Annotated in this window: 39 protein-coding genes, 2 tRNA genes and 8 pseudogenes (2 of these 49 cut by a window edge); 38 read left to right on the top strand and 11 right to left on the bottom strand. The window is 42.5% G+C overall.

What is annotated here, in order from left to right; all coding sequences use genetic code 11:
- The 10 genes and pseudogenes from rlmF to DXA05_RS13980 form a co-directional block, all read left to right on the top strand.
- A protein-coding gene (rlmF, locus tag DXA05_RS14025) for a 23S rRNA (adenine(1618)-N(6))-methyltransferase RlmF (protein ID WP_128859283.1) crosses the window boundary here: on the top strand, positions 1–783 show its 3' portion. Its footprint begins 153 nt before the window's first position; only the last 783 of its 936 coding nucleotides appear in the window; its start codon lies beyond the left edge, outside the window; the stop codon is at positions 781–783.
- Positions 784–833: 50 nt separating this feature from the next.
- Positions 834–1,601, top strand: a complete 768-nt coding sequence (locus tag DXA05_RS14020) for an N-acetyltransferase (RefSeq protein WP_008643116.1) — start codon at positions 834–836, stop codon at positions 1,599–1,601.
- Between the two features lie 154 nt (positions 1,602–1,755).
- Positions 1,756–3,507, top strand: coding sequence for a helix-turn-helix domain-containing protein (locus tag DXA05_RS14015; RefSeq protein ID WP_015532712.1), 1,752 nt, complete (start codon positions 1,756–1,758; stop codon positions 3,505–3,507).
- Positions 3,508–3,578: 71 nt separating this feature from the next.
- Entirely contained in the window at positions 3,579–3,941 is a 363-nt protein-coding gene (locus DXA05_RS14010) for a DUF488 family protein (protein WP_004315183.1), read from the top strand.
- Positions 3,942–4,025: 84 nt separating this feature from the next.
- Positions 4,026–5,258 carry a Cof-type HAD-IIB family hydrolase gene (locus DXA05_RS14005; RefSeq protein WP_004315182.1) on the top strand — a complete coding sequence of 411 codons (1,233 nt, stop codon included), beginning with the start codon at positions 4,026–4,028 and terminating at the stop codon, positions 5,256–5,258.
- On the top strand, positions 5,255–6,370 hold the full coding sequence (locus DXA05_RS14000; protein ID WP_009040767.1) for an isochorismate synthase: 1,116 nt from the start codon (positions 5,255–5,257) through the stop codon (positions 6,368–6,370). Before DXA05_RS14005 ends, DXA05_RS14000 begins: the two co-directional genes overlap by 4 nt.
- 19 nt (positions 6,371–6,389) lie before the next feature.
- Positions 6,390–8,057 carry a 2-succinyl-5-enolpyruvyl-6-hydroxy-3-cyclohexene-1-carboxylic-acid synthase gene (gene menD, locus DXA05_RS13995; protein WP_008643120.1) on the top strand — a complete coding sequence of 556 codons (1,668 nt, stop codon included), beginning with the start codon at positions 6,390–6,392 and terminating at the stop codon, positions 8,055–8,057.
- A gap of 3 nt (positions 8,058–8,060) precedes the next feature.
- On the top strand, positions 8,061–8,885 hold the full coding sequence (gene menB / locus DXA05_RS13990) for a 1,4-dihydroxy-2-naphthoyl-CoA synthase (RefSeq protein WP_004310001.1): 825 nt from the start codon (positions 8,061–8,063) through the stop codon (positions 8,883–8,885).
- Between the two features lie 172 nt (positions 8,886–9,057).
- Positions 9,058–10,082, top strand: a pseudogene (locus DXA05_RS13985) (o-succinylbenzoate synthase).
- 21 nt (positions 10,083–10,103) lie between these two features.
- The gene (locus DXA05_RS13980) at positions 10,104–11,240 is read left to right on the top strand and encodes an AMP-binding protein (RefSeq protein WP_008643122.1); all 1,137 of its coding nucleotides are present in this window, start codon (positions 10,104–10,106) and stop codon (positions 11,238–11,240) included.
- Between the two features lie 310 nt (positions 11,241–11,550).
- Here DXA05_RS13980 and DXA05_RS13975 read toward each other — a convergent pair whose 3' ends face one another.
- Positions 11,551–12,027, bottom strand: a complete 477-nt coding sequence (locus tag DXA05_RS13975) for a Dps family protein (protein ID WP_128859282.1) — start codon at positions 12,025–12,027, stop codon at positions 11,551–11,553.
- 138 nt (positions 12,028–12,165) lie between these two features.
- On the opposite strand from DXA05_RS13975, the gene DXA05_RS13970 reads away from it, so the two are divergent.
- A complete protein-coding gene (locus tag DXA05_RS13970) occupies positions 12,166–13,092 on the top strand; it encodes a hydrogen peroxide-inducible genes activator (protein ID WP_015532718.1) in 927 nt (308 codons plus the stop codon).
- 24 nt (positions 13,093–13,116) lie between these two features.
- Here DXA05_RS13970 and DXA05_RS26520 read toward each other — a convergent pair whose 3' ends face one another.
- Positions 13,117–13,287 (bottom strand): hypothetical protein, encoded by a 171-nt coding sequence (locus DXA05_RS26520; protein WP_015532719.1) that lies wholly within the window; start codon positions 13,285–13,287, stop codon positions 13,117–13,119.
- 117 nt (positions 13,288–13,404) lie between these two features.
- Between DXA05_RS26520 and DXA05_RS13965 the strand changes: the two genes are divergently transcribed.
- Complete coding sequence (locus DXA05_RS13965; protein WP_128859281.1) at positions 13,405–14,094, top strand: MIP family channel protein; 690 nt, start codon at positions 13,405–13,407, stop codon at positions 14,092–14,094.
- A 139-nt stretch (positions 14,095–14,233) separates the two neighbouring features.
- On the opposite strand, the gene DXA05_RS13960 is transcribed toward DXA05_RS13965, so the two are convergent.
- On the bottom strand, positions 14,234–14,956 hold the full coding sequence (locus DXA05_RS13960) for a NigD-like protein (protein WP_015532720.1): 723 nt from the start codon (positions 14,954–14,956) through the stop codon (positions 14,234–14,236).
- Positions 14,957–15,132: 176 nt separating this feature from the next.
- Here DXA05_RS13960 and DXA05_RS13955 point away from each other — a divergent pair, with 176 nt between their 5' ends.
- From DXA05_RS13955 to DXA05_RS13915, 9 genes and pseudogenes are all read left to right on the top strand, one after another.
- Positions 15,133–15,681: a sigma-70 family RNA polymerase sigma factor gene (locus DXA05_RS13955; protein WP_004314738.1), complete on the top strand. Its 549-nt coding sequence runs from the start codon at positions 15,133–15,135 to the stop codon at positions 15,679–15,681.
- A 6-nt stretch (positions 15,682–15,687) separates the two neighbouring features.
- The gene (locus DXA05_RS13950; RefSeq protein ID WP_128859280.1) at positions 15,688–16,986 is read left to right on the top strand and encodes an outer membrane beta-barrel protein; all 1,299 of its coding nucleotides are present in this window, start codon (positions 15,688–15,690) and stop codon (positions 16,984–16,986) included.
- A gap of 212 nt (positions 16,987–17,198) precedes the next feature.
- Positions 17,199–17,795, top strand: coding sequence for an RNA polymerase sigma-70 factor (locus DXA05_RS13945; RefSeq protein WP_004314736.1), 597 nt, complete (start codon positions 17,199–17,201; stop codon positions 17,793–17,795).
- 67 nt (positions 17,796–17,862) lie between these two features.
- A pseudogene (locus DXA05_RS13940) lies at positions 17,863–18,860 on the top strand (FecR family protein).
- A gap of 161 nt (positions 18,861–19,021) precedes the next feature.
- A complete protein-coding gene (locus DXA05_RS13935; RefSeq protein ID WP_128859279.1) occupies positions 19,022–22,441 on the top strand; it encodes a SusC/RagA family TonB-linked outer membrane protein in 3,420 nt (1,139 codons plus the stop codon).
- Between the two features lie 12 nt (positions 22,442–22,453).
- Positions 22,454–23,800 (top strand): RagB/SusD family nutrient uptake outer membrane protein, encoded by a 1,347-nt coding sequence (locus tag DXA05_RS13930; protein WP_128859278.1) that lies wholly within the window; start codon positions 22,454–22,456, stop codon positions 23,798–23,800.
- Positions 23,801–23,821: 21 nt separating this feature from the next.
- Positions 23,822–26,352 (top strand): annotated as a pseudogene (locus tag DXA05_RS28390) (glycerophosphodiester phosphodiesterase family protein).
- A 30-nt stretch (positions 26,353–26,382) separates the two neighbouring features.
- Positions 26,383–27,302 (top strand): annotated as a pseudogene (locus DXA05_RS13920) (glycerophosphodiester phosphodiesterase family protein).
- A gap of 15 nt (positions 27,303–27,317) precedes the next feature.
- Complete coding sequence (locus DXA05_RS13915) at positions 27,318–28,673, top strand: MFS transporter (protein WP_128859277.1); 1,356 nt, start codon at positions 27,318–27,320, stop codon at positions 28,671–28,673.
- A gap of 104 nt (positions 28,674–28,777) precedes the next feature.
- On the opposite strand, the gene DXA05_RS13910 is transcribed toward DXA05_RS13915, so the two are convergent.
- A complete protein-coding gene (locus DXA05_RS13910; protein ID WP_128859284.1) occupies positions 28,778–30,346 on the bottom strand; it encodes an ATP-binding protein in 1,569 nt (522 codons plus the stop codon).
- A 153-nt stretch (positions 30,347–30,499) separates the two neighbouring features.
- Here DXA05_RS13910 and DXA05_RS13905 point away from each other — a divergent pair, with 153 nt between their 5' ends.
- From DXA05_RS13905 to DXA05_RS13875, 9 genes and pseudogenes are all read left to right on the top strand, one after another.
- A complete protein-coding gene (locus tag DXA05_RS13905) occupies positions 30,500–34,492 on the top strand; it encodes an ATP-binding protein (RefSeq protein ID WP_128859276.1) in 3,993 nt (1,330 codons plus the stop codon).
- A 156-nt stretch (positions 34,493–34,648) separates the two neighbouring features.
- Positions 34,649–36,304, top strand: a complete 1,656-nt coding sequence (locus DXA05_RS27625; protein ID WP_256144916.1) for a SusC/RagA family TonB-linked outer membrane protein — start codon at positions 34,649–34,651, stop codon at positions 36,302–36,304.
- On the top strand, positions 36,301–37,731 hold the full coding sequence (locus DXA05_RS27620; protein WP_256144915.1) for a SusC/RagA family TonB-linked outer membrane protein: 1,431 nt from the start codon (positions 36,301–36,303) through the stop codon (positions 37,729–37,731). The genes DXA05_RS27625 and DXA05_RS27620 overlap by 4 nt, the downstream gene beginning before the upstream one ends.
- Before the next feature lie 12 nt (positions 37,732–37,743).
- The gene (locus tag DXA05_RS27615; RefSeq protein WP_225449726.1) at positions 37,744–38,067 is read left to right on the top strand and encodes a hypothetical protein; all 324 of its coding nucleotides are present in this window, start codon (positions 37,744–37,746) and stop codon (positions 38,065–38,067) included.
- On the top strand, positions 38,068–39,360 hold the full coding sequence (locus DXA05_RS13895) for a RagB/SusD family nutrient uptake outer membrane protein (RefSeq protein WP_225449727.1): 1,293 nt from the start codon (positions 38,068–38,070) through the stop codon (positions 39,358–39,360).
- Positions 39,361–39,388: 28 nt separating this feature from the next.
- Positions 39,389–40,648 carry a glycoside hydrolase family 16 protein gene (locus DXA05_RS13890; RefSeq protein ID WP_008643147.1) on the top strand — a complete coding sequence of 420 codons (1,260 nt, stop codon included), beginning with the start codon at positions 39,389–39,391 and terminating at the stop codon, positions 40,646–40,648.
- A gap of 126 nt (positions 40,649–40,774) precedes the next feature.
- Positions 40,775–40,909, top strand: a complete 135-nt coding sequence (locus DXA05_RS27610; protein WP_008643149.1) for a hypothetical protein — start codon at positions 40,775–40,777, stop codon at positions 40,907–40,909.
- Between the two features lie 8 nt (positions 40,910–40,917).
- Positions 40,918–41,162 (top strand): annotated as a pseudogene (locus tag DXA05_RS13885) (hypothetical protein).
- 101 nt (positions 41,163–41,263) lie between these two features.
- Complete coding sequence (locus tag DXA05_RS13875) at positions 41,264–41,569, top strand: helix-turn-helix transcriptional regulator (protein ID WP_004325432.1); 306 nt, start codon at positions 41,264–41,266, stop codon at positions 41,567–41,569.
- A gap of 237 nt (positions 41,570–41,806) precedes the next feature.
- Here the strand turns inward: DXA05_RS13875 and DXA05_RS13870 are convergent.
- Positions 41,807–43,923: pseudogene (locus DXA05_RS13870) on the bottom strand (BT4734/BF3469 family protein).
- Positions 43,924–44,010: 87 nt separating this feature from the next.
- A complete protein-coding gene (locus DXA05_RS13865) occupies positions 44,011–44,241 on the bottom strand; it encodes a DUF4248 domain-containing protein (protein WP_004305834.1) in 231 nt (76 codons plus the stop codon).
- A gap of 193 nt (positions 44,242–44,434) precedes the next feature.
- Here DXA05_RS13865 and DXA05_RS13860 point away from each other — a divergent pair, with 193 nt between their 5' ends.
- The 3 genes from DXA05_RS13860 to DXA05_RS13850 are packed head-to-tail and all read left to right on the top strand — an operon-like array spanning position 44,435 to position 45,556.
- A complete protein-coding gene (locus DXA05_RS13860) occupies positions 44,435–44,938 on the top strand; it encodes an HU family DNA-binding protein (protein WP_004305836.1) in 504 nt (167 codons plus the stop codon).
- Positions 44,935–45,126 (top strand): hypothetical protein, encoded by a 192-nt coding sequence (locus tag DXA05_RS13855; RefSeq protein ID WP_004302306.1) that lies wholly within the window; start codon positions 44,935–44,937, stop codon positions 45,124–45,126. Before DXA05_RS13860 ends, DXA05_RS13855 begins: the two co-directional genes overlap by 4 nt.
- Positions 45,113–45,556: an N-acetylmuramoyl-L-alanine amidase gene (locus tag DXA05_RS13850; protein ID WP_118218141.1), complete on the top strand. Its 444-nt coding sequence runs from the start codon at positions 45,113–45,115 to the stop codon at positions 45,554–45,556. The genes DXA05_RS13855 and DXA05_RS13850 overlap by 14 nt, the downstream gene beginning before the upstream one ends.
- Before the next feature lie 27 nt (positions 45,557–45,583).
- On the opposite strand, the pseudogene pflA reads toward DXA05_RS13850, so the two are convergent.
- Together pflA and pflB are read right to left on the bottom strand one after the other, a co-directional pair.
- Positions 45,584–46,311 (bottom strand): annotated as a pseudogene (gene pflA, locus DXA05_RS13845) (pyruvate formate-lyase-activating protein).
- A 15-nt stretch (positions 46,312–46,326) separates the two neighbouring features.
- Complete coding sequence (gene pflB / locus DXA05_RS13840) at positions 46,327–48,555, bottom strand: formate C-acetyltransferase (RefSeq protein WP_004308785.1); 2,229 nt, start codon at positions 48,553–48,555, stop codon at positions 46,327–46,329.
- Positions 48,556–48,795: 240 nt separating this feature from the next.
- Here pflB and DXA05_RS13835 point away from each other — a divergent pair.
- Positions 48,796–48,880 (top strand) — tRNA-Ser (locus DXA05_RS13835).
- A gap of 66 nt (positions 48,881–48,946) precedes the next feature.
- Positions 48,947–49,034 (top strand) — tRNA-Ser (locus tag DXA05_RS13830).
- A gap of 87 nt (positions 49,035–49,121) precedes the next feature.
- Here DXA05_RS13830 and nuoE read toward each other — a convergent pair.
- Genes nuoE through DXA05_RS13815 form a run of 3 tightly spaced genes read right to left on the bottom strand, consistent with a single transcriptional unit; the run spans position 49,122 to position 53,305 of the window.
- On the bottom strand, positions 49,122–49,598 hold the full coding sequence (nuoE, locus tag DXA05_RS13825; RefSeq protein ID WP_004305841.1) for an NADH-quinone oxidoreductase subunit NuoE: 477 nt from the start codon (positions 49,596–49,598) through the stop codon (positions 49,122–49,124).
- A gap of 19 nt (positions 49,599–49,617) precedes the next feature.
- A complete protein-coding gene (locus DXA05_RS13820; protein WP_004305843.1) occupies positions 49,618–51,384 on the bottom strand; it encodes an NADH-dependent [FeFe] hydrogenase, group A6 in 1,767 nt (588 codons plus the stop codon).
- Positions 51,385–51,397: 13 nt separating this feature from the next.
- Positions 51,398–53,305, bottom strand: coding sequence for an NADH-quinone oxidoreductase subunit NuoF (locus DXA05_RS13815; protein ID WP_087318456.1), 1,908 nt, complete (start codon positions 53,303–53,305; stop codon positions 51,398–51,400).
- Between the two features lie 163 nt (positions 53,306–53,468).
- Here DXA05_RS13815 and DXA05_RS13810 point away from each other — a divergent pair, with 163 nt between their 5' ends.
- The 3 genes and pseudogenes from DXA05_RS13810 to DXA05_RS13800 all read left to right on the top strand — a co-directional run.
- Positions 53,469–56,222 (top strand): heparinase II/III family protein, encoded by a 2,754-nt coding sequence (locus DXA05_RS13810; protein WP_004305847.1) that lies wholly within the window; start codon positions 53,469–53,471, stop codon positions 56,220–56,222.
- A 241-nt stretch (positions 56,223–56,463) separates the two neighbouring features.
- Positions 56,464–57,009: a DUF3575 domain-containing protein gene (locus DXA05_RS13805; protein ID WP_004305849.1), complete on the top strand. Its 546-nt coding sequence runs from the start codon at positions 56,464–56,466 to the stop codon at positions 57,007–57,009.
- 26 nt (positions 57,010–57,035) lie between these two features.
- A pseudogene (locus DXA05_RS13800) lies at positions 57,036–57,671 on the top strand (carboxypeptidase-like regulatory domain-containing protein) (it continues 1,396 nt past the right edge of the window).

Here is a 57,671-nt window from a genome sequence, read left to right as displayed (position 1 = left end):
AAAGCTTTAAATAAAGCATTATTAATCAGTTATTATGGCATTCGTTATTGGGATATACCGAAACAATACTTGTGTCCACCCATTCCCGGAAGAGCGGATTATATTCATTATATTGCCGATCTTATTCAGCCGGATAGGGTAGCGAAAGATTTGCGGGTAGAGGATGAAGATGCGAACGAACAGAAAACGAAATGCAGATGTCTGGATGTTGGGGTAGGTGCAAATTGTATTTATCCGATTATAGGGCACACAGAATATGGATGGACATTTGTGGGCAGTGATATTGATCCGGTCTCGATTGAGAATGCACGGAAGATAGTGACTTGCAACCCGGTATTGGCACATAAGATTGACTTGCGACTTCAGAAAGACAGTCAGAAAATTTTTGATGGAATTATCATGCCTGGCGAGTATTTTGATGTTACGATATGTAACCCTCCGTTTCATAGCTCGAAGGAAGAAGCGGAAGACGGAACCTTGCGCAAATTGAGTAGCCTGAAAGGGACGAAGGTGAAAAAAGTACAATTAAATTTTGGCGGGAGTGCGAATGAACTTTGGTGTGAGGGTGGAGAAATCCGTTTTATACTGAATATGATCTCCGAGAGTCAGAAATATCAGAAGAACTGTGGATGGTTTACCAGCTTGGTTTCAAAAGAAAAGAATCTTGAAAAGCTATGTGCTAAATTGAAGTCTGTGAATGCATCGGAGTATAAGATTATCAGAATGCAGCAGGGAACTAAAAGCAGCAGAATATTAGCCTGGCGATTTTCTAATAACTCATAATAATGAGTGCTTATCGATTTGTTATTTTTAAACCTATTAAATAAAATATTATGGAAACAAATTACATCACTTTGACGAAGGAGAATATTGCGGACGAACATATATGCTGTGCCTTTTCGGATAAGAAATGCAAAGATAGTTATGAGTTAAAAAAAGCATGGCTGAAAAAAGAGTTTGATAATGGTTATGTTTTCAGACGTATTGACGAACGGGCGAAAGTGTTCATCGAATATGGTCCTGCTGAAAAGGCGTGGGTTCCTGTCAGTGCTCCTAATTATCTGATGATAAATTGTTTCTGGGTGTCGGGTAAATATAAAGGATGCGGGCATGGTAAGGCTTTGCTGCAGTCTGCTATTGATGATGCGAAATTGCAGGGAAAAGATGGTTTAGTTACCGTAGTGGGCACTTCTAAATTTCATTTTATGAGTGATACAAAATGGCTGCTGCGACAAGGTTTCCAAACTATAGAAAAACTTCCTTACGGATTCAGTTTGTTGGCTTTGAAAATAAATCCGGCTGCTCCCGATCCTTCATTCAACGACAGTGTCTTGACAGGTGAGTGTCCTGACCGGGATGGAATAGTAGTGTATTATACTCATCGTTGTCCGTTTACTGAATTCCATGTTCGCGGTTCTTTGGTCAATGCAGCCAAGAGTAAGGATCTCCCATTAAAAATAATAGAATTAGAAACCATGGAACAGGCACAAAATGCGCCTACTCCAGCCACTATCTTTACTCTTTTTTATAATGGTAAGTTTGTTACGACCGATTTGAGCGTGTGTATTGAAGCCCGGTTGGGAAAGGCTTTAGGCTTGTGATTCTGTGAGATGAAGATTTATCAGAAACTAGGATTGGGATAAGAAGATAGCTAATGTTTCTTATTTTAATTTTGCAAAATTAAGATGTACCTTGCACTTTTTATGGAAAATACATATCTTTGGATGTTGAATGATTAAAATACGGTAAGAACTTATGCGTTTTTTTGTATGTATTTTGGTGCTTTTATTTGTACATAATCAATTTTCGAGGGCTGATAAAACTTTAACAGATGATTCTCTGTATACGGAGAAATATATCAGGGATATTTATATTCCCGAACCTAGGCGTGCTCTGCAATTACTGGACGAAGCGGAGAACAGGAAAACGATTCCTTTGCGGGTTGTAAATGAATTGCGTAGTTTATCATATAGTAATATGTATATGAATAAATTGGCATTTATGTATGCAAGGAAAGCTTATTTGCTTGATTCCATATATCAAAAAGATCCGAAACACATGCTGAAAATGACAGTACATTTGGCTGAGTTTTCGGCAATGATGAGTAAATATAATGAAAGTATGCGTTATGCATTAGATGGAATCAGGCAGGCGCAAGAATTAGGGAACAGGGAAGCCAAAGCCAGGTTATTTTTCTGTATGGGGGAGAATAATTGGAGATTATCTTTTAAAGATAAAGCATACGATTATTTTAACCGGACTATTGAGCTTTTGCGGGGCTCAAAGGAGATGCGGGAAATGATGCTGCTCTCTTATTACTATGGAGCAGAAATGAGCTTTTTAATGAATGATTCTCGAATTGATGAGGCATTGAAAGTGGGTTTTGAGCGTGAAAAGCAGATTAAACGGCTTAAGGAAGTACCTCAAATCTCTGAAGATTATGTAGATGGTCAATATAGTTATTTATATGCCAAATTAGCCTACATCTATTGCATGGAGAAGAAATATGAGAAGGCGGAGCAATATTATCAGAAATACTTATCAAAGAAAGAGTCTCATACTCCCGACGGAAAAATGTACTCGGTTCCTTATTTGGCGCTTTCCGGACAATATGAAAAGGTTATTGATAATTGCAGGGGGTTCAAGGAATTGATGAGAACCCAGCAGGATACTTTGAATGAACAGTATCTGACTGTCCTTCGACAGGAAGTGAAGGCATATTTGGGTATGCATAAATACAAAGAAGCTGCCGAGATACGTGAAACGATTTTAACTATAACAGATAGTATCAATACCCGGGATAGAAACAATGCTGCATTGGAATTGAATGCAATGTACGGCGCTTCTGAAAAAGAAGAATATATTGCCGAACAGGCTTTTCAATTAAAAATAAGAAATATTACCCTCTGTTTTCTTGCGTGTATTGTTGTGTTGACTCTGTTTATCGTTTGGCGTTTGTGGCATTTCAATCATATAGTCGAGTATAAGAACAGGATGCTTGCTAGGCTTATAAACGAGAAATTTGCTAATAGAAAAGATGGGAACCAGTTATCGGAAGTATACGAACAACTGGCTGTTGTGTCGGAGGTTGAACCGGAACGTATTTCACCCGAAGAACTGGAAGAACTTGCTAACGATACAGATAAAGAAAGTGGGGAAGAAGAAGAGAATAAGAAGATATTTCAGGAACTGAATGATATCGTTATTCAGAAACAGTTATATCTTTCTTCAGAATTGTCGAGAGAAGATCTGGCACAAATCGTACATCTGAATAACGCACGTTTTGCGAGGATGATAAGAGAATGTACCGGAACCAATTTTAATGGATATATCAATGAATTGCGCATTAATTATGCCATTGAACTGATGAAAAAGCATCCTAATTATACGATACGTGCCATTGCGGATGAGGCCGGATTTAATAGCACCCCGATTTTATACAATCTTTTTAAGAAAAAGACGGGAATGACTCCTTACGAATTTAAAAAAGCACAGGATTCGTTATAGAATTGAGTGGATTCTGCTAAACAATTTTCGCATTTTCCGGTTTATCTATTTATAATTAACTATTAATAGAGATGATACAGGTAAGGATAAAGCGGGTTTACGACGATTTTTCAGAAACAGATGGCTACCGGGTACTGGTAGATAAATTATGGCCACGTGGAATGAAGAAAGAATGGCTGAAGTACGATTATTGGGCAAAAGACATCACACCGTCTTCCACATTGCGTAGATGGTTTCACGAAGATATTCCCGGACACTGGGAAGATTTTGTCGTACAGTATCAGAAAGAACTTGACGCTTCTTCCTCAACGGCTGATTTTCTGACTCTTATCAAGCCGCATCCGGTGATAACATTGCTTTACGCTTCCAAAGAACCGGTGTATAATCATGCCCGTATCCTCCGCGATTATCTGGAAATGCGTTTGAAAGATTGAAATTAAAGTAATTTTTATCTGTTTACGCTTTCTGTCGTTCACTCAATTTCCTACCTTTGTAATCTAAATCAAAATCGTGTAATCATGAAGTATAAATTATTGGTTCTTGATGTAGACGGAACACTCCTCAATGATGCGAAAGAAATTAGTAAGCGTACATTGGCTGCCCTGTTGAAGGTTCAGCAAATGGGAGTACGTATTGTGCTGGCATCCGGCAGACCTACTTATGGCCTGATGCCGCTGGCCAAGATGCTTGAACTTGGAAACTATGGAGGTTTTATCCTTTCCTATAATGGCTGTCAGATTATCAATGCACAAAACGGGGAAATTCTGTTTGAACGTCGGATTAATCCCGAAATGTTGCCGTATCTGGAAAAGAAAGCCCGTAAAAACGGTTTTGCCTTATTCACTTATCATGATGATACGATCATAACGGATTCTCCTGAAAATGAACATATCCAAAATGAAGCCCGGTTGAATAACCTGCAAATAATCAAAGAAGAAGAATTTTCTGCTGCCGTTGATTTTGCTCCTTGTAAGTGTATGCTGGTGAGCGATGACGAAGAAGCACTGGTTGGTCTGGAAGATCACTGGAAGAGACGATTGAACGGAGCGTTGGACGTATTCCGTTCGGAACCATATTTTCTGGAAGTAGTTCCCTGCGCTATCGACAAAGCCAACTCTTTGGGTGCTTTGCTGGAGGTACTGGATGTGAAGCGTGAGGAAGTGATTGCTGTGGGCGACGGTGTGTGTGACGTAACAATGATTCAGTTGGCCGGACTGGGTGTAGCTATGGGACATTCACAAGACTCGGTCAAAGCCTGTGCCGACTATGTGACTGCTTCGAATGAGGAAGACGGAGTGGCCGTTGCAGTGGAGAAAGCTATCATAGCCGAAGTGCGTGCAGCCGAAATTCCCCTTGACCAACTGAATGCGCAGGCACGCCATGCATTAATGGGAAACTTGGGAATTCAATATACATACGCCGACGAAGATCGTGTGGAAGCAACGATGCCGGTAGACCATCGTACCCGTCAGCCTTTCGGCATTTTGCATGGGGGAGCTACTCTTGCACTGGCAGAAACAGTTGCCGGACTCGGTTCGATGATTCTTTGCCAGCCGGACGAGATTGTAGTAGGAATGCAGGTCAGCGGAAACCATATATCTTCTGCACATGAAGGAGATACCGTGCGTGCAGTAGGAACAGTTGTACATAAAGGACGTTCCTCCCACGTATGGAATGTAGACGTGTTTACTTCAACAAACAAACTGGTGTCTTCCATACGGGTAGTCAACAGTGTGATGAAAAAGAGATGACCGACGAAGAAATAAGTAACTTGACAACTATTGATGCATTTATTCAGCGGAAGCAGCCGTTTGCTGTTTACCGTATTCCCGGAGAGAAAGTTCCCCGTCTGTTGACGCAGGCGGAAGGAGCGGTCCGTTTGATATACGATTTGAAAGAACTGAATGGACAGAGAGGATTTGTAATTGCTCCGTTTCAGGTGAGTGAGTCATGTCCGGTTGTGTTGATTCAACCCGATCAGTGGGGGCAGCCTTTACCGGTGGATGATGATACGGAAGAGGACCGGGAGATAGCCTTGCGCCTGCAAGGGCAAGAATCATTTCTGACTTCTTCCACGGAAGAATATACGGCATGCTTTCATACCTTTATAAATGCGTTACGTGACAGGACTTTTGATAAACTAGTGCTTTCCCGTCATCTTACAGTTGATAAAGTAGCTGATTTCTCTCCTTCGTCCATCTTTCGGGCGGCTTGTAAACGTTATATTCATTCGTATATATACTTATGTTATACTCCGCAGACAGGGATCTGGCTGGGAAGCACTCCCGAAATCATTTTATCGGGTGAGAAAGACGAATGGCATACGGTTGCGCTGGCCGGAACACAGCCTTTGCAAGATGGCAGACTGCCGCAAGTATGGGATGAAAAGAACCGGAAGGAACAGGATTATGTATCTTCTTATATCCGTCGTCAGCTTCTTTCACTAGATATCCATGCTACGGAAAACGGGCCATATCCTGCTTATGCCGGTGCTTTGTCACATTTAAAAACCGATTTCCGGTTCGCTTTGAAAGATAATAAAGGTTTGGGAGACCTTCTGAAAGTTTTGCATCCGACACCTGCCGTATGCGGCTTGCCGAAGGAAGAAGCCTATCAGTTTATTTTGCAGAACGAAGGTTACGACCGCCGCTATTACTCCGGTTTTATCGGATGGCTCGATCCGGAAGGGCGAACAGACTTGTATGTAAACCTGCGCTGTATGCATATCGAAGATAAACAACTCACTCTTTATGCCGGCGGTGGATTATTGGCCTCTTCGGAACTGAATGACGAATGGCTGGAAACGGAGAAAAAGTTGCAAACCATCAAACGGCTGATTGCAGTGCCTCCTTTAAAATCATAAACTACTAATAATTATCATCATGTATACAGACAAGAAGAACATACTCCAGTTGGTTGCGTTGCTTGAGGCGCATGGGATTACTAAGGTTGTGTTGTGTCCGGGTAGTCGTAACACCCCCATAGTGCATACTTTGTCTAACCATCCGAATTTTACCTGCTATCCGGTGACGGATGAACGGAGTGCCGGCTATTTTGCCATCGGTCTTGCGTTGAATGGTGGTAAGCCTGCTGCTGTCTGCTGCACTTCCGGTACTGCATTATTAAACCTTCATCCGGCTGTGGCAGAAGCATTTTATCAAAATGTTCCTCTGGTCATTATTTCTGCAGACCGTCCCGCTGCCTGGATCGGACAAATGGACGGACAGACTGTACCACAACCAGGCGTATTTCAGACGCTGGTCAAGAAGTCGGTAAACCTTCCGGAGATTCATACGGAAGAAGATGAATGGTATTGCAATCGTCTGGTGAATGAAGCATTGCTGGAGACGAACCATCATGGAAAAGGACCGGTACATATCAATATCCCTATTTCTGAACCATTGTTCCAGTTTACGGTCGATTCGCTTCCAGAAGTGCGTGTCATAACCCGTTATCAGGGGTTGAACGTCTACGATCGTGATTATAACGATTTGGTCGACCGGATGAATAAATACCAGAAGCGTATGATTATCATCGGTCAGATGAATCTTATCTATCTGTTTGAAAAAAGATATATCAAGTTATTATATAAACATTTTGCCTGGTTGACGGAACATATCGGCAACCAGACAGTTCCCGGTATTCCGGTAAAGAACTTCGATGCGGCGCTTTATGCCATGCCCGAAGAGAAGGTAGATCAGATGGTTCCGGAGCTGCTGATTACTTATGGAGGACATGTCGTTTCCAAACGATTGAAGAAGTTGCTCCGTCAGCATCCGCCTAAAGAACATTGGCACGTATCGCCGGACGGTGAGGTGGTCGATTTGTATGGCTCATTAACTACGGTGATCGAAATGGACCCGTTCGAGTTTCTGGAGAAGATAGCCAGTTTGCTGGACAATCGGACTCCTGAATATCCCCGTGTGTGGGAAAACTATTGCAAGATCATTCCTGAACCGGAGTTTGCTTATTCGGAAATGTCTGCTGTCGGTACGTTGTTGAAAGCCTTGCCGGAGTCATGTGCGTTGCATCTGGCTAACAGTTCGGTGGTGCGCTATGCGCAATTATACTCCATTCCTTCTACGATTGAAGTTTGTTGCAACCGGGGAACAAACGGCATTGAAGGCTCGCTGTCTACGGCTGTCGGTTATGCGGCAGCTTCCGACAAACTGAACTTTATAGCTATCGGAGATTTGAGCTTCTTCTATGATATGAATGCGTTGTGGAACGTCAATGTTCGCTCCAATCTGCGTGTTCTTCTGTTAAATAATGGAGGAGGAGAGATTTTCCATACCTTGCCGGGATTGGATATGTCGGGTACCTCACATAAATTTATTGCGGCAGTTCATAAAACATCGGCCAAAGGTTGGGCAGAAGAGCGTGGGTTTCTCTATCTGCAAGCGCAAAATGACGAAGAACTGGCTGAAGCGATGAAAACTTTCACTCAACCGGAAGCTATGGAGCAGCCTGTGCTCTTGGAGGTGTTTACCAACAAAAACAAGGACGCGCGCATGTTGAAGAATTATTATCATCAATTAAAACAAAAATAGATTATGTCAACACAAAGAGAGTGGACAACCATTAGAGAATACGACGATATTCTTTTTGATTATTATAATGGAATTGCCCGTATCACGATCAACCGTGAGCGCTATCGGAATGCGTTTACTCCGACAACTACTGCTGAAATGAGTGACGCATTGCGCATCTGCCGTGAAGAAGCGGATATTGATGTGATTGTGATTACCGGAGCCGGTGATAAGGCGTTTTGTTCGGGTGGCGACCAGAATGTGAAAGGACGTGGCGGATATATCGGAAAAGACGGTGTGCCTCGTCTAAGCGTATTGGATGTGCAAAAGCAGATTCGCAGCATCCCGAAACCGGTGATTGCTGCCGTGAACGGTTTTGCTATTGGTGGCGGACATGTGCTTCATGTGGTATGTGATTTGTCCATTGCGTCGGAAAATGCTATTTTCGGTCAGACGGGTCCTCGTGTAGGTAGCTTTGATGCCGGATTCGGTGCGTCTTATCTGGCACGTGTGGTAGGTCAGAAGAAAGCACGCGAAATCTGGTTCCTCTGTCGGAAGTATAATGCACAAGAAGCATTGGACATGGGATTAGTGAATAAAGTAGTTCCTTTGGAGCAGTTGGAGGACGAATATGTGCAGTGGGCAGAAGAAATGATGTTGCTTAGTCCGTTGGCTTTGCGCATGATTAAAGCAGGATTGAATGCCGAACTGGATGGTCAGGCAGGTATTCAGGAATTGGCAGGTGACGCAACGTTGCTCTATTACCTGACTGATGAAGCACAGGAAGGCAAGAATGCGTTTCTGGAGAAACGTAAACCGAACTTCAAACAATATCCGAAATTCCCTTAAAATCGGCTTTGCCACAGAGTACCACAGAGTTTGCTTTTCCTGCGTTTAAGCCCGATTTTCTGCAAAGCAAGACTGTGGAGGAGAGAATGGTAGGAGAACTGCAAGAGATATAACTTATTAAAACTTCGTGAGGCTCTGTGTTATTCTGTGGTGAATTGAAAAATTATTCACGATGAATTGTAAAATAGAAATTATTCCCCGATTGCTCCATTTCAAGCAACCTGCCGGGACTTCCAGAGGAACATATACTACGCGTAAAGTTTGGTATCTTCATTTTACCTCTCCTGACTTCCCTGGCAGAGTGGGAATAGGGGAGTGTGCACCTTTGCCCGCTTTAAGTTGTGACGATCTTCCTGATTACGAAGATATATTAGTGAAAGTCTGCCGGAAAGTAGAGAGGGAACAAGGCAGATTGGATATGGATGGCTTGTGTGACTATCCTTCAATTTTATTTGGTCTGGAAACGGCCATCCGGCATTTCTTTGCAGGAAACTGGGCTTTATGTGATACGGCTTTCTCACGTGGAGAAGTTGGTATTCCGATTAACGGCCTTATTTGGATGGGAGATTTTCAGAACATGTTATCCCAGATTGAGAAAAAGATGGAAGCCGGATTTCGTTGTATCAAGTTAAAGATAGGTGCCATCAATTTCGAAGAAGAACTGACATTGTTGCGCCATATTCGTACGCATTTCTCTTCTAAAGAAATAGAGTTGCGTGTAGATGCAAATGGTGCTTTCTCACCCGTGGACGCAATGGAAAAACTGAAACGTCTGTCCGAGTTTGATTTACATTCTATCGAACAGCCAATCTGTGCCGGACAATGGGAGGAAATGGCTCGGCTTGCTGCCGAATCTCCATTAGCGATTGCTTTGGATGAAGAACTGATAGGATGCAATACGCTGGAAAGGAAACAGGAGCTGCTTTCAACAATTCGTCCGCAATATATCGTTATTAAACCTTCTCTTCATGGAGGAATATGCGGAGGAGACGAATGGATTACCGAAGCTGAAAAACAACAGATCGGCTGGTGGATAACTTCCGCTCTGGAATCAAACATTGGCTAAACGCCATTGCCCAGTGGTGTGCAACATTCAGCAATCCGTTGCCACAGGGACTGGGAACAGGGGCGCTCTTTACAGACAACGTGGAAGTGCCTCTTGAAATAAGAAAAGATTGTTTATGGTTTTGTAAATGATAGTATTTAAAGGATATTCCGATGATATTCGATCGAAAACAACAACGCTTGTTACTGGAAGGAAAAGAATATACTTTTGAGGATATAAGCCGATTAATAGCAGGAGGAGCGGAGGCTCATTCTCCTGCTAGTTGGGATTTATATCTTTTCCTGAACGAATGGTTTAACGATTCTCCTGTCATCATTGTTCATACATCAGGCTCTACGGGTACACCTAAAGAGTTGATTGTACGTAAAGACCAGATGATGCAAAGTGCGCGTCTGACTTGTGAGTTTCTGGATTTGAAGAAAGGAGAGACGGCATTACTTTGTATGAATCTTCGTTATATTGGTGCAATGATGGTGGTCGTGCGTTCGTTGGTTGCAGGCTTGAATTTGATTGTACGTCCTGCTTCCGGTCATCCTTTAGCGGATATAAAAGAGCCTTTGAGATTTGTGGCAATGGTTCCCCTGCAAGTTTATAATACGTTGCAAGTTCCCGAAGAGAAAGAACGATTGAAACAGACGGATATTTTGATTATAGGTGGTGGAGCTATTGATGAGGCTTTAGAGGCGGAGATCAAACATCTTCCGACTGCCGTCTATTCTACCTATGGCATGACTGAAACTTTATCTCATATTGCTCTTCGTCGGCTGAACGGAACATTGGCTTCGGAACATTATTATCCGTTTTCTTCAGTAAAACTGTCTTTATCTGTAGAGAATACGTTAATTATTGATGCCCCTTTGGTATGTGATGAAATATTGCAAACCAATGACATTGCACGCATCTATCCCGATGGAAGTTTTATGATTTTGGGTCGGAAAGACAATGTGATAAATAGTGGAGGAATTAAGATTCAGGCGGAGGAAATGGAGAAATTGCTTCGTTCTTTTATTCCTGTGCCATTTGTTATTACTTCAGTTCCGGACCAGCGTTTAGGGCAGGCTGTAACCTTACTATTGGAAGGTCAGCCAGAATTATTGGAAGGTCAGCCGGACACTAAAGAAATCGGAAACAAACTACAGGAAATATTGGAACCTTATTATCGTCCCAAGTACATATGGACGACAGATTGTATTCCGCAAACAGAAAACGGCAAGGTTAATCGTGCGAAGTGTCGTATTTTAGCCAAACAAATGTTGACGACGTTTTACACTCACACTCTCACACCTTGATTGAAATCCTTTATTCATCAACGTTTCAGGGGCCTCTAATTGTCTTACCCTAGTTTTAGTTGAGACTTATTAGAGTCAACAAAATTCAGGGTAAGACATTTTATTTCAGTAGAATAAGTTTCATCTTTTGAAAGTTGTTGCTTACTTTTATAAATCTTGATAAATAAAGAACAAAACTAATTTTTTTAATAATATCAGCGAATGAACGTATTTAGATAGTACTAGTACACTGGAAATAATAAAGAGAGAATATTCCTTTTACGGAAATATCCTCTCTTTCTCACTTAAAAACCTAAACCTTTTATCTTAATTATTTGCTATTATAAGCCGTCAACATCCAAACTAGTTTTTCCTGTTCTTTCAGATAATCGCTCATCATCGAAACGGTTACTTCATCTCCGGCTTGAGAAGCGATAGACAAGATTTTACGTTCTTCACCAATCAGATAACTGATACTCTGAAGGATATTGTTCAGTGCCTGTTCGCCGTTGCTCACCTTATCTACTTCACTGATATTTGCTACTTTCAAATAATCGCTGAATTCATTGGCAGGAGTACCGCCCAACATCAAGATACGTTCTGCAATTTCGTCTACCTTTTCGGCTGTGTCATCATACATCTTTTCGAATTGGCTGTGGAGAACAAAGAAATCATGTCCTTTGATATTCCAGTGGAAACCGCGGAGATTGGTGTAATACACTTGGAAGTCTGCTAATAGTTGTTGCAAAGATGCTACTACGTTGTTTGCTCCCGATTCATTCAGTTTGATAAATTCTAAAGTTTTCATATTCTTTTTATTTTTAATGATTTATACTTGTTTTCTTTTTTTTCTGTACTGCAAAGATAAGGCGGAAAATGCTTGTTGTCAAACTGAAAATTTCTATCTTTGCATAGATGAAATCTATAACTTAACATGATTTGATAGATGACGATACAACAATTAGAATATATATTAGCCGTAGACCAGTTCAGGCATTTCGCACGGGCAGCCGAATATTGCCGTGTGACGCAACCTACTTTGAGTGCCATGATTCAGAAGCTGGAAGATGAATTGGGAGTAAAGTTATTCGATAGGACAGTGCAACCCGTTTGTCCGACACCCATCGGGCAGAAAGTGATAGACCAGGCTCGTGTGATTCTGGCGCAGGCAGCTCAAGTAAAAGAAATCATCAGTGAAGATAAGCAATCATTATCAGGCGTGTTCCGTTTGGGAGTATTACCCACTATCGCTCCTTATTTGCTACCCCGCTTTTTCCCTCAACTGATGGAGAAATATCCCGAACTGGATATTCGTGTCACGGAAATGAAAACCCAGGATATTCAGCAAGCTCTGCATGCCGGTGATTTGGATGCAGGGATTATTGCCAGTAAATTAGAAGACACATTCTTGACGGAAGAAACTCTCTTCTATGAGCAATTCTATGCTTATGTATCACGGAAAGAACCCTCGTTCAAACATGACATAATCCGCACTTCCGATATAACCGGTGAACATCTTTGGCTTTTGGACGAAGGACATTGCTTTCGTGACCAACTTGTCCGTTTCTGTCAGATGGAAGCGGTGAAGGTTAGTCAGATGGCTTATCGTTTGGGAAGCATGGAAACCTTTATGAGAATGGTAGAAAGCGGAAAAGGAATCACTTTTATTCCCGAACTGGCAGTGGCTCAATTGACGGAAGAACAGCGACAATTAGTACGTCCGTTTGCTATCCCCCGACCGACGCGGCAAGTGGTGTTGGCGACAAATAGAGATTTTATTCGTCATAGCCTGCTATGTGTTCTGAAAGAGGAAATAAAAGCTGCAGTCCCAAAAGAAATGCTTACTTTGCAGTCCATACAGTGTTTGCTATAATAATAGAGGTTGAGATGATTCCTGTCATATACCCTTGTATCGGGTATAAGCGAAAAGAATAATTTCAACAGTGGCAAAGTGGATTCCGGAGAAATTCATTGGAGTGAAGTCATAGCTCAATTCTTGCTTGATAAAAGAGTTTACGGTAGCCCATAAGGTAGAGGCTAATATGGCGTGCAAAAGTCCTTTTTTCATTTTATTTGCTTGTCTTTTATTCAAAAATGTTGCGAAGGCAATAATAATTTAGGCACGTAGGCTTTGTTTTCTTGGGTTAATTCTCTATATTTGATGCATCAACCATTATTTATAGTTATGAAAAAGTACATTGCAGAAATGATTGGAACGATGGTGCTCGTTCTTATGGGATGCGGAAGTGCCGTTTTTGCCGGTAGTGTAACCGGTACGGTAGGTGCTGGCGTGGGAACAGTCGGCGTAGCTTTAGCATTTGGTCTTTCAGTAGTAGCGATGGCGTATGCTATCGGAGGTATTTCAGGATGTCACATTAATCCTGCTATTACATTAGGAGTGTTCTTAATTGGGCGTATGAATGGAAAAGATGCAGGTATGTATATGATTTTCCAGGTAATCGGAGCTATTATCGGCTCGGCTATTCTTTTTGCCTTAGTTTCCACCGGTGCTCATGACGGACCTACGGCTACAGGTTCCAATGGTTTTGGCGATGGAGAAATGTTGCAGGCATTCATTGCGGAAGCAGTATTTACTTTCATTTTTGTATTAGTGGTGCTCGGCTCTACTGACTCGAAGAAGGGAGCAGGCAATCTGGCAGGACTTGCCATCGGTTTGACTCTTGTATTGGTACATATTGTATGTATTCCTATCACAGGGACTTCTGTAAACCCGGCACGTAGTATTGCTCCGGCATTATTCCAGGGAGGAGAAGCACTGTCGCAGTTGTGGCTGTTCATCATTGCTCCATTTGTAGGAGCTGCGTTGAGTGCGGTAGTTTGGAATTATCTGGGAGATAAGGAAGAAAAGAAATAATTCCTTTATAAGGATAACTTCTTTATATAAAGGAGAAGATAAAAGGGCGGCAGTTTCACAACTACCGCCCTCTTTTGCGTAATTAATATATTATATTAAAAAAGAGTGTGTTTTGCACGTTTACATTAGATTTATAATCTTAGGGAAACTTTACTTCATAAGTTTTCGGTCCGCCATATAAAGTGTTGACACGGATCCTTAATCCTTTTTTCCCTTCCATCCGGTCTTTGATCTTATCCAGTTTGAAAGATACATATCCTTCGCCCAGGCTTTGAGGATAATCACCTTCACTGTTATGACGGAATTCCAGATTGATATATTCGTCCTCCGCACTGTCTTCGTCAGCAGTGGGAGCGGTTTCTTCTTTGTCATTAATCACTAGATTCAGGAAATGTTTTTTATCTTCACTATGCGTTCCATAATATTGGAATTCAATCGTTAGATATTTATTATCCTTGTTGATCCACATATAAGTTGTGTTGATCTTGTCATCTCCGACTTTTTCTTCGTCGTTGTCATCTTCACCCATCGTGATGATGTCTTTAGTTAAGATTGGATTGATACCTCTCACCTGAATATTAAGGTCGTATCCATTCACAGGCTCTTCCAGCTCGTTGAATATCACAAAAGCTCGTTGTCCTTCCACCCAATCTTTATTACTCCATCCTTGCGCATTGCTGGGATACATCTTTTTCCCGTCATCCAAAGTGAAATAAAATTCCTTGCTATCCTGGCTAATCATATTGATGGTACTGACAACCAGAAGATCGGACGGGTTGTCATCGTCGTCCAAACATGACTGGAGAATCGGCATTGTAGTCATAATAGCAAAGATAAAGGCAATGAATTTAAATTTCTTCATATACTTATTTAAGTTTTAGATTATATAAAATGGTTCCTTTGTATTGTGAAAATGCAATGGGATAGAAAATATTGCATTTGAATCTGTTAAAGAAACAAAAGTGATAAAAGAGTTGTTCTCTCTATGCAGTATTTCTATCTTTGCTGCATTTATAAGTTAAACACGTGTATAAGAGAATGGAAGAATTAGAGTTGTCGGAACAATGCAGGCTAGGCAATAACCAAGCTCGCAAAGAACTGTATGAGCAGTATGCGGGACGTATGCTTGGCATCTGTCTTCGCTATACCGGCGACCGTGATACAGCCCAGGATCTGCTTCACGACGGTTTTTTAAAGATATTCGATTCCTTCGACAAGTTCACCTGGAGGGGTGAAGGCTCCCTGCGGGCTTGGATGGAAAGGGTGATGGTCAACACAGCTTTGCAATATCTCCGGAAAAATGATGTAATCAATCAGTCGGCACCATTAGAAGAGTTGCCTGAAGAATATGAAGAACCGGATGCTTCTGATGTAGAAGCTATTCCACAGAAAGTGTTGATGCAGTTTATAGAAGAACTACCTGCCGGATATCGTACAGTGTTTAACCTTTATACATTCGAAGACAAATCGCATAAAGAAATCGCACAGGAATTAGGTATTAATGAAAAATCTTCGGCTTCGCAACTATTTCGTGCGAAGAGTGTATTGGCAAAAAGAGTAAAAGAATGGATAATGCATAATGGATAGATAGAGATGGAAGAGAAAGAATTGTGGATGAATAAGTTGAAGGAGAAGCTCGCGGATTATTCCGAGCCGGTGCCTGCTTCCGGTTGGGAACAACTGGAAAAAGAACTTATGCCTCCTGTGGAGAAGAAAATATATCCTTATCGAAAATGGATGATGGCTGCTGCAGCTGTTATATTGTTAGCCGTCGTTTCGTCGGTAAGTCTATATTTTCTGGGGACACCGGCCGCGGATGAAATACGTCATATAAAGACTCCGGCATTGGCATCTACACCCGATGCGTTGCCGGGTGTGCAACAACCGGATGTGCAGGGCACTTCCGTAGAACCCGTCTTGCGACCAGTGGCTCGTGAAGACCGTTTGGCGAAAATTGATAAGAATCTTACAGAACAGAAAACAAATGCAGGCCAATCTGCAATAGAAAATAACAACGAACCTGTAACAGGGAATGAAAATAATCCTGTGATTGAGGAAGACCAGATGCTCAAAGGTGAGACGGAACAGACGAAAAATGAAGCAAGGCAGGTTGACAGTGAAAATGTGGGTCAGGCTACACAGTCACAGGACACCGAACGGCCGAACAACAGGCCGCGTCGCCCTTCCGGCAGAGACAAGCTGCATATTCCGGCAGAAAAAAGAGCACCTCAAAAAGGAACATGGTCCATGGGACTCTCGGTCGGAAATTCGGGCGGAGCATCCACAGAAGTCGGTGCCGGCTCTCATGCTTATATGTCTCGTGTGAGTATGCTTTCTGTTTCCAACGGTCTGATGGAGATACCTAACGATCAGACATTGGTTTTTGAAGATGGAGTGCCTTATCTGCGTCAGGCAAAACAAGTGGTCGACATTAAGCACCATCAACCTATTTCTTTCGGATTGTCTGTCCGTAAAGGACTGGCCAAAGGATTCTCTCTCGAAACGGGATTGACTTACACATTGCTTTCTTCGGATGCGAAACTGGCGGGTGAAGATCAGCAGATAGAACAAAAACTTCATTATGTCGGTATTCCGCTGCGTGCTAACTGGAATTTCCTTGATAAAAAACTCATCACTCTCTACGTTTCCGGTGGAGGTATGGTGGAGAAATGTGTTTATGGAAAGCTCGGTTCCGAGAAAGAAACGGTGAAACCTTTGCAATTCTCGGTATCCGGTGCGGTAGGTGCACAGGTGAACGCAACGAAACGTCTGGGTATCTATGTAGAACCCGGTGTTGCTTATTATTTTGATGACGGTTCGGATATACAGACCATACGTAAAGAGAATCCGTTTAATTTCAATATACAGGCTGGTATCCGCTTGACTTATTAATGCGAACTACCTTACTGAACATAGTGACGGTATCCGTTCAAGATAGCGTCACTATCCTGATTAGATAGCGTCACTATCTTGAACGGATGGCGTCACTATCCTGATATTAGTATCTTTTTCCTCATAAAAATCGGATAATTGAGAAAATATTAATAATATTGTCACCTGTTAATGGTCTATGGTTGCATACCTTTGTTGCAAAATTCTAAGCTATGGTGAATTTTACAGATGAAAAACATTTATTAATCGATTTAAAAGACGGTTCTTTTCAAGCATTTGAAAGATTGTATAATATGTACAGCGGTAAACTGTACAATTTCATTATGCGGCTTTCTTCCGGCAATCAATATATGGCTGAAGAAGTGGTGCAATCCACTTTTATCCGTATATGGGAAGTACGTGAGAAAGTCGATACCAACGCTTCATTTATTTCTTTTCTTTGTACGATAGCCAAAAATTTACTGATGAACATGTACCAGCGTCAGACCGTTGAATATGTTTACAATGAATATCTGCTGAAAAGCAGTGTGGATCGTGATTCGCAAACAGAAGAGAATATTGATCTTCATTTCTTGAACGACTATATCGACTCATTAGCAGAAGAATTGCCGGCACAGCGAAAGAAAATCTTTATCTTAAGTAAGCGTCAGAACTATACGAATAAGGAAATCGCTGAAATGATGGGTATTTCTGAAAGTACAGTCGCCACACAATTATCTTTGGCGGTGAAATTTATGCGTGAGCAGTTGATGAAGCATTACGATAAGGTAATTGCGCTTCTGATCGCCTTTTTTGTTAATGAAATGTAATTGTAATACACGTTTTTGGATAGTAGATAGGATGAAAATGTATACTTGTAAATAAGCAGGAAAGAAGATGGATAAGATATATTATAAAGAACTGATTGAAAAGTATTTCGATGGAAATATAACGGATGCTGAAATAAAAGAACTTTCCGATTGGATAAAGAACGACCGCCATTTACAGAACTGGTGGGAAGAAGAATTTTCCAAATCGGATGCCGGTATTAATCCGGTACTGCGCAACAAACTATTTGCCCGAATCAAAGAACAGACGCAGGGAAAAGAAGAGACACAGGGAAAAGAAGAGACACAGGGAAAAGAGAAACCAAGAACTATTCGCATGAATCCTTGGAAATGGCTGCCGCCATCGTTTTACCCATTTGTATTGCCTTCTTCACCTACTATCTTATAGATTCTTCCCAAACAGTGGGAGCACCCTTTATAGTAAAAGCTGATAAAGGAGATAAAGCAACCATCGAATTGCCGGACGGAACGAATGTCGTTCTCAATTCTGCTTCGCAATTAAGCTATCTGAATAACTTCGGAGAAAATGTGCGTCGTGTGCAACTGAATGGTGAAGCCTATTTCAAAGTAGCTCATGATGAAAAACATGCCTTTATAGTGCAGGTCGGTGATTTGGAAGTGAAAGTACTCGGTACTTCTTTTAATGTATCTGCCTATGAAGATGCCAAAGACGTGACAGTCGTTCTTTTGGAAGGAAAAGTAGGGGTCTATGCGCAGAAAATGTCGCATATCATGAAGCCCGGCGACAAAATAGAATATAACAAAGCCACTCATAAGATAACAGCCACTCAAGTACACCCGAGTGACTACATTGAATGGACGAAAGGAAATATCTATTTCGAGAAAGAATCTTTGGAGAATATAATGAAAACCCTTTCACGCATCTATGACGTAGAGATTCGTTTCGACTCCAATAAACTACCTAATGAATATTTCACCGGAACCATTCCGGTTGGTGGCATACAGAATGCATTGAATATCCTGATGCTTACTTCACCTTTCTATTATGAAATGGACGGTTCGGTGATTGTTTTGAAAGAGAAATAGTAGAAAAAATATAGAATAGAGCCATTCCGAAGCCCACTACTTAGGAATGGTTTTTTTGTTCTCTGAATTGAATAAGTTAACGAGAGTTAAAGTCTGATAGGCGATTGGACGAGTGAGTATAGTAGTCTGTATACCTATCAAACAACTTAAAAGTTTGATATATGAAGCACAAAACAACCTTTGAAAAGCTCCCTCAAGCAAATACAGGGAGAAGTAAGAACTGGAAAACACTGCGGGCTATCTGTCTGCTATTGTTTTTAAGCGTCTCTTTCACCGCTTATTCCCAAATAACAGTGAATGTGAAAGACATCTCTTTGAGAGCCTCTTTAAAGAAAATCGAGCAAGTAAGCAATTACAAATTCTTCTACAATGAGAGTCTGCCGGAGTTAAACCGAAAAGTATCGTTGAATGTGAAGAACGCAACGATTGAACAAACCATGCAACAACTTTTAGGAGGAATGGACTTAGCGTATAAGAAAGAACAAGATAATGTGATTGTATTGATTCGCAAAGCCCAGGACAAATCGATAACTAAAAAAATAACAGGTACTGTTGTCGATGAAAAAGGCGAGCCAGTCATTGGTGCCAGTATTGTGATAAAAGGTGAGTCGCACGGAACGATTACAGATTTTGATGGAAAGTTCACATTAGCAGACGTACCGGAAAAGGGAATATTGACCGTCTCTTATATCGGTTATAAAACAGTTGACCTTTCTGCCGCAGGGCAGACATTTGTAAAAGTTGTACTTCAGGAAGACAGTAAAATGATAGACGAGGTCGTTGTTGTCGGCTACGGAGTCCAGTCACAAAAGCTAGTCACTACTTCTATCAGTAAAGTAAAGATGGAAAATATAGATCAGGGTAATGACTATAATCCGATTAAAATGCTGCAAGGACGTGTAGCGGGTGTGAATATCTCCTCTGCATCAGGAACTCCGGGAGAAGCACCGAATGTTACCGTTCGTGGTATCGGTTCCGTTAGTGGGGGAAGCTCGCCGCTTTATGTGGTCGATGGTATCCCCAGCGAAAAATATCCCAACTTGAATCCGAATGACATTGAGAGCATGGAAGTTTTGAAAGATGCGTCTGCGGCTGCTATCTATGGTTCGCGTGCCAATGCCGGAGTTGTGTTGATAACGACCAAATCAGGTCAGCAAGGTAAGACGAAGATAGAGGTGTCCGGTCGTTACGGATTCGCTTATCTGGCTAGCGACATTGAAATGGCCAATTCGATGGAATATATGAATACGATGCAAGCCGCTATTGATAATTACAATGTGCAAATGGGAGCTAACCTTCAATTGTATGTTCCTTCTCAAATTCAGGAAACCAATTGGGTGAAAGAAATATCAAGAAAAAACTCGAAAACAGGTACCGGCTCTATCAGCATTTCCGGTGGAAATGAAAAGACCACCTTCTTTGCTTCTTTAGGCGCTAATACTCAAGAAGGATATTTGAATAAGAGCAGCTATGACCAGTATAATATGCGTGCCAAATTCACACATAAAATAAACAACCTGTTCAAACTGAATATGAATCTGGCAGGTTCGGCCAGCCGTTCAGACTTATTGGAAGAAACGAGTACCAGCTTGAAAGTACTTCGTACAGCTCGTGAGGAGCAGCCTTGGTATTCACCTTATAAAGAAGACGGAACATCTTATAAAGTGAACGGGACAGATATTTTGCGCCACAATCCGGTGATGCTGATTAATGAAGAAGACTGGGTAGCTAAGAAATATCAACTGTCTGGTGTGTTCAGCATAGACGTAACTCCTTTCAAAGGATTTAAGTACACACCAACAGTAAGCGTATATGGTATTTTGGACAACACATCTAAAAAATTGTCGGACAAGCATGATGCCCGTAAAAATAGTAGTGGTTGGGGAGCATTAGCCGAACAAAAAGACCAGAGTTTCCGCTATGTGATAGATAATATATTCTCTTACAACAATGAATGGAATAAACTAATCTACTCCGTCATGTTGGGACATTCGTTTGAGAAATACACTTATGAACAATTCGGGGCAAAGAGTGATAATTACGCTAACGGTGCATTTCCTTCCTCAAACTTTGATTTAATCAATGCAGGTCCTAATATTTACGCCGGAAATATTAGTTATACCTCTTATGCCTTAGAATCTTATTTCGGACGAATCGCTTTGAATTGGGACAATAAATACATACTGAATGCTTCTTTGCGTAGTGATGGTTCTTCCCGCTTTGCGAAGAACAAGAGATATGGTTATTTCCCTTCTGCTTCTTTTGCGTGGCGTGCCTCCAATGAGGAATTTTTTCCAAAAAACAAATACGTCAATGATGCAAAGTTAAGATTAAGCTGGGGTATGACAGGTAGCATGGCAGGAGTGAGTAATTATGCTCCGTTATCACTGATTAGTGCGGGCGGTGCTTCTTACAACGGTTCTGCCGGATTCCAGATTTCGCAGGATGCCCGTGCCTTGACTTGGGAGAAAGCCAGCCAGTTTAATATCGGATTTGATATAGAAATGTTTCAGTCTCGCCTGACTTTAAACATAGATATGTTCTATCAAAAGACTACCGATCTGCTGTTTAAGAAACCAGTCAATGCAACCACCGGATATACCACATTACAGTCTAATATCGGCTCATTAGAGAATAAAGGACTTGAGTTGGCTTTGAATGGTAAAATCTTCACCGGAAAGTTTAAATGGGATTTGGGTGGTAACATTTCTTTTGTAAAGAACAAATTGCTTTCCCTCATCGAAGGAAATGATATGTATATTGTTCCCAGCAGCGGTAGTAACCTTTTAGGAGGTTCGATGCATGCGTTGATTAACGGACAGCCTATCAGTACATTCTATATGTTAAAGATGGAAGGTATCTACCAGCGTGACGACGAAGTGCCTGCGAAACTGTATGCGAAAGGAGTCCGTGCCGGTGACGTGAAATATTTCGATTATAATGAAGACGGAGATATATCTGACGCCGACCGAATGAATGTAGGAAAAGCCATTCCTGATTTTTACGGTGGTATTACCTCCAACTTCTCTTACAAAGGTTTCGATTTGTCATTGTTCGGACAATTCTCGGTAGGCGGTAAAGTGATGTCGGCATGGCGGGGAGTGAACGGTTCCGAAGGTACTGACCATTTAGGGTTGGCACTGTCCAATGTAAAAGTAAACGACCGTGGCGAATCTGTCGAGCAATACTTTAATGTAAGCAAAGAAGTGGCAAACGGATACTGGCGTGGAGAGGGCACAAGCAACACGATTCCTCGTCCTGTAAGAATAGGAGTACATACCGGGTATGATTATGACTATAACGTGCAAACCTCAACACGTTATTTGGAAGATGCGTCCTATTTTAAACTGAAAACTGTGACTTTGGGTTACACTTTGCCGGAATCAGTCGTTAAGAAACTCCGTGTGAACTCGTTAAGAGTCTATGTTTCGGCTGATAATCTACTCACTCTCACCAAGTATTCCGGTTATGATCCCGAAACATCATTTTCCGGTAGCCCGGGAGACTCAAATTATGGAGTTGACTTCGGGTTGCAACCTGTATTACGAACATTTATTTTTGGTCTGAATCTAAACTTTTAAAAATATAGATGTATGAAACGATACTATACTATAATCAACTATTTGCTATGTAGCATTTGCCTTTTGTGGATGACGGGTTGTTCAGGTATACTGGACGATATGCGGCCTAAAGATCAGATACCTCAAGATATGTTGAGCGAATCCGATTTGGAAAAGTTATTGAATGGAGTGTATGCCGAAATGGAAGAACTGGTATTCAAATTTTATATGGATGGTGATGTAAAAGGCGAGAATTTCAAGGCAGGTCCCGGATTTTCCATGAACGACCCCATGTTGATGGCTCCTAGTTCTAAAGAAGTTTTGAGCCAGTGGCAGAAATGTTTCACAGCCTTGAAGCAAGTAAATTTCTTGGTTGAAACATACGAAGCGTCATCTAATAAAGAGAGTCAGGTTGTGAAGCAGACAGGAGGGACCGGATACTACTTCAGAGCTTTGATTTATTATCATCTGGTCACTCGCTGGGGAGGAGTTCCTATCTTGCGTAAGCGCACTTACGACGTCGTTCCCATTTCCCCCGAAACCGAAGTGTGGAGTTTTATAAAAGAAGACTTGGCTAAAGCGGAAGGATTACTGTCTGATTTCACCGATCGTTTTTATGTGTCTCTTAGTGCTTGCGATGCGCTTCAAGCCAAAGTATGTTTGTCCTTGAAAGACTATACAAATGCGGCAGCTTATGCCGACAAAGTGATTACAAAATCAAATTTCGCATTGAGTACTACATCAGTTGAGTATGCCCAGGCGTTTGTCTCTAATAGCAGTAGCAAAGAACTGGTCTTTGCGTTAGCCAACAAGCGTAGTACAAGTTTGCTGTTATTTTACCAAACGGTCAATGACATTGATCCGACTTGGGATTACTCTCCTTCTACCGAATGTTACAGCCATCTTTATGATGATACCGCCGTAAAGTCAAAGGATATACGGGCAAAGGCAGTATTTGGTGCAGATAATAGCCGTATTATTAAATTCCCGAATGGAAGTACCGGTCAGTTTGTTACCAATGAACAACCGTCACAAACCCCGATTGTGGTTACCCGTGTGGCGGAAATGTATCTGATTAAAGCGGAAGCATTGGGAGCAGTCAATGGGTTGGCTACATTAAAAGAATTTATGAACAAACGCTACGCAACCGTCTTGTTGCCTTCAAATATGACTGATGCAGAGTTTCAGAATCAAATACTTGATGAGCGTCACCGCGAGTTGTATGCGGAAGGTCAACGATGGTATGATTTGAAGCGAACCAACCGTTTGGACTTGTTTTCTTCCTTGAACGGTAGAAACTACCTGATGTATTATCCTGTTCCCCAGTCGGAACGCGATTTGGCGGGAGAGGAAAATTACCCTCAAAATGAAGGCTATTAATTATCTTAGAAAGAACAAAGTATGAAGAATATAAAAATAGTAACAACGTTTTTTATCTGCTTGCTGCTACTTTCAGCATGCTCGGATGATTGGAAGGAAAATGCGCTGACAGCTAAATTTACTTTTGACAAGACAACCTACTATGTAGGCGAAGAAGTCAGTATCACGAATGAGACAGTAGGCGGAGAAGGTAATTATACCTGCCAATGGGATTTAGGGAATGGAGAGACTTCAACAGAAGTTGCTCCTAAAGTGACTTACGAAACGAATGGAGCATATACAGTGACTTTGCATGTGAAAGACAGTAAAGGAAATTATGCAATGGCTCATAAATTATTGACGATTGAAGCTGAACCTCTGCCCGAAGTCGGCAATGTGAAACTGAAATGGGTAGGTGCCCACGTGTTGGGCGAAATACGTTCTACGGCTCCGGCAGTCAGTGATGATAATAATGTATATATGACTTCCAATGACCATTATTTGCGGAAATTTTCAGCCGCTACCGGTGAACAATTGTGGGAGTTCGACTTATGGACATCGGCTGACGGTGATTCTCCGTCCGGTAATACGCATACCACTCCGAGCATTGATACGGACGGTACTGTGTATGTAGGAACAGGCGACACAAGTGGCAAAATAGGGCGCGTATATGCCATCAATCCCGATGGAACAAAGAAATGGGTCGTTGCCGGAGATGCTGAAAAAGGATTTTGGAATAAAGGACAGGCTTCAAAGCCTCGTATTAATTATCTGACTTGTGCGATTGGAGAGAATCATATCTATATGGGTAACGGCGGCTCTACGGGATCTGTGCTTGCTGTCGATAAGAATACCGGTTACAGAGTAGGTTATGTGGCAAACGCAGACAATTCCGGAGGCCCGTCGGGGGGAGTATCTGCCGGAATAGCATTGGCGAACAACACATTAATTTGGGCTGGTGGAAAGAACGGCTTATTCGGCGCGTCGGCGTCTGCACTGAATACAGGTGGTAATGTGATGTGGGCATGGCAAATATATAGTTCGGGAAATGATAAGCCTCAGAAAACATGAATGCTTCCGTAGCTGTGGACGCAACCGGCACTATATACGGAATTGCCACCTTCCCGAGTATAGGAAGCAGTGCGTTTGCTATTGGAAGCGACGGGGTTGAGAAATGGCGTACTTCGTTAGGAAATGTAGGAACACTAGACCAAGGGGGTGTTGTGATAGGCTTGGACGGAAGTATCATTGTAACGGTAAAACGTGCTCCGGGTGAAGCCACAGGAGGAATCGTTGCATTATCTCCTAATGGAGTTGTTCAATGGCATTACGGTGTGCCGGAAGACGTCAGTGGATGTGCGGCAATCGATCAGGCCGGAAATATTCATTTTGGAACGCAATCCGGTAATTATTATATCATTAAACCCGAATCCTCGGAAGAACAGCTAATCTTGAAAAAAGACTTGGCTGCACTGATTAGCGAGAGCGATTCTCCTTTAAAAGATAACTGGGAAGCGGGTATCGGAAAAATCTGGAGTTCGCCTACAATCGGACCGGATGGAACGATCTATATTGGCGTTACTCACACGGTAGATCCGTCGAAGAGTGTCCTGGTAGCTTTGGAAGATGAAGGTATAACCGGATGTGCAGCTTCGGCATGGCCGATGAAAGGGAAAGACAGCCGCCACACCAGTGCACAGTTGGGAGGCTCGGGAGAGAATCCGGGAGGCGAACCGGGCGGACAATTGCCTATTACAGGAAATCTGAAGACCGATTTAAAGAATTTATTTGATGATAGTTCCTATAAGGTCTGGCTTTGTGCCCATCGGGCGAACACGCAGAAAGGTATAGCCGATGGCATACCGGAGAATTCATTAACTTCCATAGAGTATGCAATCAATGCAGGAGTAGAAATGATCGAACTTGATGCACGTCCCACCTCTGACGGAATATTGGTGCTGATGCACGATAATACGATCGACAGAACCACTAACGGAAGCGGTGCGGTAGGAGATTATTCTTATCAGCAATTACAGCAACTCTATCTTAAAGATGCAGCAGGGAATCTGACAAACGAACGAATCCCCACTTTAGAGGACGCATTGAAGAAAGGCAAAGGAAAGGTTTATTTTAACTTGGATATAGTCAACAAAAACGTTGCCGTAGCGACAATGGTGGCATTACTTAAAAAACTCGACATGGAAAACGAAGTCCTGCTTTATGTTTCAAACAACCGTAATTATGCATACGATTTGAAAGCGGCGAACAGCACTCTGTTACTGCATCCGATGGCAAAAGCTTCAGATGATATTACCTATTTTGCTTCATCTTACACGGACAATGTGCAGATGATGCAACTTTCCACCTCGGATGCTCTTGCGGGAGCGATGACGGAAGACATTAAATCCAAAGGTTGGCTTTTATTCTCCAATATCGTAGGAGCGAATGATACGAACATGTTGTCGGACAACTATTCGGGGTTGGTAGGCATGATAAACAAACGTATTAATGTCGTACAGACTGATTATGCCGAATTAGCTGCCAAGTATTTAAAATCCAAAAAGTATAGATAATCCCCCAAAGTATAGATGATAAAGATGAATATGAAGAACTATCTGATAATAGGAATTATTTTGCTGTTTCCTTTCCGCTTGTTTGCAGATGAACCGGTGAAGGCAATTTACGCAAAGATTACGAATCCTGATAATAAAGAAGTAACCGTAGTCGCCCACCGGGCGGATTGGCGCTTTGCACCAGAAAATTCGCTGGCAGCAATAGAGAGTTCTATCCGGTTGGGAGCCGACGTCGTGGAGTTGGACGTTCAGAAAACCAAAGACGGACAGTTGATCCTTATGCATGATAAGACCTTGGATAGAACGACCACCGGAAAAGGTAAGGTTGTCGAGTGGACACTGGATTCTATCCGGACACTCCGTCTGAAGAATGGCGCTGCTTTGAGAACCAAACATCGTGTGCCTACATTGGAGGAAGCATTATTGACGGCTAAAGGGCGCGTTATGGTAAATTTGGATAAGGCTTATCGATATTCGATGAGATTTTCCCCATTCTGGAGAAAACCGGAACCGTTGAACAGATCATCATGAAGGGGTCAAAGCCTGTTGCAGAAGTGAAAAAGGATTTGGGAAAATATTTAGATCGGATCATATATATGCCAATCGTACATTTGGATCGCCCGGGAGCTATGCAGCAAATAGATGATTTCATGAAAGAACTTCACCCGGTAGCCTTCGAATTGTTGTTCGAATCGGATACTTGTCAATTCCCAAAACAAGTGAGGACGAAGCTGGAAGGAAAAAGTAAAATTTGGTATAATACCCTTTGGGATACGATGGCAGGCGGACATGATGACGACAAATCATTGGAAAACCCGGATGAAGGATATGGATATTTGATAGATAAACTTGGAGCAACAATCATTCAGACTGATCGTACCGCTTATTTACTGGAATACTTGCAAGCCCGTAAGAAACGTAATGAGCATAAGATAGACGCCTTTCATTAATATGTAACTTCGGTTATGTCATTTAAAATATTGGATTTTTATAAAATCTCTTCCCCGCTAGCCGGGGGAGAGACTGATTCAGAAGATTCTTCCCGCTTTAAGCGCATCCGTTGGGCTACATTTTTGTCGGCTACTACCGGATATGGCATTTACTATGTTTGTCGCCTTAGCATGAACGTAGTGCGCAAGCCAATTGTAGAGGAGGGAGTATTTTCCGAAACGCAATTAGGAATTATCGGTTCCTGTCTGTTTTTTGTGTATGCAGTGGGTAAGTTGACGAATGGTTTTCTTGCTGACCGTAGTAATGTTCGGCGTTTTATGTCTACGGGATTATTATGTTCCGCTTTGATAAATCTGTGTTTGGGCTTCACCAGTTCATTTTATGCCTTTGTCGTACTTTGGGGATTGAATGGTTGGTTTCAGTCGATGGGAGCAGCATCCGGAGTGGTTTCGCTCACTCGGTGGTACAGTAGTAAAGAACGGGGAACTTTTTACGGCTTTTGGTCTGCTAGTCATAATTTGGGTGAAGCATTAACCTTTATTTCCATAGCCTTATTAGTCAGTTGGATGGGATGGAGGTACGGGATGATTGGAGCTGGCATTATTGGGATATTAGGTTTCTTTATGATGCTTGTCTTTATGCGTGATACGCCACAGAGCCAGGGATTCTTGTTGAACAAAAATTCTTCATCTGTGGATTCCCATTCTTTGTCTGGTAAACAAACGGAAGATTTCAACAAAGCACAAAAGGCTGTCTTGAAGAATCCTGCAATTTGGATTTTGGCTCTGTCCAGTGCATTTATGTATATTAGCCGCTATGCGGTAAATAGTTGGGGTGTTTTCTATCTGGAAGCTCAAAAGGGATATTCTACGCTGGATGCCAGTTTTATAATATCAATCAGTTCTATTTGTGGAATCATTGGCACAGTATTTTCCGGTATCATTTCCGATAAAATGTTTTCCGGCAGTCGTAATATTCCAGCTTTAGTATTTGGGTTGATGAATGTAATAGCACTTTGTCTGTTTCTCTTGGTTCCGGGCGTACATTTTTGGATAGATGTATTGGCTATGGTTCTTTTCGGTTTAGGAATCGGAGTACTAATCTGTTTTCTGGGTGGTTTGATGGCAGTGGATATTGCTCCCCGTAATGCGTCGGGTGCTGCATTGGGAGTAGTCGGTATTGCCAGTTATATCGGTGCCGGATTGCAAGACGTGATGAGCGGTATATTAATAGAAGGTCAAAAGACGGTTCAGAATGGCGTTGACGTTTATGATTTCACGTATATCAATTGGTTTTGGATTGGTTCAGCTCTACTTTCAGTGTTGTTTGCCTTGTTCGTTTGGAATGCAAAATCAAAAGAAGTGGATTAAAGTGAGTACATTAGGTTAGAATATAAGTCTTTGTTTTCAAGGTATTAGTCACCATTCCGGGAAGTAAGTAATGATTGCTTTTTCTTCCCGGAATGGCTTTATATTTATTGATTGATTTCTACCAGCCAGCGACTTAAATTCCGGCTTTCAGCACTAAACTCTACACCTGCTTTTACTATCTCTCTGTGGTCTGTTTTATAAGGAATTAGATAACCTTTCTCATCAATTTGTTTAAGTGCCTCTTCGGCAGTTCCATTCAGCTTGAATTCAAATACATAGATGTATTTAGGAGTTTTAACCACAGCGTCGGCACGCCCACGCGAACTGCGGACTTCGGCTTCTGTAAATTGCCCCATTAGTTTGAATACCAAATAGAAGATAACTTGATAATGACGTTCGGTTTGGTCGTTCAACTCATAGGGAATACCTGCGAAGAAGGCTTCGAGACGGGTGAGGAAAGCTTCATAATCACCAGTTCGGAGTTCTTGGATGAATTTTCCAATATAAAATCCTTGGTCATTGTTCTTCATTGGAGTATAAAACGGTACAAGAAAGTTCATGAACCCATAGCGGACTTCATCGTTTGGAAAATCTAATAGATAATTTTGGAATTCTCTGTCGTAGTCTTTAATCGTCAAATATCCACTTTGATAAATCAGCGGAATAGGATTATTAACATCCATTTTATATTCTGCAAAAGAAGAAACCGGTACTTCAATTCCGCTTAATAAAGTACGGAGGTCGTATTCGCTTTTTTGCAGCAGTTCAACTAAAAATGTAGGAGTACCTGTCTGAAACCAGTAACTATCGAATTTGCATCCGTCGAAAGAATTGAGTACGCTGAAGGGATTGAATACTCCTTCGGCAAATTCGCAGAAATGATAACCATCATAGGTGGCAGCCATTTTTTGAAGTGTCTCTTCAAAAGTCAGTTGGTTTGCTTCCGACAGGTTTTTGAGTTCAGGTGTGAAAGTATCAACTAATTCTTGCCGAGTAATGCCGCAGACCGTAGCATACGGAGGCTTCATGTTGATGTCGTTCAATTGATTCAAATCACTGAATACACTGACTTGTGAGAATTTTGTCACTCCGGTAAGAAATACAAATCGCAGATAGCGGTCGGCACTTTTTAGCACTCCGTAGAAGGCTTTCAATGTCTGGCGGTAATCGTCGAGAAGTTCCAAATTGTTGATAGCTTGCAAAAGCGGCTTATCATACTCATCCACCAATACCACTACTTGTTGACCTGTTTGTTCGCATGCCCGGCGAATAACACCCCCGAATCGTGAAGAAAGGGTTCTCTCGTCAATCCCTTTCCCGTATTTAAGTTCCCATTGAGTCAGATGATTACTAAGAATTTCATTTAACTTCTCCGGTTTATCATATTTTTCTGCGTTCAAATCAATATGTAAAACCGGATATTCCTTCCATTCAGTTTCCATTTTCTCAATGGCAAGGCCTTCAAACAATTCTTTTTTGCCTAAAAAATAGGATTCAAATGTAGATAACAACAAACTTTTGCCAAAACGGCGTGGTCTGCTTAGGAAATATGGCTTTCCCATATTCGCCATTCGCCATACCAATGCCGTTTTATCCACATATAAATAATTTTTCCTTCGGATATCCTCAAAGGTCTGTATTCCAATAGGAAGTTTACGCATCAAGTCATACATATTCGGTTCTTTAGCTGTTATACACATCAAAGGTAGCAATAATTTCTAGATAATGGTAAATGAATACTTTAAAAACAGGATGCATTAGAAATATATGATATTAAAATTTTGTTTTTATTTCTATTAACAATACATTTGTGCAAACAAAGCATTATGAATAAAATCACGAACAACACACTAAGGTGGCAGAGTTACATAAATAGACTATTCTTTTTATTTCTATTATTATGTACTATTTTCGAAGTTTGTGCAGCTAATAGTAAGCCCTTTCCTTTCAGCTATGGAAATCAATATAAGAGTTTTAAAAATATACTTCTACCTCATGATGCCAATCAGGTAAATACGATTTTTCAGGATAATTCGGGATTGATATGGGTAGGTACGAAGAACGGGTTGTTTAGTTATGACGGCTACCGGATACAGGATTATGTGTTGGAAGCAGATTCTGAAACGAAGGATATATTTTCAATAGTGCAGATAGATTCAGTCCGTTTATGTTTAGGTACAGGTCGGGGAATTTTGTTTTTCAATTTGTTTACAGAACAATATGAACCAGTTAATGCACAATTAAAAAAGATAAGAACAGTACGTTCTTTGGCTCTGTTTGATAAAAAGCTATGGATTGGTTCGCGCGATAAAGATTTATATTGCTATGATTTTGAAAAAGATTCATTGATGAGTGTACCATTAACAGCATCTGATGAACAAACTATTATTTATTCTTTAGTTCCTACAGAAGCTAAATTATATATTGGTTCCTATGGTGGATTGAGCTTTTATAATCCGATAAAAAAAAAGAGAGAAAGGCTTCCTTTGCCGGAGCAGTACGAAAATGAAATGGTTAACTCTTTACTATGGGATGAAGGGCGAAACTGCCTTTGGGTAGGTACGGAAGGAGCTTTGTTTCAATATATTCCTGACACCCGGCAGATTAATAAAATACCTTCTTTCCCTGCCAATTCATTTAAAACATTAACTCTGGACGGAAAGAAAGACTTAGTAGTGGGTACAGACAACGGACTGTATATTTATGGAGTGGAATCTCATAAATTAGAGCATATTGTTCATGATTCCCGAAACAAACAATCGCTGTGTAATAATATTGTTTGGTGTGCTTTTACAGATAAAGCCAAGAATGTGTGGTTGGGGACAGATCGGGGATCCTCATTAGCAGTTTATCATCCGACTTTTCATTTTATCCATATTTCAGAAATAACCGATAATGGAATTGGAAATCAGTTTACCACAATTTTAAAAGATTCAAAAGAAAATTATTGGTTAGGAGGGATAAACGGACTTATATTGATGAACAAAGTGTCCGGTGCAGAAGAAGGACAATATAAGATTAATTGGTTCAGGTCGGGAGACAACGAACACGCTCTTCCTCACAATCGCATCAGATGTATTTATGAAGATAGAGATAAGGATATCTGGATAGCTACCGACGGCGGAATTGCCAGATATGATGTAAATACAGGCAGATTTGTTCATTACGCTATCCTTAATGCTACCCGACTGAAGAATGCAAATTGGGCTTATGATATTTATGAAGATGAGAAAGGACGTTTGTGGATTGCCACTTATCTGGGAGGATTATTTGTTGTGAATAAGAATAAACTGACTGCCGGTGATAACACCATTCCCTATCTGGCAGAGAAAAACTATTCGGATGCAAATGGTTCGTCCCCTTCTTTGAGTAATATAGTGTATAAAATAGAGGTCGATAAAAACGGCTTTGTCTGGGTGAATACACAAGAAGGCCTAGTTAGAATTGATATTCGGAATAATCACATTGAAAAGAAAGATATTTATCTGGATAAAATGATTTATGATGGCAATGACTATATTTGGTATTCGACAGAGCGCATCATTTACAGGCTTCATATATTCTCCGGTTATGTAGAGAAAGTTTGCACTTTGCCAGAGGGAAGCCATGTATATTCATTTACGGTTGAGGAGAAGAAATTGTGGTTCTCCTATACGGAAGGTATATCAGTACTTAATAGAGAGACATTGCAGAAAGAAAATATTTCAATTCCCAACTATTATTACTTGTCTTGTTTCTTAGATGATTCACATCAGCTTTTGTTATGGGGTGGTGAGGATGGAATAGCTTGTCTTTCTACGATGTTGGCGCAAAACACTGTTTCATCGGAGCCTCCGGTTACTATTACTTCTATCTGGAATAGCAAAGGACGTTTGATGCCGGGCCTTGATTATGAAGGGAAAAGTGTGAAATATCGGAATGAAGTGGAACTGCATTATTCGACGAGTAATTTGACACTCGAATTTTCTTCGTTTACTTATTCGCCGGAAACAGACAGAGCTTTTTATTACTGTCTGGACGGGGCAAACAACGTATGGACTAAATTGGAAGTAGCTCAAAACCGCATCTTCCTACCCAATCTGGAACCGGGACGATATACTATAAAAGTTCGTAACGGGAACGATACCTCTACCGCTTCATCAGTCACAAACTTTAAAATAACCATTTTACCTCCTTGGTACAGAACCTTGTATGCTTACACCATTTATATACTGATATTTTTGTGCATTGCATGGTTGATACTGTGGCGTATTCAGTTGAGGATGAAGCGTCGGTATGAACGAATGGAAAAGGAGAAAACGCTGGAATTATCCAACTTGAAAATGGATTTCTTCATGAATATATCCCATGAGTTGAAGACACCGCTTAGTCTGATTATCGCCCCTTTGAGTAAGCTGATCAGTGAGACGAAAAATCAGGAAAGCAAACAAAAACTGGAGCTTATTCATCAGAATTCATTGCGTTTGAACACTCTGATACAACAGGTGCTGAATTTCAAGCAGATGGAGTATAATAGCGAAAATGTGCTTATTCGTTCGCATATAGAACTTTGTGCTTTTTTAAAGAACATAGTCGAGAGTTTCTCTCCTGTATTCGCGGAAAAGAAGATATTTAAAAGTTTTGCTTCCAATCAAAAAGAGATCTGGATGAATCTGGACGTCCTGAAGATAGAGTCGATATTTGTCAATATTATCTCCAATGCAGTGAAGTATATGCCCGAATCGGGTGGTGAGATTCATGTCGCTATCAGGCAAGAGGGAGACAGGAATACGATTGTGGTATCCGACAACGGGATAGGCATCAAGAAAGAAGACCTCTCCTACATCTTTATTCGTTTTTACCAAAGCAAGACCGGTCGAAAGCATACGAACGGCAGTGGCATCGGGCTTTATATCGTTAAGAAATTTGTGGAACTTCATGGTGGAAGAATAGAAGTCCATAGTCAGGGAGAAGGCTACGGCACTACGGTGAAAGTGGAGTTCCCTTTGTCGGATGAAAACAGGGTTCCCATTCAAGAACATAGCGATATTCAGGAAGGCATCGTAGAAGATAATTCTTTCCCCGTACTGTTAATCATCGATGACAATCAGGAAATGGTATCTTTCCTGATAGAGACTTTTTCAAAGACTTATCGTTGTTTGAAGGCTTTCAATGGAAAAGAAGGACTTTCCGTTGTTCGGGAAAACACAGTCGATTTGATTATTGTAGACGAAATGATGCCGGAAATGGGCGGTCTTGAATTTTGCCGGGTGTTACGTCGCAATCAGCCTACAGCCTCCATTCCGGCGATAATGCTGACGGCGAAAGATGATCTTGAAACCGAGAAGAATAGCATCAAAGCAGGAGTTGATATATTTATGCCCAAGCCATTTGATATTGATAAGCTTTCTCTCCGTTTGGTTCAGTTGCAGGAAAGACGCAATAGTCTGGAGCAGAGAATACGGATAGAGAACATTTCAAAGCCGGTGGTTGAGGAGTCTTTTCAGTCCAATGATGAAATCCTGCTAGCAAAGGTGGTGAGCGTTATTGAAGAAAATATGGAGAATACGGAATTCAATGTGACGATGCTTTCCGATTTGATGGATATAGACGGTAAGCAGTTATATCGGAAGTTGAAACAGCTCACCGGTTCTAGTCCCGTCGATTATATCCGTCAAATCCGGATGAAGAAAGCGGCAGTGCTGTTGGCTCAAAAGAAATTCTCCGTTTCAGAGGTCATGTATATGGTCGGTTATACCAATGCTTCCTATTTTTCAAGATGTTTCGTCGCAGAGTTTAATATGACTCCCAAGCAATATATGCTATTGGATACTCATTAATTTTCTCTCCTTTTATAGATACAAATCGGACAGAATACTGTGAAATCGGTATTTTGTCCGATTTGTGTTAGTCTTTGTCTTTTTCGAATCCAACCATTTTCTGTATGTGCGCTAATATTGCAGAAAAATATTTTGTTAAACTTAAATGTATTAGCCATGAAACTAAAGAACTTTTTGAAAAAGGCTATTTGTTCGGTGCCGATAGTCGTAGTTCGTTCGATCTTGTTGCTTTGTATTTACTTGTCATTGGGACTTGTTGCCCGTGCTGCAACGCAACAAAGAAAGATCACTGTCTCCGGAATTGTGACAGACAGTAGCGGTGAGCCTGTTATTGGTGCGAGTATTACAGAAAAAGGAACTTCCAACGGAACTATCTCTGATGTGAAAGGACATTTTGGAATTTCAGTTTCCTCAACTGCTATTTTGCAGATTTCCTTTATCGGATATAGAACGGAAGAAGTGACTGCATCTCCTGCAAAAACGTCGCTGAAGGTTATATTAAGAGAAAATAGCGAGCAACTCGAAGAAGTGGTAGTTGTGGGATATGGAGTACAGAAAAAAGCCAATCTGACCGGCTCTGTTGCTTCTGTCAATTTTAAGGATGTGAATACGATGCCTGTAGCCAATACAACAAATATGCTCCAGGGGCGTCTGCCAGGTGTGGTACTGACCAATAATGGTGCGCAGGCAGGTAAAGATACCCCTGAAATTCGTATCCGTGGTGTCGGAACTTTGAGTGGCAATAATGATCCGATGGTTTTGATTGATGGAGTAGAAGCATCCGTTGCTCAGATAGCTCAAATTCCTGCAGGTGATATCGACAATGTGTCCGTATTGAAAGACGCGGCGTCTGCTTCCATCTATGGAGTACGTGCGGCAAACGGAGTAATCCTGATAACGACCAAAAGAGGAATGGAATCCAAGCCTGCCATTTCTTATTCCGGTAGCATTGCTCTTCAAGAGGCAACCGTATTACCCGATTATGTGGGCTCTTATGACTGGGCGAAAATGTATAATGATGCTCAAGGCACTGACTTTTATACTCCTGAAATGTTGCAGAAGATTCAAGATGGTTCCGATCCCGATCATTTTGCTAATACAGATTGGGCAAGAGAATTGTTTCATACGGCAGCGATGCATCAGCATCACCTTTCCGTCAGTGGAGGAGGAAAAGATACACATTATATGATTTCTACCTCTTATTTCAACCAGAGTGGCATTTTGAAAGAGACAGGTTACGAACGCTTTAACTTCCGTTCCAATGTAGATGCAAAGTTAGGAATTGTCAAAATCGGTTTGAACTTGGCCGGAAGTAAAGAAAAGACGGATGCTCCGGTTAAAAATATAACGGGAGATGGCTTGATGCGTGCTCTTACATGGTACACGCGTCCAACTGTCCCGGTGAAATATTCCAATGGACACTGGGGATGTGTGGATGGTACTTCTATTTCTCAAACTGTTTTCAAGAATCCGGTAGAGGAATTATATCAAGGGAAAAAAGATGATTATTCTTATCATTTCGATGGGAATGTTTTTGCAGAAGTGGATATTTGGAAAGGTTTGAAATTTCGTTCCAGTCTTGCCTATAAGTTCTTCATGAATGATGTTTCTACTTTTGTTCCTAAAGATATGCGAGTATATGATGCGGACGGGAATGTGCTAAATACAATGGGAACAAATAGTGTGAATGATTATCATTATTTGAGCACGACTTATACGAATGAGAATATACTCACCTATAATGTGCGAATAGGGAAGCATGAAACGCTGCCTTGCTCGGACATTCGGTTCAAGCGTGGAGAGAAGATTTGACCAATGCGTATAAAGAGAATTTGTCAACCGACAATCTGTATGAACTGGATGCTGCCACAGCCAATCCTAATGCAACGGGAAGTGCGGCCGAATATGCGTTGCAGTCTTTCTTCGGGCGTGTCAATTACAATTATGACAATCGTTATTTATTTGAGTTTAATATTCGTCGTGACGGTTCTTCCCGTATGCCAAAGGCGAACAGATATGCCAATTTCCCTTCTTTTTCGGCTGCATGGGTCTTGACCAATGAATCTTTCATGCAGAATGTAGAGCCACTCACTTCTTTCAAGCTTCGTGGTAGTTGGGGTAAATTGGGAAATCAGGAAATAGGTAACTATTCTTATGCTCCCACGATGGCAGCCAAATATAATTACTATTTTGGCAATCAAAAAGTGATTGGTATGGCAGATAATATAGTGGCTAATGATAAAATAAAATGGGAAACGACCACTATTACAGATGTTGGTTTTGATGCTTCTTTCTGGAAAGGACGCATTTCCATCACTTTCGACTGGTATAACAAGCTGACTTCCGATATCCTTTTGAAACTGGCAATGCCTTATACATACATCGGTTTTCTGGATGCTCCGCTTCAAAATGCTGGAAAAGTGCAGAACAGAGGTTGGGAGCTTTCTGCCAATTATTTTGATCACAAAGGTGACTTCTCGTGGAATGTGGGATTCAATCTTTCTTCCGTACGAAACAAGATTGTAGATGATAGTGGAGGGATCGATCAGAAGTGGGAGACTACTATCAACCGTGAAGGATATCCGATTGGCGCATATTACGGACTGAAAGCAATAGGTATATACCGTACGGAAGCAGACCTGAACCGCACCAACAGTAAAGGAGAAGTAATCAAGCAAGATGGGACGATGCCCGCTTTGGGAGATATCATGTACGAAGATACCGACGACAGTGGAAATGTGACTTCGGATGACAGGGTGATTATTGGTAATCCGTTCCCAAAAATGAGTTATTCGTTCAATCTGGGTTTCTCGTGGAAAGGGATAGACGTCAGTACGTTCTGGCAGGGAGTTGCCGGTATATATCGCTACAACTGGTCGCAGGCTACTATCTCCAATGGTGGCAATATGACCACGGAATGGCTCGATAGATGGAGCGAAGGCAATCCGAACGGTAGTATGCCGCGTCTGGGTAACACCGAGAACGAAGTATATTCTTCTTTCTGGTTGAAGAAATCGGATTATCTCAGGTTGAAGAACATGGAAATCGGTTATACTTTTCCTGCTCATTGGTTGAAGGGAATCGGCGTGCAGAATGTACGCTTCTATGTGGCGGGAACAAACCTATTGACATTTACTCCTTTGAAAAATTATGATCCGGAAAAAAGCAGCGGGGATATGCGGAATGATGTGCATCCCAATACCCGTACTTATTCTTTCGGCGTGAATGTGAAATTTTAAAAATAAATGAAGATGAAACTAATAAATACATACATCCTTTTGGTGTGCGCAACGATTGCGGTTACATTGCATTCTTGCTCCGACAGTTTCTTGCAGAGAGATTCTTTGGTAGCTGTGTCATCCGGAACATTCTGGACCAGTGAAGATGATGCGTTAAGTGGATTGGCGGCTTGTTATGACGGATTACAGAATAACTTTCTGTACAATGGAGATCTTTATAAAGGAGGAGGGCCGTTGGCTATGGATTGTATGACAGATAATGGCGGACATTTTAATTGGACGGGATGGATGCCGGGATATGATATTTGTAACGGTATTCACACATCCAGTTCCTAGATGGTGACATCATATTGGATGGGGGCTTATGAAGAAATAAAAAGATGTAATGCGTTGATTGGTAACATTGACAAAGTGCCGATGGATGCTTCAAAGGTTGAAATTTATAAAGCGGAAGCTGTGGTACTCCGTTCCTTAATGTATACGAATCTGACAATGTTGTATCATGATGTACCTTATTTTACCTCTATACAAAGCGTTACAGATGCGAAAGCTGCAAAAACAGACCGCGCCACTATTGTAGCAGATGTGATGAAAGATTTGAAAGATGCGGCGAAAGTTCTTCCTCCGACGGCTTCTTCATGGGGAAGGATGACCAAAGGAGCGGCGTTATCATTATTGGGGCGACTGGCACTCTACAATGAGAAATGGGACGAAGCTATCAGCGCATATCGCCAAGTAAAGGAGTTGGGATATTCATTATACAAAACAGGGGATAATCCGTATATGGATCTGTTTACCGAAGCAAACGAGCAATGCAATGAAATCATTATGAGTGTTCGGTATGAAGGTCCCGGCAAAGAAGAAGGTAACGCGATGGCCCCGCATTATGACGCTCCTTTGGAGGCTATGAATGGAACGATTGATTTGGCGGATGCCTTTTATGATATAACTACCGGTAAACCGACTACGGATAAAAAGATTGTAAATGGGTTGACAACCGAAGGAAAACCTGATTTGTGGGATCCTAATACTACTCGTTATAACAATCGTGACCCTCGTCTGAAAGTAACATTGTTTACCCCGTGGGATGGTTGGAACGATAAATGGCCTAATGCTTATGGTGGATCTGCCCCTTCTAACTCAACTCTTTATGTCTTGAAATATTTTAATCCTTCTTTAAGTAGCTCCGGCTCTTTTGATAGCGGGCAGGATTTTTATATCATACGTTATGCGGAAGTCTTGCTCTCGTTGGCTGAAGCATTGGTGGAAAAAGGTGGTTATAGTTATGATGAAGTAGTAGGATTGGTCGATGAAGTAAGAAACAGGGTGAAGATGCATACAGTGGGAGAGATAGAAAGTAAAAACGGACAGTTGGATCAAGCGGGATTGAGAGAGGTGATTCGCCACGAACGCAGAGTGGAAACTGCTTTTGAGGGCTTACGCTTATTTGACCTTTATCGTTGGAAAGAGTTGAAGAATGCAGTGGATCGGATTAATAAGGAAGCTGCGGATAATCAACTTCAATATGAATATCGCAATTATCGGGGCGAAATGGAATACGTATGGCCGATACCGTTGCATGAGACGGATGCAAATCCGAATCTGGAACAAAACGAATTATGGAAATAAACGAAAGTAATCAATAAAGAAAAAGATAATGAAGAAGTGTAATGAATTGATTTTTTTGTTCATATCTTCTTTTCTGTTTTCATTGATCGGTTGTGGTAGCACAACCGACAATGAGGTTCCGGGTGAGAAGATAAGCGTAACTCTTTCTATGACAATAGACAAGATTGACAGTCACGAAGTTACTTCTACTATTGAGGTAAAGGCTGCGGGAACGGGCGACTTGTCCGTTCAGGATAAAGGAATCTGTTATTCGCAGGGAGTAGTGACGCCTACGGTTTCGGATGAAAAATCGGTGTATTCTGGTTCGGGAAAGAATGATTTCTCTTCTTTCAAGATGAAACTGGAAGGGTTGTCCGAGAATACTTCCTACTATATCAGACCCTATCTCAAAGTAGGTGATAAGGAGTATTATGGCTATGCGCAACAAGTGAAAACGTTAGGCGCAGGCAAAGAATACCATCCTTTGGATAAAGATGAAGCGATAACGGATTATGACGGTTATCAATTAGCCTGGTCTGACGAATTCAATATCGATGGTAAGCCAAGCAACGAATGGAGCTACGAAACCGGTTTTGTGCGCAATGAAGAATTGCAATGGTATCAAGAAAAGAATGCGAGTGTCAGCAACGGTTGCCTGATTATTGAAGGAAAGAAAGAGAAAGTAGTGAATCCCAACTATCAGGCAGGAAGTGAAGACTGGAAAACGAACCGGAATGTGGCGGAGTATACATCCAGTTCGCTGACTACCCAACACAGCCATGTCTTCAAATATGGCCGTTTTGAGGTTAGGGCAAAACTACCTTCTGCAGAAGGCTCATGGCCGGCAATCTGGACACTGGGTAATACATGGGATTGGCCGATGAATGGAGAAATTGATATTATGGAGTGTTATTTGGTCAATGGCAAGCGGAATATATTGGCGAATGCTTGTTGGAGCTCTCCGCAACAATGGGTAGCTGTTTGGAATCGTTCTACAACTCTTCTTACTCATTTCATTGACAGAGATGCCGACTGGATGAATAAATATCATGTATGGCGTATGGATTGGGATGCCAGCAAGATTTGTATCTATTTGGACGGTGAGTTGTTAAATGAAATAAATTCGTCAGAAACTCAAAATCAAGGTTGGAATGGTAATACAGAAAATCCTTTCAGTAATGATATAGATGGATTCGGACATTATATCTTACTAAATTTAGCTATCGGAGGTAATGGCGGAGACCCTTCCAATTCTCTCTTTCCCATGAGATATGAGGTTGATTATGTAAGAGTCTATCAGAAAAAGTAATTGGTAATAACATAGACGAAAGTTTTATATAGTTTTTTAATAGGTATTTTGCACCATTCCGGGGAAATCATAATTGTAATGTTTCCTCGAAATGGCTTTTTTATAATCAATTAAATGAAAAGTTTTATGGAAAATTCATGTAATGATGAATTGTTTTGTTCATTGAAAGATGAACTTCGTGAAGTAAATGCACAAATCAATGTGCATAGTGAAAAATTAATGGATCTGCTCGACCAAAAAAAAGAATCGTCAGTCAACTGACTCGAGAGATGTCGCATCTCACGCCTGTCATCATCGAGTATCGGGGAAATCCGAAGCAATATGTCTCTGTTGTGCTCGATGCCATCAATCGGGGTAGGTTGACGTATGACGGAATAGCAAATTGCGAACAGACTTTTCGTGCGTTAGCAAGCGTTGTAGATGTGATAAGCCTAGGAATGGGAAAACGCTTAGTGTAGAGACGCTGGTGTCTTATGAGAAGAAAAAGCGTGCCGGAGAATTTGAGGAAAAATAATATAAAATAAAAAGACGATTGTTGTATAGTTGAACAACAATTCGTATATTGACCTCCAAAGAAAGAAATTGAAAAAGCAAAGATATTAAGAAAGGAGTATTATGGAAGCAAAAACAAATGAGGAATTCTTTAACGTCAGCGCATTAATAGATGAGCGTTTTGGTAAGGAAGGAACTGTTACTCGTGCGGAAGCAGAAGAAAAAGCGTATGCTTTCTACACCGGGCAAATTATCGAAGACGCAAGGAAAAAGGCTAAGATTACTCAAGCAGAATTAGCTCGGCGTATCGGTTCCGACCGTTCTTATATTTCAAGAGTGGAAAGTGGTCAGACAGAACCTAAGGTTTCTACCTTCTATCGCATCATGAATGCGTTAGGTTGTAGGATCGAATTTTCGATGTCTTTATAAAAAGCGATTAAAAAAAACATGGTGGGAAATTTGAAAAAGATAACTGTCTTTTTCAATTTCCCACCGTTTTTTTGAGGAAGAAAAAGGAAAAGGTGAGGGTAGGTGAGGGTAAATTTCTAACATTCGTATTTTTTTTTAGAAGAAAATAGAAGAATAGAAATAAGAAATATAAAAATGAAAAGTTGCAAAAGTACCCTCACCAACCCTCACCTTTTTGCGTGCGAAGGAGATGAAATCTTATTCATATAGCCTGTTTGATTTCACCTGTTCCGTATCAATAATGAATACAGTGTATCTTCTCCCGTTTTTTCCCTTATGAAATTCGAAGCCATGTTTGGACATCACTTTTCCTAGTTGGGCTTTGGTTCCATGAGAATATTGATACCCCGTCCGTTCGCGAATCAATTCCGCAATTTCAGTGACCGTCAGATAATGCACCTTTTCGAAACGTTCCGGTTTGCGGATATGTGTCAACACCAGTTCTTCTTCCGGTGAGTGGAAAATGAAATCCTCGTTGTTCTCTTCAATCCGTGAGTTTTCCGACTGGGTGAACCAATACTGATACCCCGGCTTGTTGAGCAGATACTTGATTTGTGCATACAACTGCGCGTAGTTTATTTTGATAAACTCCATCGAGTTGACATGAAAGCAGAGAAAACGGCGGTTACCTGTGGTGTCGTGAAGCACTTCCTGATAATTGCATGTGCCGGCAAAAGAAGCCGTGTGAGGGAAGTTCTGTGAACGCCGCGCGTATGGCAGGCGGATGCTGATTACTTTGCGGGTAACCAAATCCTTGAAGATATTCAGTTCCCGTCCGTTCATCCCTTCAAACTCATCCAGATTGATAAGCATCGCCTGCGCTATTTTGGCCAGATCATCCTTGTTGTTCGGGTTGATAAGACCGGTAGAAAGATAGGCGCGCAATTCGGGCGGCAGCAGGTTGTTGATAAACGTAGTCTTTCCGATGTTCTGTATTTCGCTGCAAAGCAACAAAACAGTGTGGTTCACCACATCGTCTTGTGTGGCGGCAGCGCACATTCCCACCAGATAACGTTCCAGACATTCTACCCAAAATTTCTGGTGACTAGTATGCACGCTGTTGGCAAGGATACCGATATAATCCGTTCCGTCCCATTCAGGCAGCGAGTCTAAATATCGCGAATAGGATGGTAAGTGCTGCTGAAGTCGGAGTAGATCAGATTTTGAATTGTTTTGACGGTGCACGAATAGCCTAGTTCGTTCATCTCCATCCAAATGCTGTTTTCCATCATTTCGTCGAGAATATGGAAAGGTTCCGGTTGCTCCGTGTCCGTTTTCCTTCTGCGATATTCCATGATATGAAGCACTTCGTTGTAGCGTGTATCGTAATTTTCTTTGATATGTTGCTCAATCTGTAATATTCGCTTCTGCGTACTATTCAGCTTGCGGGTGTCGAATTCCTCATTGTGTCCGTAAGCACTCCCGATCAGTGCGTCCATTTCATCCGCGGGAAGATCGGTGAACTGGCTCTTGATAAAAGCTGCCGCCTCTTCCTGGGGGACGCCGTAGCGATTGTACATACAAGCCAGGCAATGCAGGTAGTTGTTCCGGTTGCCGGTGACGTACTTTTCGGATTTATTGTGATAATAGTTCAGAGTCACCATTAAGGAAGCGTGCGAGGAATGGTAGTTGAGTGCCACTTGTTCGGTGAGGGGATTGTTGTCTGGTGCTGTCGTCTTTTTCTTTTTGCCGGATGCCCTTTTCTTCTTTTGAGACTTGAAGAACATCGGTGGCTGTTCCACGATGACAGCTGTGGCATCGGGATTGAAATAAATATCCGGATCGTAAGAGAACAGGCAAGTGCGGCTGACATCTTGTCCGGAAGTGTCGACCTCAACTCCGCAGAGCTGGGCATAAAAGGAAGCGATTTTGTGATAAGCGGCATGATGGAAATCTTCAATTTCCTGAATCGTTTCGGGCAATGTCCCGTCCGTCCGGCATACACGTACCACGATTTTCAGTCCCATTCCTTTGGGACTGATGAAAGCGATGCGGGTGTGGGCACACTTTTTTGCCAGTGCGAGGATGCGTGCCAATGCTTCCTGTGTCTGATGGTCGATGTCTACCACGATGTATCCCAGATACTTGACGAGAGTTGCGTTTGAACGTCCTCCCCGGTAGTTGGCTGAAAAGGTGATTTCCGGTAGTTCTATTTTCTTTTCGTTTGCTGCTTTCTCGCCTTGTTCCGCGAAGATTCGGCGCACGTCCTCCACTGTTTCCCGGTATGTGCCGTTGCTGATGGCCGATACGATTTCTTCTTCTGTCATTTCGGCTATGACGCGGTAAAAGTCTTGAAAGATGGTAAAATGCTCCATGTTGGTTTGTTCTTTTTAATTTGCGGTTGCAAAGAAATTTGTTTGTAAAATAATAGAATGGAACTTTTCGTTTTTTTGATTAAGTTCCTAGGGTTCTCCCAAATAGCGTATGATCGTTGCCACTTGCCGGGGAGAGAGAAGGCGGTTGCGGGCACGATAGCCTTCTTGTTCGAGTTCTTGCAGGAGCGGAAGGTTGTAGACAATCCAACGACGTAGTATTTGTAAGGCTACTTTGAGACATACGTTGGGGTTGTAAAGATGAGCTAGTTCCGACTTTTTATAAGTGCGGATATGAAACGGCTGATCCGGATAATACATGATGAATGATATTTGGTTTATGCTATAAAGTTACTGAAAATTAATGGTTTATTAAAAGAATAACGTCATTATTATTCATAGAATATCAGGAAACTTCGTTGGGGAATCCGGAGGGTGAAAAATGTGTTATCTTTATGTCGTTAACAAATAAGGAACGCGTTCGAAATGTGTGAAATCTTAAAATTATTTTATTATGGCAATGACAGTAACTTATTCAGTAGTGCCGCGCAAGAATCCTGCCAAAAAGGATGAGTCGGCAAAGTATTACGCGCAGGCACAGGCTTCGGGAGAGTTGGATTTTGAAGAGTTGTGCGAGGGAATCACGAGTCGGTCTACCTGTACGGAGACAGATGTGCGTGCCGCCATTTCGGGTATTCTTTATGAGGCGAAGCGTGCGTTGAAAGCGGGAAGAATAGTCCGGCTGGGTGATTTGGGCAGTTTGCAGATCGGGTTGAACAGTGAAGGAGCTGTGTCGGTCAAGGAGTTTTCAAGTTCGCTGATTACGGCTGCCCATATTATTTTCCGTCCCGGAAAGACGTTGGCGGACATCACGAAGATTCTTAGCTACCAACAGGTAACGACGCGTGCGGTGGCCCAAACGGGCGGTAGCGGCAATGAAGGAGAAGACGATGACAAAGGTTCCGGTGGCGGTTCAGACGGTGGTGGAAGCGGAGAAGCTCCGGATCCGGCAGCATGATAACTTTAATATTAGATCAAATGAAAGAAATTGTAACTAAGATTTTGGATGTAATCATGTTCCTTGTGCCTTTCTTCGGAAAAAGAAAGCGGAACAGAATTGTGAGAGAGGTGCGCTTCAATGCTACCCATAAGGAAGTGTGTAATGTGAAAACAACGGAAAGGGAAAAGGACGATGAGAAAGATTAGTCTGATTGTGATTCACTGCTCTGCTACCCGTGCTGATCGCGACTTCACGGCGAAGGATGTGGACACTGCCCATCGCTTTCGGGGCTTTTCTTGTTGGGGGTATCATTATTATATCCGCAAGTCGGGACAGATAGAACCGATGAGGGATGAAGATACGGTGGGTGCTCATGCACGCGGTTTTAATGCGATTAGTTTAGGGGTGTGCTATGAAGGCGGGCTGGATGAGAACGGAAAGGCAGCGGATACACGTACTTCCCGCCAGAAAGAGGCGATGCATCGTCTGGTAAGCGAGTTGTTGCAGCGTTATCCGGATGCAAAGGTGGTCGGTCACCGGGACTTGAGCCCTGACACTAATTATAATGGAATTGTAGACCCCTGGGAACGGATCAAAGAGTGTCCCTGTTTTGAAGTGAAAGCAGAGACATGGTGATTTTTATCCTATTTATTACTGTGGTGGTTAATTGACCACCACAGTAGTGAAATACTCTTTAAATACCTCCGCGGCTTTTTCAAGTTGTTCGGGGGTATTTTCTTTTACGTCTTTCAGTTTGTATTCCTGCTCCATCGCTTCATACTTATGTACGCCTAATGTATGATAAGGCAGGATTTCCACTCGTTGCACCATCTTATATTTTCCCAGAGCCTCTCCTAAACGGCGGATGTCTCTTCGAAATCGCTGTATCCGGGCACTAATACATAACGCAGCCAGAAAGGTTTCTCGTTTTCTTCCAGCCATGCTGCCGTGCGGATGGTTTGCTCGTTACTTCTTCCGGTCAGTGCCTGATGGCGTGCCGGATTGAACTCTTTAATATCCAGCAATACAAGATCCGTCAGTTTGAAAAGTTCTTCTACTTCTTCGTTCCAGATACCGCCGTTGCTGTCTATGCATACATGTATTCCCTTTTCTTTCAGTTCACGCACCAGGGGAACCAGTGCTTTGGCCTGAAACGTAGGTTCTCCTCCGGAGAAAGTGACTCCTCCGCGTTTCCCGAAAAAAGGACGTTGGCTCATAGCCATGCGGACGATTTCTTCCGGTGGGGTAGGTGTACCTCCTTTTCCGGCTATCGTGTCGGGATTGGCACAATACAGGCAGCGGAAATTGCATCCTTGAAGAAAAACGACGAGCCGTAAGCCCGGCCCGTCGAATGTTCCCATACTTTCGTATGAATGTACGTTTATCGTCATATTGAGTAGATCTGATTACATACGTTCGTGGAAGCTACGGCTGATTACTTCCAATTGATGTTCGCGGCTCAACTTCACGAAGTTTACGGCATAACCGGAAACACGGATGGTAAGCTGCGGATATTTTTCCGGATGCTCCATGGCGTCGTAAAGCATCTCACGGTTCAGCACATTTACGTTCAAGTGGTGAGCGCCTTTGGTGAAGTAACCATCCATCATTGTCACCAGATTTTCTACGCGATCCTCTTCAGTAGCTCCCAGTGATTTCGGAACGATGGAGAAGGTGTTGCTGATACCGTCTTGTGAGTCGCGGTAACGCAATTTCGCTACGGAACTCAAAGAGGCGATAGCACCGTTCTTGTCACGTCCGTGCATCGGGTTGGCTCCCGGAGCAAAAGCGACACCTTTGGCGCGTCCGTCGGGAGTAGCACCTGTTTTCTTGCCATACATCACGTTGGAAGTGATGGTGAGCAAAGACAGAGTAGGACGGGCATTTTTGTAAACCGGAAGTTTCTTCAATTCTTCGCTGAAGAAATAGACCAGGTCAACACCCAGGTGGTCTACCTTGTCGTTGTCATTACCGAAGCAAGGGAATTCGCCTTGAATATCGAAACCTTCTGTCAGACCGATGTCGTTGCGGCGTGCGGTTACTTTGGCATATTTGATGGCCGACAGTGAATCGAGGGCGATAGAAAGTCCGGCTACACCGTAAGCAAGGTTGATGCGTGGGTTGGTATCTACAAGAGCCATTTGGGCTTTTTCGTAGTAATACTTATCATGCATATAATGGATGATGTTCATCGCTTCGTTGTAAACACGGGCGATTTCTGTCAATACCTTCTTGTAGTTGCTCATTACTTCTTCGAAGTTCAGTGTGTCGCTGGTTAGTACGGGGATATTTTTCACCATTACCGTACCGGTGTTTTCGCAACGTCCGCCGTTGATGGCAAGCAGCAGGGCTTTTGCCAGGTTGCAACGTGCGCCGAAGAATTGGATTTGTTTTCCGATTTCCTGATAAGATACGCAGCACGCGATTCCGTAGTCGTCAGACTGGCGCACTTCACGCATCAGGTCGTCGTTTTCATATTGGATGGAAGAAGTGTCGATAGATACTTTTGCGCAGAATTCTTTGAATCCTTCCGGCAGTTCCGGGCTCCACAATACAGTCAGGTTCGGTTCCGGTGAAGGGCCGAGGTTGTAGAGTGTTTGCAGGAAGCGGAAAGAAGTCTTTGTCACCTTGGTGCGTCCGTCGTTGAGGCGTCCGCCCAGAGATTCGGTTACCCATGTCGGGTCGCCGGCAAAGATGTCGTTGTAAGATTGCATACGCAGGTGGCGCACCATACGCAGTTTGATGACAAACTGGTCGATCAGCTCCTGTGCGAAAGATTCTGTGATGGTTCCTTTGCTCAATTCATATTCCATATAAATGTCGAGGAACGAAGAGACGTTACCCAGTGACATGGCAGCACCGTCTTGTTCTTTTACGGCAGCAAGGTAAGCCATGTACACCCATTGTACTGCTTCTTGTGCGGTGTAGGCAGGACGGCTCAAGTCGAGTCCGTAGTATTCGCCCATTACCTTCATGTCCTTCAATGCCTTGATTTGCTCTGCCACTTCTTCGCGCAGGCGGATGCGGGCTTCGGTCATCGGACCGGTAAGGTTACGCAAATCTTCTTTTTTTGCCTCAATCAGTCGGTCGATACCATAGAGAGCCATACGGCGGTAGTCGCCGATGATACGTCCGCGGGCATAGTTGTCAGGAAGTCCGGTGAGGAATCCCAGAGAACGGAACGAACGGATTTCTTCGGTATATACGTCAAATACTCCGTCGTTGTGCGTCTTGCGGTAGTGAGTGAATATATCTTTTACACGGTCGTCCACTTCCACGCCGTTTTCGTGGCAGGCTTTGCTCACCACGTTGATACCTCCGAAAGGTTTGATTGCACGTTTCAGAAGTTCGTCTGTTTGCAGACCGACGATCAGTTCGTTTTCTTTGTCGATATATCCGGCTTTATGAGAAGTGATGGTTGAGACGGTGACATTATCCAGTGAGCGTACTCCGTTATTGGCTCTTTCTTCTGCCAGTGCTTCGAGGCAGCGGTTCCATACAGCTTTTGTGCGTTCGGTAGGTCCTTCGAGGAAAGAAGCATCTCCATAATACGGAGTGATGTTGTGACTAACGAAATCTCTTACGTTGATTTCTGTGCTCCAAAGACCGTCTTTAAAGATCTTATTTAATTCCATAAATGATAAAATTAGAGGTTGTAGTTATCCTTTTCTTTAGAGCGCACAAAGTTACAACGTTTTTTCATATAATCAGCATAAATATGCTCTATTTTATGCTTTTCAACATAAAATACCTAGATATTGCTATTCTTTGGAAATGATGTTCGTGATTTTTTTTGTGAAAACTCTTGTAAGTTTAAAATATATTCGTACCTTTGCACCGCTTTTAACGAAAAGCACTTCTGATAAAGAAGTTTTGGAGAGGTGGCAGAGTGGTCGATTGCGGCGGTCTTGAAAACCGTTGTACTGCGAGGTACCCGGGGTTCGAATCCCTGTCTCTCCGCTAGAAAGCAGCTTTTTGCTGCTTTCTGTTTTTATGGAGAGTTTTTTCTCTAGTTGGTAATTGTAAGGAGAGGTGCTCGAGTGGTTGAAGAGGCACGCCTGGAAAGCGTGTATACCCCTAAAGGGTATCACGAGTTCGAATCTCGTTCTCTCCGCATCATTTTTTACATTTTAATATTAATGAACGGCTGTTTTGACTTATCAAGGCAGCCGTTTGTTTTATATTGTTTTCGGGAATTCGGTTATTCCAATTCTTCAATAATCTTCTTTACATCTACCGGTTGTAATCGACCATATACCTTCTCGCCGATCATCACTACCGGAGCCAGTCCGCAGGCGCCTACACAACGCAGACAGTCTAATGAGAACTTTCCGTCCGGGGTAGTGTCACCGACTTCGATACCTAATACACGTTTGAACTCTTCCAGCAGTTTTTCTGAACCACGTACATAACAAGCTGTACCCATGCAAACAGAGATGGGATGTTTTCCTTTGGGAGTCATGGTAAAGAAAGTATAGAAAGTGACGACACCATACACTTTCGATACGGGAATTCCAAGTTTGGAAGCGATAATCCGTTGCGTTTCCTCGGGTAGATACCCTTGCAAATGCTGTGCCTCATGCAAAATATTGATAAGTTCGCCCGGTTTGTTTCCATGCTTGTCGCAGATCGTTTTGATTTGCTCTGCCATGTCACAGGCTAGTTTGATATCTGACATAATACTCTTCATTTAAAAGTTAATCAATCGCTTTGTTGAAATAATGCGTATGCAGGAGAGTTTCCGATTTCTCACCTAGCGGTTTGCCGAGATAATCCTCGTATAATGTCTTGATATACGGATTCTCGTGCGATTTGCGCAAAGGTTTGTTGGCGTCTTCACGGTAAAGTGCGTTGGCGCGTGCATAGAGTATTTCCGAGTTGCCGTGATGCAAAGGCTGCCCGCCGCCACCGATACAGCCTCCGGGGCAAGCCATAATTTCGATTACATGATATTCGTTGTGCCCGTTCCGTATATCTTCCAGTAGATGACGAGCGTTGCCTAGTCCGTGTGCAATGCCTACTTTTAATTCAAATCCGTTTAGGTTAATGGTAGCACGACGGACGCCATTTAGTCCGCGTACCTGTTCGAAATTTACATTTTTCAAAGGTTCTCCGGTATAGATTTCATAGACAGAACGGAGGGCGGCTTCCATTACACCACCTGTTGTTCCGAAAATGACACCGGCACCTGTCGATTCACCCATCGGGTTGTCGAATGGGCTGTCCAGTACGAGAGGGAACCCGATATTGGCACGTTTAATTAGTCGTGCCAGTTCACGGGTAGAGATAGAATAATCCACATCGGGGATACCGTTCACTTTGAATTCATCACGTGCACATTCGTACTTTTTAGCCAGACAAGGCATGATAGATACGACAACCAGTTTTTCTCTGGGTATGCCCATTTTCTCCGCCCAATAGGATTTGGCAATGGAACCGAACATCTGTTGTGGGGAGCGGGCGGTGGACGGAATGTCCAGCATGTCCGGGAAATGATGTTCGAAGAAGTTGACCCATGCCGGACAGCAGGAAGTCAGGATAGGTAATCGTACGGATTTATCTCCGTTGAGATAACGTGTCAGGCGGTTCAGAATTTCAGAACCCTCTTCCATAATGGTAAGGTCGGCTGCAAAATCAGTATCGAATACATAGTCGAATCCCAGTTCGCGAAGTGCATACACCATTTTTCCGGTTACCAGAGTGCCGGGAGGAAATCCGAATTCTTCACCTAGGGCCGCCCGTACGGCAGGTGCGGTCTGCACAATCACTACTTTGTCCGGATTAGCCAGATCGTCGAGCAGACGGTTGGTGTAGTCACGTTCTGTTAATGCGCCTACGGGACAGACAGCCACGCACTGACCGCAGTAAGTACATTCACTTTCCGTCATCATTCGGTCAAAGGCAGGAGCGATGGTTGTATTGAATCCGCGACGGATGGCACCCAATGCTCCGACCGTCTGTACATCATTGCAAACACTTTCACAACGGCGACAGAAAATGCATTTATCCATATTACGGACGATAGAAGCGGTAATTTCCCGTTTGCGGGGGGACAGCTCACCGCCATTGAAAGGCATTTCGCGAATGTTGAAACGCAGTGCTAACGTTTGGAGCTCGCAGTTGCCGCATTTAGGGCAAGTGAGGCAGTCATTGGGGTGATCCGAAAGGATCAGTTCAGCCACCACTTTGCGAGCGTTCATTACGCGCAGGGTACTGGTTTTTACTACCATGCCCTCCGTGCAACGGGTAGCGCAGGCAGGAGCCAGGTTGCGCCGTCCCATCACTTCAACCACACAAATACGGCAGGAAGCCGGATTATTTTTTATACAGGTTCCTTTCAGGTCGATATGACACAGCGTAGGTATATTGATACCGATTTTGATAGCGGCTTCAAGAATAGTGCTTCCCTCGGGCACAGTGATGAAATGACCGTCTATCTGGAGAGTAATTTGTTTTTCTTCCATAGTAAATAAGATTTTAGCAGACAAGAATAGCGTTGAATTTGCAGCGTGCCATGCACATGCCGCACTTGATACATTTATCAGGAGCAATGACATGTGGCTTGCGCACCAGCCCGCTGATAGCATCCGCCGGACAGTTTTTGGCGCATAGATGACAACCAATGCAACGTTCCGGACTGATGGTATATGTTAATAGTGATTTACATTGCTTGGAACGACAAGTCTTATCCCGTACGTGTTCCATATATTCATCGTAGAAGTTATCCAATGTGGATAAAACGGGATTCGGAGAGGTTTGTCCCAGTCCGCAGAGGGCCGTATCTTTGATGACTTGTCCCAAAGTGGCAAGTGTGTCCAGGTCTTTTTCTGTGCCTTTTCCTTCTGTAATCTTGTTCAGTAGTTCCAACAGACGTTTGTTTCCAATGCGGCAAGGTGTGCATTTCCCGCAGGACTCTTCCACTGTAAAATCCAGATAAAAGCGGGCTACGGATACCATGCAGTCGTCCTCATCCATGACAATCATCCCTCCTGAACCCATCATGGAACCGGCCGAGAGAAGGTTGTCAAAGTCAATGGGAGTGTCCAGATGTTTTTCTGTCAGACAGCCGCCTGACGGTCCTCCTGTTTGTACAGCTTTGAACTTCTTTCCGCCTTTGATGCCTCCTCCGATTTCGTAGATTACTTCCCGAAGAGTAGTTCCCATCGGCACTTCGATCAGTCCGACATTATTAATCTTTCCGGCAAGAGCAAACACTTTGGTTCCTTTGGAACGTTCTGTGCCAATCGTTGCAAACCAGTCGGCTCCTTTGGTTAGAATAATGGGAATATTGGCAAGCGTTTCCACATTATTTACATTGGTTGGTTTTCCCAGATAACCGGATTCGGCAGGGAAGGGAGGTTTCAGAGTCGGCTCTCCTCGTTTTCCTTCCATCGAATGAATAAGGGCAGTTTCTTCTCCGCAGACAAAAGCTCCGGCTCCGTATCGTATTTCTATGTCGAAACTGAAATCTGTTCCTAAGATATGATCTCCCAGTAATCCGTATTCGCGCGCCTGATTGATAGCTGTTTTCAGTCGGTTGATAGCTAACGGATATTCGGCACGGATATATACTAATCCTTTGGTGGACCCGATGGAATAACCGCAGACACACATCGCTTCTACAATCGAATGTGGGTCGCCCTCCATAATGGAACGGTCCATGAATGCACCGGGATCTCCTTCGTCGGCGTTACAAACCACGTATTTGACATCTGACTGTTGCTTGTTGGCAAATTCCCATTTCAGTCCCGTCGGGAAACCGCCACCACCACGTCCGCGAAGTCCCGAACGTTTGATAATATCAATAACGTCCGTCGGCTTTTTGTTAAGCAGGCAATCGGCCAATGCAAAGTATCCTTCACGGGCGATATACTCTTCAATATTTTCGGGATCGATAAAACCACAGTTACGCAATGCGATGCGGAGTTGTTTCCGGTAGAAATCCATGTGCTTGGAGTCGCTGACGGTATGTTCCGTTTTGGGATCTACATACAGCAACCGTTCGATTCTTCGTCCTCCGATGATATGCTCGTTGATGATTTCTTCCGCATCTTCGGGAGTGACTTGGGTGTAAAAGGTATTATCGGGGATAATTTTCACGATAGGACCTTTTTCACAGAAGCCGAAACAGCCTACGGTGATGACTTCTACTTTGTCGGTGATTTCGTTCTTTTGGATGGCTTTTAGAAGATTGTCTGTAATACCCTGGCTGGAAGATGCCTTACAGCCTGTACCACCGCAGATCAGAATCTGAAGATGTTGCGCACCGGATGCCAGTCCGTAACACTTTTCAGTCACCTTTTCATTACTTTCTTCGCGCAATGAAAGATTGTGCTCTGCTCTCTTCCTGATTGTTGCCAAATCATGGATAGATAAAATTTTCATAAGTATCAGAATTGTTAGTCGGTTTTTTGCAAATATAATTCTTTGTTTGAAATAACAGCGTAGTCTCGTACAAATAAAATTGTTCTTTGACGGAGGATTTAGGTAAATAAATCTCTATCTTCGTATTTAATAGGTATCAAACCTAAAAAAAGAAAATTGAAGTATGAGACGAATTTTACTTGGACTATGTTTTCTATCCTTTCTGAACAGCGCATCCGGACAAGAGATTCCTTTGCCGGAAAAGATGCCGCAGACACATCCGCGGGTACTGACTACTCCGGCGGGAAAGCAGGAAACATGGAAGCTGATTAAAAAAGAAGAATGGGCGAAAGATGTTTTCAATAAATTGAAGGAACGGACGGAAGTATATACGAACCTGACGGATGCTCAACCGGCGTGGTTGCTGTCTCGTTTGGCAATGTACTGGAAGTCTCATGCCACGGAAGTATATGTGAAAGGTGAAACGTTCGACCATGCAGGTGGTGAAAAAGCTCCTTATCCCACTGTGCGTTACACAGGAACCCGTGGCACAGCTGCTACCCACGGCCGTCCCAAATTGGCGGATGTCGTTCCTTATGATGATGAGGATGGGAATGTCACTTTCTGCAATAATGCACTTCCCGACCGTCCTATGGAGAGTGTACACCCATCCAAAACAGGCCGGAATATTGAAAGCCTGAACTGCGAAATCCTGGGAATTGCCCGTGATGCCGCTTTCCTTTATTGGATGACGGATGAAGAGAAATTCGCTAAACTTGCCGCGGGGGTCTTTGATACATATATGACAGGTATTTATTATAGAAACGTGCCCATCGACCTGAATCACGGCCATCAGCAAACATTGGTAGGATTGACTTCTTTCGAAGTCATCCATGAAGACGCACTCCATATCGCTGTCCCTTTATACGATTTTCTATATAATTATCTAAAGGCCAATTACCCGGATAAAATGGAAATCTACGCCGGAGCTTTTAAGAAATGGGCGGATAATATCATAGCGAACGGTGTACCTCATAACAACTGGAATTTGCTACAGGCACGGTTTATTATGAATGTCGGATTGGTATTGGAAGACAATAAAGAATATGCCGACGGAAAAGGACGTGAATATTATATCGACTATGTGATGAACCGTTCCAGCATCCGCCAATGGAGTCTGACGCAATTGGCAGATTATGGTTTCGATATAAATACGGGAATTTGGGCAGAATGTCCGGGATATAGCAGTGTGGTAATCAATGATTATGCCAATTTTGTGAATCAGTTTGATACGAATCTGCAATATGATTTGGTGAAAGCAATGCCTGTATTGTCGAAAGCGGTAGCAACCACTCCCCAATATCTGTTTCCCAACCGTATGATTTGTGGCTTTGGAGATACGCATCCGGGATATTTGAGTACGAACTTCTTTATCCGTATGATACAGAATGCACAGGCGAACGGGAAGAAAGAACAGGAAAACTATTTCACGGCTTTATTGAAATGCCTGAACCCGGATTTGGGAAATGATAAAACAGAAAAGAAGAATGTGCGTGTATCTGTCAATTCTTTCTTTGAAGATAAACCGCTGGCGCTAAATCCCAAAGTGCAGCCGGGAAAGATAGAAGATTATGTTTCTCCTTTGTTTTATGCTCCCAATGTGTCATGGCTGGTACAGCGCAACGGTATGCATCCGCGCAACAGTTTGATGATTTCGTTGAATGGCAGTGAAGGGAACCACATGCACGCTAACGGCATTTCGATGGAACTTTATGGAAAAGGATACGTACTGGGGCCGGATGCAGGTATCGGGCTTTTCCTGTATAGCGGACTGGATTATGCGGAATATTATTCTCAATTCCCCAGTCATAATACAGTTTGTGTGGATGGAATATCGAGCTATCCGGTGATGAAAAGTAATCATTCTTTTGATTTGCTTTCCTGTTTCCCGGCATCAGCGGAACCGGGCAAAGCATTTACGTCCGTTACTTACAGTAACCTTTATTTTCGTGAACCGGAAAGCAGGGCGGATCAGACCCGTATGATGAGTATTGTCACTACCGGGGCGGAGACGGGGTATTATGTCGATGTATTCCGCAGCCGGAAAGAGAAAGGAGGCGATAAGATGCACGATTACTTCTATCACAACCTTGGACAGACTTTGACATTGACGGCAGCAGATGGCAGCGACCTGAATCTCCAGTCTACGGAAGAACTCGCCTTTGCAGGCGCACATCTTTACGCTTATTCCTATTTATATGATAAGAAAGTGGCTGCAACCAATAAGGATGTCAAGGCAACTTTCACCATAGATATGAAAGATAAGGACGGCGATGATATATACATGAATCTTTGGATGAAAGGCGAACCGGATCGTGAAGTCTTTACGGCTTTGGCGCCAATGACCGAAGGGCTAAGCCGTACACCGAATATGCCCTATAATATAAAGGAGCAGCCGACGCTGACATTTGTTGCCCGTCAGCATGGAGAAGCTTGGAATCGTCCTTTTGTCTCGATATATGAACCGAGTACGAAAAAGGAACCGTCTGCTATTCAGTCCGTCTCTTACTTTGATGCAGAAGGAGCAGGTTTGGAAGACTTTGCCGGTATCTGTGTGAAAAGCAAAAACGGACGTATAGATCATATCTTCTCTCTATCTGATGCTGCACAAACCGCTATTTATCAAGGAATGAAAGTGAAAGCGGATTATGCTGTTATCAGCAATGAATATGCAGGAAACCGGACGTTGTTTTTAGGGAATGGGACCCAATTGGTTGCACCCGGGGTAATGATTCAGACCGACAATGCCGCTAATGTATTGCTCGAAAAGAAAGAAGGGAAATGGTATATTATTTCTTCTGCTCCCTGTACGGTTGTTATCGGCGATAAGAAGATAAAATCCGATGCTTCGTCGGAGCCTATGTTGTTGCGTATCTGATGTTTCATTGGTAATAAAGAAAAATTGTATATCTTATCCGTAGTATGGTATATTATGGCCTAAGATGGAAATTGTTGCAATAAAAAACAAAAAAAGCGTGTTTAAACGTTTTTAATACTATATTTTTTCTAATTTTGTGGCTTTCTGTCCAAGTAGTATATAAAATGGACAGTAAGCCCTTTTTTTGTGGGTAAATATTTAGTGGGAAATATTTAGTGGGAAATAAATGATGGTATATGTGATGAGAAATGGTCGCAGGGTAATAGCTGCGTTATCATTTCTGTTATTATGTTGTGGTGTACATGTGCACGCACAACGGGTGGCTGTAAAGACAAATGCATTGGGTTGGCTGACCGCCAGTCCGAATGTAGAAGCAGAATTTGTATTGGGTAGTCATGTCTCCTTGAACATGGGGATTGCTGCGAACCCAATCAGTACAGACAACTTTAAAACGACTTTCACGCATTTTCAGCCTGAAGTTCGTTACTGGCTAAATCGTCCGATGGTGAGTCATTTTCTTGGAATCACCGCTTTCGTGAATAATTTTGATATGATGGTAAAAGATGTGCATCACAAAGGCGATGCATACGCCGCCGGTTTGACCTATGGATACGCATGGGTGCTGGGCGATCATTGGAACATCGAAGCAACTGCCGGAGTGGGTGTGTTGCGCTACCGTCAGTTTAAGTATGATAAGGGTACTCCGAAACCGGGTGCGGTCAACGATAGTAAGACCACCATTGCACCTGTCAAACTGGGGGTATCCTTTGTTTATATTATTCGATAACGAACATTAGCTAGTCAGAAAAGAGAATGAAAATCAATTTGAAACGTGATAGATTAACAGGTATACTTCTCGTGGCGATGATGTTCGTCGGTATGAATGTATCCGCCCAACGGATCCGCGTGCAGGGGCATATCACAAACCCGCAGGGAAAAAGTGTTCCGAATGTAAATGTGTTGAATCCGGTCAATGACGAACGTATAGAAATGTCCGACGAGGATGGCCGTTACAGTGTCTTGGTTGAGAAAAACGGCTCGTTGAAGTTTACATGTGTCGGTTATGAAGACAAAACAGTGAAGGTGGCAGGAAAGCAGATTCTGAATGTAGTATTGAAAGATGCCGTCATCGAACTGGACGAAGTTACAATTACTTCCAAAGTGAAGGACAAAGTGATTCCGGAACCTACGGACATCGAAATCAAAGGTAATTATTTCCATCTGAAAACTCGTGTCCCGGTGCCTAAGGAGATGTTTAACTCACATCGTCGCTTGGTATTGCAGCCTTCCATTTATGATGTGACACTGAAAAAGCGTCTGTTGATGCGTCCTGTTGTATTCGACGGGGATACTTATAATACAACGCAAAATCGAATGTACGATTATGATATGGATAAAGATCCTTTGCACGATTACATCCGTGTGAAAACTACTTCTTCACGCAAGGGG

The organism is Bacteroides sp. AM54-2NS (genome assembly GCF_003602935.1).
GTDB lineage: Bacteria > Bacteroidota > Bacteroidia > Bacteroidales > Bacteroidaceae > Bacteroides > Bacteroides xylanisolvens.
This window is presented reverse-complemented; position numbering and strand designations above follow the sequence as displayed.

What these genes read in the sequence shown, in the direction of transcription:
- DXA05_RS14020 (WP_008643116.1), top strand. Translation starts at nt 834, where the DNA reads ATGGAAACAAATTACATCACTTTGACGAAGGAGAATATTGCGGACGAA.
- DXA05_RS14015 (WP_015532712.1), top strand. Translation starts at nt 1,756, where the DNA reads ATGCGTTTTTTTGTATGTATTTTGGTGCTTTTATTTGTACATAATCAA.
- DXA05_RS14010 (WP_004315183.1), top strand. Translation starts at nt 3,579, where the DNA reads ATGATACAGGTAAGGATAAAGCGGGTTTACGACGATTTTTCAGAAACA.
- DXA05_RS14005 (WP_004315182.1), top strand. Translation starts at nt 4,026, where the DNA reads ATGAAGTATAAATTATTGGTTCTTGATGTAGACGGAACACTCCTCAAT.
- DXA05_RS14000 (WP_009040767.1), top strand. Translation starts at nt 5,255, where the DNA reads ATGACCGACGAAGAAATAAGTAACTTGACAACTATTGATGCATTTATT.
- menD (WP_008643120.1), top strand. Translation starts at nt 6,390, where the DNA reads ATGTATACAGACAAGAAGAACATACTCCAGTTGGTTGCGTTGCTTGAG.
- menB (WP_004310001.1), top strand. Translation starts at nt 8,061, where the DNA reads ATGTCAACACAAAGAGAGTGGACAACCATTAGAGAATACGACGATATT.
- DXA05_RS13980 (WP_008643122.1), top strand. Translation starts at nt 10,104, where the DNA reads ATGATATTCGATCGAAAACAACAACGCTTGTTACTGGAAGGAAAAGAA.
- DXA05_RS13975 (WP_128859282.1), bottom strand. Translation starts at nt 12,027, where the DNA reads ATGAAAACTTTAGAATTTATCAAACTGAATGAATCGGGAGCAAACAAC.
- DXA05_RS13970 (WP_015532718.1), top strand. Translation starts at nt 12,166, where the DNA reads ATGACGATACAACAATTAGAATATATATTAGCCGTAGACCAGTTCAGG.
- DXA05_RS26520 (WP_015532719.1), bottom strand. Translation starts at nt 13,287, where the DNA reads ATGAAAAAAGGACTTTTGCACGCCATATTAGCCTCTACCTTATGGGCT.
- DXA05_RS13965 (WP_128859281.1), top strand. Translation starts at nt 13,405, where the DNA reads ATGAAAAAGTACATTGCAGAAATGATTGGAACGATGGTGCTCGTTCTT.
- DXA05_RS13960 (WP_015532720.1), bottom strand. Translation starts at nt 14,956, where the DNA reads ATGAAGAAATTTAAATTCATTGCCTTTATCTTTGCTATTATGACTACA.
- DXA05_RS13955 (WP_004314738.1), top strand. Translation starts at nt 15,133, where the DNA reads ATGGAAGAATTAGAGTTGTCGGAACAATGCAGGCTAGGCAATAACCAA.
- DXA05_RS13950 (WP_128859280.1), top strand. Translation starts at nt 15,688, where the DNA reads ATGGAAGAGAAAGAATTGTGGATGAATAAGTTGAAGGAGAAGCTCGCG.
- DXA05_RS13945 (WP_004314736.1), top strand. Translation starts at nt 17,199, where the DNA reads ATGGTGAATTTTACAGATGAAAAACATTTATTAATCGATTTAAAAGAC.
- DXA05_RS13935 (WP_128859279.1), top strand. Translation starts at nt 19,022, where the DNA reads ATGAAGCACAAAACAACCTTTGAAAAGCTCCCTCAAGCAAATACAGGG.
- DXA05_RS13930 (WP_128859278.1), top strand. Translation starts at nt 22,454, where the DNA reads ATGAAACGATACTATACTATAATCAACTATTTGCTATGTAGCATTTGC.
- DXA05_RS13915 (WP_128859277.1), top strand. Translation starts at nt 27,318, where the DNA reads ATGTCATTTAAAATATTGGATTTTTATAAAATCTCTTCCCCGCTAGCC.
- DXA05_RS13910 (WP_128859284.1), bottom strand. Translation starts at nt 30,346, where the DNA reads ATGTATGACTTGATGCGTAAACTTCCTATTGGAATACAGACCTTTGAG.
- DXA05_RS13905 (WP_128859276.1), top strand. Translation starts at nt 30,500, where the DNA reads ATGAATAAAATCACGAACAACACACTAAGGTGGCAGAGTTACATAAAT.
- DXA05_RS27625 (WP_256144916.1), top strand. Translation starts at nt 34,649, where the DNA reads ATGAAACTAAAGAACTTTTTGAAAAAGGCTATTTGTTCGGTGCCGATA.
- DXA05_RS27615 (WP_225449726.1), top strand. Translation starts at nt 37,744, where the DNA reads ATGAAACTAATAAATACATACATCCTTTTGGTGTGCGCAACGATTGCG.
- DXA05_RS13895 (WP_225449727.1), top strand. Translation starts at nt 38,068, where the DNA reads ATGGTGACATCATATTGGATGGGGGCTTATGAAGAAATAAAAAGATGT.
- DXA05_RS13890 (WP_008643147.1), top strand. Translation starts at nt 39,389, where the DNA reads ATGAAGAAGTGTAATGAATTGATTTTTTTGTTCATATCTTCTTTTCTG.
- DXA05_RS27610 (WP_008643149.1), top strand. Translation starts at nt 40,775, where the DNA reads ATGGAAAATTCATGTAATGATGAATTGTTTTGTTCATTGAAAGATGAA.
- DXA05_RS13875 (WP_004325432.1), top strand. Translation starts at nt 41,264, where the DNA reads ATGGAAGCAAAAACAAATGAGGAATTCTTTAACGTCAGCGCATTAATA.
- DXA05_RS13865 (WP_004305834.1), bottom strand. Translation starts at nt 44,241, where the DNA reads ATGTATTATCCGGATCAGCCGTTTCATATCCGCACTTATAAAAAGTCG.
- DXA05_RS13860 (WP_004305836.1), top strand. Translation starts at nt 44,435, where the DNA reads ATGGCAATGACAGTAACTTATTCAGTAGTGCCGCGCAAGAATCCTGCC.
- DXA05_RS13855 (WP_004302306.1), top strand. Translation starts at nt 44,935, where the DNA reads ATGATAACTTTAATATTAGATCAAATGAAAGAAATTGTAACTAAGATT.
- DXA05_RS13850 (WP_118218141.1), top strand. Translation starts at nt 45,113, where the DNA reads ATGAGAAAGATTAGTCTGATTGTGATTCACTGCTCTGCTACCCGTGCT.
- pflB (WP_004308785.1), bottom strand. Translation starts at nt 48,555, where the DNA reads ATGGAATTAAATAAGATCTTTAAAGACGGTCTTTGGAGCACAGAAATC.
- nuoE (WP_004305841.1), bottom strand. Translation starts at nt 49,598, where the DNA reads ATGTCAGATATCAAACTAGCCTGTGACATGGCAGAGCAAATCAAAACG.
- DXA05_RS13820 (WP_004305843.1), bottom strand. Translation starts at nt 51,384, where the DNA reads ATGGAAGAAAAACAAATTACTCTCCAGATAGACGGTCATTTCATCACT.
- DXA05_RS13815 (WP_087318456.1), bottom strand. Translation starts at nt 53,305, where the DNA reads ATGAAAATTTTATCTATCCATGATTTGGCAACAATCAGGAAGAGAGCA.
- DXA05_RS13810 (WP_004305847.1), top strand. Translation starts at nt 53,469, where the DNA reads ATGAGACGAATTTTACTTGGACTATGTTTTCTATCCTTTCTGAACAGC.
- DXA05_RS13805 (WP_004305849.1), top strand. Translation starts at nt 56,464, where the DNA reads ATGAGAAATGGTCGCAGGGTAATAGCTGCGTTATCATTTCTGTTATTA.